The 53,443-nt window shown below is 72.5% G+C and carries 57 protein-coding genes and 1 pseudogene (1 of these 58 only partly in view); 33 read left to right on the top strand and 25 right to left on the bottom strand.

Features of this window, described 5'->3' with window-relative positions:
• The 5 genes in view from AC1RNL_RS12560 to AC1RNL_RS12540 are tightly spaced (at most 15 nt apart) and all read right to left on the bottom strand, a layout consistent with a single transcriptional unit that may run on beyond the window.
• A protein-coding gene (locus AC1RNL_RS12560; RefSeq protein WP_492935434.1) for a fumarylacetoacetate hydrolase family protein crosses the window boundary here: on the bottom strand, positions 1-173 show its 5' end (the start). It extends 628 nt beyond the left edge of the window; only the first 173 of its 801 coding nucleotides appear in the window; it begins with the start codon at positions 171-173; its stop codon lies beyond the left edge, outside the window.
• Positions 173-1,234, bottom strand: a complete 1,062-nt coding sequence (locus tag AC1RNL_RS12555) for an Ldh family oxidoreductase (protein ID WP_492935428.1) — start codon at positions 1,232-1,234, stop codon at positions 173-175. The genes AC1RNL_RS12560 and AC1RNL_RS12555 overlap by 1 nt, the downstream gene beginning before the upstream one ends.
• Entirely contained in the window at positions 1,231-1,512 is a 282-nt protein-coding gene (locus AC1RNL_RS12550) for a LysR family transcriptional regulator (RefSeq protein WP_310122690.1), read from the bottom strand. Before AC1RNL_RS12550 ends, AC1RNL_RS12555 begins: the two co-directional genes overlap by 4 nt.
• A complete protein-coding gene (locus AC1RNL_RS12545; RefSeq protein WP_492935427.1) occupies positions 1,509-3,062 on the bottom strand; it encodes a flavin-containing monooxygenase in 1,554 nt (517 codons plus the stop codon). Before AC1RNL_RS12545 ends, AC1RNL_RS12550 begins: the two co-directional genes overlap by 4 nt.
• Positions 3,063-3,077: 15 nt before the next feature.
• Positions 3,078-3,983, bottom strand: coding sequence for an alpha/beta fold hydrolase (locus tag AC1RNL_RS12540; protein ID WP_492935426.1), 906 nt, complete (start codon positions 3,981-3,983; stop codon positions 3,078-3,080).
• A 200-nt stretch (positions 3,984-4,183) separates the two neighbouring features.
• Here AC1RNL_RS12540 and AC1RNL_RS12535 point away from each other — a divergent pair, with 200 nt between their 5' ends.
• The 4 genes from AC1RNL_RS12535 (at position 4,184) to AC1RNL_RS12520 (ending at position 7,984) form a co-directional block, all read left to right on the top strand.
• A complete protein-coding gene (locus AC1RNL_RS12535) occupies positions 4,184-5,533 on the top strand; it encodes an MmgE/PrpD family protein (protein ID WP_492935425.1) in 1,350 nt (449 codons plus the stop codon).
• The gene (locus tag AC1RNL_RS12530) at positions 5,530-6,504 is read left to right on the top strand and encodes an NADP-dependent oxidoreductase (RefSeq protein WP_310123930.1); all 975 of its coding nucleotides are present in this window, start codon (positions 5,530-5,532) and stop codon (positions 6,502-6,504) included. Before AC1RNL_RS12535 ends, AC1RNL_RS12530 begins: the two co-directional genes overlap by 4 nt.
• Positions 6,501-7,157: a TetR/AcrR family transcriptional regulator gene (locus AC1RNL_RS12525; protein ID WP_492935424.1), complete on the top strand. Its 657-nt coding sequence runs from the start codon at positions 6,501-6,503 to the stop codon at positions 7,155-7,157. The genes AC1RNL_RS12530 and AC1RNL_RS12525 overlap by 4 nt, the downstream gene beginning before the upstream one ends.
• A gap of 128 nt (positions 7,158-7,285) precedes the next feature.
• Positions 7,286-7,984 carry an SDR family oxidoreductase gene (locus AC1RNL_RS12520; protein ID WP_492935423.1) on the top strand — a complete coding sequence of 233 codons (699 nt, stop codon included), beginning with the start codon at positions 7,286-7,288 and terminating at the stop codon, positions 7,982-7,984.
• Positions 7,985-7,996: 12 nt separating this feature from the next.
• Here AC1RNL_RS12520 and AC1RNL_RS12515 read toward each other — a convergent pair whose 3' ends face one another.
• Positions 7,997-8,674 (bottom strand): TetR/AcrR family transcriptional regulator, encoded by a 678-nt coding sequence (locus AC1RNL_RS12515; protein WP_492935422.1) that lies wholly within the window; start codon positions 8,672-8,674, stop codon positions 7,997-7,999.
• A 232-nt stretch (positions 8,675-8,906) separates the two neighbouring features.
• On the opposite strand from AC1RNL_RS12515, the gene AC1RNL_RS12510 reads away from it, so the two are divergent.
• From AC1RNL_RS12510 to AC1RNL_RS12445, 14 genes and pseudogenes are all read left to right on the top strand, one after another.
• Complete coding sequence (locus AC1RNL_RS12510; protein ID WP_492935421.1) at positions 8,907-10,133, top strand: ABC transporter substrate-binding protein; 1,227 nt, start codon at positions 8,907-8,909, stop codon at positions 10,131-10,133.
• Positions 10,117-10,923 carry an ABC transporter ATP-binding protein gene (locus AC1RNL_RS12505; protein ID WP_310122670.1) on the top strand — a complete coding sequence of 269 codons (807 nt, stop codon included), beginning with the start codon at positions 10,117-10,119 and terminating at the stop codon, positions 10,921-10,923. Before AC1RNL_RS12510 ends, AC1RNL_RS12505 begins: the two co-directional genes overlap by 17 nt.
• Entirely contained in the window at positions 10,920-11,654 is a 735-nt protein-coding gene (locus AC1RNL_RS12500) for an ABC transporter ATP-binding protein (protein ID WP_310122668.1), read from the top strand. The genes AC1RNL_RS12505 and AC1RNL_RS12500 overlap by 4 nt, the downstream gene beginning before the upstream one ends.
• Before the next feature lie 5 nt (positions 11,655-11,659).
• Positions 11,660-12,505, top strand: coding sequence for a branched-chain amino acid ABC transporter permease (locus AC1RNL_RS12495; RefSeq protein WP_492935420.1), 846 nt, complete (start codon positions 11,660-11,662; stop codon positions 12,503-12,505).
• Positions 12,502-13,578: a branched-chain amino acid ABC transporter permease gene (locus AC1RNL_RS12490; RefSeq protein WP_310122662.1), complete on the top strand. Its 1,077-nt coding sequence runs from the start codon at positions 12,502-12,504 to the stop codon at positions 13,576-13,578. The genes AC1RNL_RS12495 and AC1RNL_RS12490 overlap by 4 nt, the downstream gene beginning before the upstream one ends.
• The gene (locus tag AC1RNL_RS12485; RefSeq protein WP_310122660.1) at positions 13,575-14,414 is read left to right on the top strand and encodes a cyclase family protein; all 840 of its coding nucleotides are present in this window, start codon (positions 13,575-13,577) and stop codon (positions 14,412-14,414) included. The genes AC1RNL_RS12490 and AC1RNL_RS12485 overlap by 4 nt, the downstream gene beginning before the upstream one ends.
• Positions 14,415-14,425: 11 nt before the next feature.
• A complete protein-coding gene (locus AC1RNL_RS12480; protein ID WP_492935419.1) occupies positions 14,426-16,318 on the top strand; it encodes an alpha/beta fold hydrolase in 1,893 nt (630 codons plus the stop codon).
• Complete coding sequence (locus tag AC1RNL_RS12475; RefSeq protein ID WP_492935418.1) at positions 16,315-17,109, top strand: alpha/beta fold hydrolase; 795 nt, start codon at positions 16,315-16,317, stop codon at positions 17,107-17,109. Before AC1RNL_RS12480 ends, AC1RNL_RS12475 begins: the two co-directional genes overlap by 4 nt.
• A 196-nt stretch (positions 17,110-17,305) precedes the next feature.
• Positions 17,306-17,657, top strand: a pseudogene (locus AC1RNL_RS12470) (integrase core domain-containing protein); the annotation flags it as partial.
• Between the two features lie 183 nt (positions 17,658-17,840).
• Complete coding sequence (locus AC1RNL_RS12465; protein ID WP_492935417.1) at positions 17,841-18,857, top strand: tripartite tricarboxylate transporter substrate binding protein; 1,017 nt, start codon at positions 17,841-17,843, stop codon at positions 18,855-18,857.
• A gap of 5 nt (positions 18,858-18,862) precedes the next feature.
• Complete coding sequence (locus AC1RNL_RS12460; protein WP_492935416.1) at positions 18,863-19,393, top strand: tripartite tricarboxylate transporter TctB family protein; 531 nt, start codon at positions 18,863-18,865, stop codon at positions 19,391-19,393.
• A gap of 4 nt (positions 19,394-19,397) precedes the next feature.
• Positions 19,398-21,089: a tripartite tricarboxylate transporter permease gene (locus AC1RNL_RS12455; protein ID WP_492935415.1), complete on the top strand. Its 1,692-nt coding sequence runs from the start codon at positions 19,398-19,400 to the stop codon at positions 21,087-21,089.
• Positions 21,086-22,288: an MFS transporter gene (locus tag AC1RNL_RS12450; protein WP_492935414.1), complete on the top strand. Its 1,203-nt coding sequence runs from the start codon at positions 21,086-21,088 to the stop codon at positions 22,286-22,288. The genes AC1RNL_RS12455 and AC1RNL_RS12450 overlap by 4 nt, the downstream gene beginning before the upstream one ends.
• On the top strand, positions 22,285-23,262 hold the full coding sequence (locus AC1RNL_RS12445) for an NAD(P)H-quinone oxidoreductase (protein WP_492935413.1): 978 nt from the start codon (positions 22,285-22,287) through the stop codon (positions 23,260-23,262). Before AC1RNL_RS12450 ends, AC1RNL_RS12445 begins: the two co-directional genes overlap by 4 nt.
• 30 nt (positions 23,263-23,292) lie before the next feature.
• Here AC1RNL_RS12445 and AC1RNL_RS12440 read toward each other — a convergent pair whose 3' ends face one another.
• Positions 23,293-23,586 (bottom strand): HigA family addiction module antitoxin, encoded by a 294-nt coding sequence (locus AC1RNL_RS12440; RefSeq protein ID WP_146355902.1) that lies wholly within the window; start codon positions 23,584-23,586, stop codon positions 23,293-23,295.
• A 10-nt stretch (positions 23,587-23,596) separates the two neighbouring features.
• Positions 23,597-23,878, bottom strand: a complete 282-nt coding sequence (locus AC1RNL_RS12435) for a type II toxin-antitoxin system RelE/ParE family toxin (protein ID WP_492935412.1) — start codon at positions 23,876-23,878, stop codon at positions 23,597-23,599.
• A gap of 145 nt (positions 23,879-24,023) precedes the next feature.
• Between AC1RNL_RS12435 and AC1RNL_RS12430 the strand changes: the two genes are divergently transcribed.
• On the top strand, positions 24,024-24,398 hold the full coding sequence (locus AC1RNL_RS12430; RefSeq protein ID WP_492935411.1) for a VanZ family protein: 375 nt from the start codon (positions 24,024-24,026) through the stop codon (positions 24,396-24,398).
• A gap of 12 nt (positions 24,399-24,410) precedes the next feature.
• On the opposite strand, the gene AC1RNL_RS12425 is transcribed toward AC1RNL_RS12430, so the two are convergent.
• The 9 genes from AC1RNL_RS12425 to AC1RNL_RS12385 all read right to left on the bottom strand — a co-directional run bounded on the left by AC1RNL_RS12425 (position 24,411) and on the right by AC1RNL_RS12385 (position 33,626).
• The gene (locus AC1RNL_RS12425; protein ID WP_492935410.1) at positions 24,411-25,667 is read right to left on the bottom strand and encodes an alpha-hydroxy acid oxidase; all 1,257 of its coding nucleotides are present in this window, start codon (positions 25,665-25,667) and stop codon (positions 24,411-24,413) included.
• 50 nt (positions 25,668-25,717) lie between these two features.
• Positions 25,718-27,061 carry an MFS transporter gene (locus AC1RNL_RS12420; protein WP_225792707.1) on the bottom strand — a complete coding sequence of 448 codons (1,344 nt, stop codon included), beginning with the start codon at positions 27,059-27,061 and terminating at the stop codon, positions 25,718-25,720.
• Positions 27,062-27,188: 127 nt separating this feature from the next.
• Positions 27,189-27,908 (bottom strand): FadR/GntR family transcriptional regulator, encoded by a 720-nt coding sequence (locus AC1RNL_RS12415; protein ID WP_246993112.1) that lies wholly within the window; start codon positions 27,906-27,908, stop codon positions 27,189-27,191.
• 135 nt (positions 27,909-28,043) lie between these two features.
• Positions 28,044-29,264: an MFS transporter gene (locus AC1RNL_RS12410; protein WP_492935409.1), complete on the bottom strand. Its 1,221-nt coding sequence runs from the start codon at positions 29,262-29,264 to the stop codon at positions 28,044-28,046.
• Positions 29,257-29,604 carry an ArsR/SmtB family transcription factor gene (locus tag AC1RNL_RS12405; RefSeq protein WP_246993117.1) on the bottom strand — a complete coding sequence of 116 codons (348 nt, stop codon included), beginning with the start codon at positions 29,602-29,604 and terminating at the stop codon, positions 29,257-29,259. Before AC1RNL_RS12405 ends, AC1RNL_RS12410 begins: the two co-directional genes overlap by 8 nt.
• Positions 29,605-29,748: 144 nt before the next feature.
• On the bottom strand, positions 29,749-29,958 hold the full coding sequence (locus AC1RNL_RS12400; protein WP_246993119.1) for a YHS domain-containing protein: 210 nt from the start codon (positions 29,956-29,958) through the stop codon (positions 29,749-29,751).
• A gap of 48 nt (positions 29,959-30,006) precedes the next feature.
• Complete coding sequence (locus tag AC1RNL_RS12395; RefSeq protein WP_492935408.1) at positions 30,007-32,307, bottom strand: heavy metal translocating P-type ATPase; 2,301 nt, start codon at positions 32,305-32,307, stop codon at positions 30,007-30,009.
• Positions 32,308-32,348: 41 nt separating this feature from the next.
• On the bottom strand, positions 32,349-33,332 hold the full coding sequence (locus AC1RNL_RS12390; RefSeq protein WP_492935407.1) for a DUF8832 domain-containing protein: 984 nt from the start codon (positions 33,330-33,332) through the stop codon (positions 32,349-32,351).
• 78 nt (positions 33,333-33,410) lie between these two features.
• Positions 33,411-33,626 carry a heavy-metal-associated domain-containing protein gene (locus AC1RNL_RS12385; protein ID WP_128189037.1) on the bottom strand — a complete coding sequence of 72 codons (216 nt, stop codon included), beginning with the start codon at positions 33,624-33,626 and terminating at the stop codon, positions 33,411-33,413.
• Positions 33,627-33,733: 107 nt separating this feature from the next.
• Here AC1RNL_RS12385 and AC1RNL_RS12380 point away from each other — a divergent pair, with 107 nt between their 5' ends.
• Entirely contained in the window at positions 33,734-34,891 is a 1,158-nt protein-coding gene (locus AC1RNL_RS12380) for an FAD-dependent oxidoreductase (protein ID WP_246993124.1), read from the top strand.
• Between the two features lie 33 nt (positions 34,892-34,924).
• Here the strand turns inward: AC1RNL_RS12380 and ctlX are convergent, their stop codons facing one another.
• Together ctlX and AC1RNL_RS12370 are read right to left on the bottom strand one after the other, a co-directional pair.
• Positions 34,925-35,962, bottom strand: coding sequence for a citrulline utilization hydrolase CtlX (ctlX, locus tag AC1RNL_RS12375; RefSeq protein WP_492935406.1), 1,038 nt, complete (start codon positions 35,960-35,962; stop codon positions 34,925-34,927).
• Positions 35,963-36,095: 133 nt separating this feature from the next.
• A complete protein-coding gene (locus AC1RNL_RS12370) occupies positions 36,096-36,503 on the bottom strand; it encodes a cupin domain-containing protein (protein ID WP_128189045.1) in 408 nt (135 codons plus the stop codon).
• An 85-nt stretch (positions 36,504-36,588) separates the two neighbouring features.
• On the opposite strand from AC1RNL_RS12370, the gene AC1RNL_RS12365 reads away from it, so the two are divergent.
• Together AC1RNL_RS12365 and AC1RNL_RS12360 are read left to right on the top strand one after the other, a co-directional pair.
• Complete coding sequence (locus AC1RNL_RS12365) at positions 36,589-36,918, top strand: cupin domain-containing protein (protein WP_128189046.1); 330 nt, start codon at positions 36,589-36,591, stop codon at positions 36,916-36,918.
• A gap of 64 nt (positions 36,919-36,982) precedes the next feature.
• Positions 36,983-37,654 (top strand): hypothetical protein, encoded by a 672-nt coding sequence (locus AC1RNL_RS12360; protein WP_128189047.1) that lies wholly within the window; start codon positions 36,983-36,985, stop codon positions 37,652-37,654.
• Between the two features lie 113 nt (positions 37,655-37,767).
• Here the strand turns inward: AC1RNL_RS12360 and AC1RNL_RS12355 are convergent, their stop codons facing one another.
• Together AC1RNL_RS12355 and AC1RNL_RS12350 are read right to left on the bottom strand one after the other, a co-directional pair.
• The gene (locus AC1RNL_RS12355) at positions 37,768-38,439 is read right to left on the bottom strand and encodes an SRPBCC domain-containing protein (protein ID WP_492935433.1); all 672 of its coding nucleotides are present in this window, start codon (positions 38,437-38,439) and stop codon (positions 37,768-37,770) included.
• A 2-nt stretch (positions 38,440-38,441) separates the two neighbouring features.
• Entirely contained in the window at positions 38,442-38,894 is a 453-nt protein-coding gene (locus tag AC1RNL_RS12350; protein WP_492935405.1) for an ArsR/SmtB family transcription factor, read from the bottom strand.
• Between the two features lie 69 nt (positions 38,895-38,963).
• Between AC1RNL_RS12350 and AC1RNL_RS12345 the strand changes: the two genes are divergently transcribed.
• The 6 genes from AC1RNL_RS12345 (at position 38,964) to AC1RNL_RS12320 (ending at position 43,379) form a co-directional block, all read left to right on the top strand.
• On the top strand, positions 38,964-39,743 hold the full coding sequence (locus AC1RNL_RS12345) for an SseB family protein (protein ID WP_492935404.1): 780 nt from the start codon (positions 38,964-38,966) through the stop codon (positions 39,741-39,743).
• 205 nt (positions 39,744-39,948) lie between these two features.
• The gene (locus AC1RNL_RS12340) at positions 39,949-40,101 is read left to right on the top strand and encodes a hypothetical protein (protein ID WP_164877077.1); all 153 of its coding nucleotides are present in this window, start codon (positions 39,949-39,951) and stop codon (positions 40,099-40,101) included.
• A 2-nt stretch (positions 40,102-40,103) separates the two neighbouring features.
• Entirely contained in the window at positions 40,104-40,721 is a 618-nt protein-coding gene (locus AC1RNL_RS12335; RefSeq protein ID WP_128189050.1) for an ArsR/SmtB family transcription factor, read from the top strand.
• A 302-nt stretch (positions 40,722-41,023) separates the two neighbouring features.
• The gene (locus tag AC1RNL_RS12330) at positions 41,024-42,328 is read left to right on the top strand and encodes an MFS transporter (RefSeq protein ID WP_492935403.1); all 1,305 of its coding nucleotides are present in this window, start codon (positions 41,024-41,026) and stop codon (positions 42,326-42,328) included.
• Between the two features lie 60 nt (positions 42,329-42,388).
• Positions 42,389-42,826 (top strand): hypothetical protein, encoded by a 438-nt coding sequence (locus tag AC1RNL_RS12325; protein ID WP_492935402.1) that lies wholly within the window; start codon positions 42,389-42,391, stop codon positions 42,824-42,826.
• Between the two features lie 55 nt (positions 42,827-42,881).
• Complete coding sequence (locus AC1RNL_RS12320; RefSeq protein ID WP_400531567.1) at positions 42,882-43,379, top strand: glutathione peroxidase; 498 nt, start codon at positions 42,882-42,884, stop codon at positions 43,377-43,379.
• A 303-nt stretch (positions 43,380-43,682) separates the two neighbouring features.
• Here AC1RNL_RS12320 and AC1RNL_RS12315 read toward each other — a convergent pair whose 3' ends face one another.
• Genes AC1RNL_RS12315 through AC1RNL_RS12305 form a run of 3 tightly spaced genes read right to left on the bottom strand, consistent with a single transcriptional unit; the run spans position 43,683 to position 46,824 of the window.
• Positions 43,683-44,867, bottom strand: a complete 1,185-nt coding sequence (locus tag AC1RNL_RS12315) for a thiolase family protein (RefSeq protein WP_492935401.1) — start codon at positions 44,865-44,867, stop codon at positions 43,683-43,685.
• A 28-nt stretch (positions 44,868-44,895) separates the two neighbouring features.
• Positions 44,896-46,056 (bottom strand): acyl-CoA dehydrogenase family protein, encoded by a 1,161-nt coding sequence (locus tag AC1RNL_RS12310; protein ID WP_492935400.1) that lies wholly within the window; start codon positions 46,054-46,056, stop codon positions 44,896-44,898.
• 9 nt (positions 46,057-46,065) lie between these two features.
• Positions 46,066-46,824: an SDR family NAD(P)-dependent oxidoreductase gene (locus AC1RNL_RS12305; RefSeq protein WP_128189056.1), complete on the bottom strand. Its 759-nt coding sequence runs from the start codon at positions 46,822-46,824 to the stop codon at positions 46,066-46,068.
• 304 nt (positions 46,825-47,128) lie between these two features.
• Here AC1RNL_RS12305 and AC1RNL_RS12300 point away from each other — a divergent pair, with 304 nt between their 5' ends.
• Genes AC1RNL_RS12300 through AC1RNL_RS12290 form a run of 3 tightly spaced genes read left to right on the top strand, consistent with a single transcriptional unit; the run spans position 47,129 to position 50,207 of the window.
• Positions 47,129-48,316, top strand: a complete 1,188-nt coding sequence (locus tag AC1RNL_RS12300) for an acyl-CoA dehydrogenase family protein (RefSeq protein ID WP_492935399.1) — start codon at positions 47,129-47,131, stop codon at positions 48,314-48,316.
• The gene (locus AC1RNL_RS12295) at positions 48,313-49,419 is read left to right on the top strand and encodes a 3-hydroxyisobutyryl-CoA hydrolase (protein ID WP_492935398.1); all 1,107 of its coding nucleotides are present in this window, start codon (positions 48,313-48,315) and stop codon (positions 49,417-49,419) included. Before AC1RNL_RS12300 ends, AC1RNL_RS12295 begins: the two co-directional genes overlap by 4 nt.
• Complete coding sequence (locus AC1RNL_RS12290; protein WP_492935397.1) at positions 49,416-50,207, top strand: enoyl-CoA hydratase-related protein; 792 nt, start codon at positions 49,416-49,418, stop codon at positions 50,205-50,207. The genes AC1RNL_RS12295 and AC1RNL_RS12290 overlap by 4 nt, the downstream gene beginning before the upstream one ends.
• A gap of 18 nt (positions 50,208-50,225) precedes the next feature.
• On the opposite strand, the gene AC1RNL_RS12285 is transcribed toward AC1RNL_RS12290, so the two are convergent.
• Positions 50,226-50,759, bottom strand: coding sequence for a MarR family winged helix-turn-helix transcriptional regulator (locus AC1RNL_RS12285; protein WP_146355860.1), 534 nt, complete (start codon positions 50,757-50,759; stop codon positions 50,226-50,228).
• A 66-nt stretch (positions 50,760-50,825) separates the two neighbouring features.
• Between AC1RNL_RS12285 and AC1RNL_RS12280 the strand changes: the two genes are divergently transcribed.
• Together AC1RNL_RS12280 and AC1RNL_RS12275 are read left to right on the top strand one after the other, a co-directional pair.
• Positions 50,826-51,602, top strand: a complete 777-nt coding sequence (locus AC1RNL_RS12280; RefSeq protein ID WP_492935396.1) for an electron transfer flavoprotein subunit beta/FixA family protein — start codon at positions 50,826-50,828, stop codon at positions 51,600-51,602.
• Positions 51,599-52,567, top strand: a complete 969-nt coding sequence (locus AC1RNL_RS12275; protein WP_492935395.1) for an electron transfer flavoprotein subunit alpha/FixB family protein — start codon at positions 51,599-51,601, stop codon at positions 52,565-52,567. Before AC1RNL_RS12280 ends, AC1RNL_RS12275 begins: the two co-directional genes overlap by 4 nt.
• Positions 52,568-53,443 lie beyond the last annotated feature (876 nt).

Genomic DNA, 53,443 nt, shown 5'->3' with positions numbered 1-53,443 from the left:
TCGCGCACGAACGGCAGCGGCTGGGTTGCGGCTTCGTCGAGCACCTCGCCGGTCGGCGCCGGCACGGCCTCGAGCACGCGCCCGCCGTCCCAGTCGCCGAGCACCGAGAGCCCTCCGGCGTCGCGCCGCACGAGCAGGTCGCGGCCGTCCTCCGCGCGCACGCGCTGCAGCATCACGTGCCGGCCTCGAACGGCGAGGCGACGCCGGCCGCGGCGGCGAGCGCCTCGACCTCGTCGGCCGTCGCGGCCGCGAGCGGGATCGCCTCCGCGGTGCGCGCCGCGGCGGCGCGCTCCAGGTCGCCGGGCGCATAGACCGCGTCGACGCCCGGTGCCCGCGGGCTCCGGCGGATGCGGTCGGCCAGCCGGTCGGTGCGCTCGGCGACGGTCTCCCCGGCCTCGAACCGCGACGCGTCGATGCCGACGAACACGTGCGAGCAGTCGTTCGGCTCGTCGCGCTGCTTGTAGAGGCTGCGCACCTCGCCGGCGATCGCGCCGCCGCCGAGCACGCCCGTGAGCACCTCGATGAAGAACGCGAGGCCGAAGCCCTTGGCTCCCGCGGCCGGCAGCAGCAGTCCTGCGCGCGCCGCCGACGGGTCGGTGGTCGGCGCGCCGTCGGCGTCCGTCGCCCACGTCGGCGGGATCTCGGCTCCCGCGCGCTCGGCCTCGATGATCTTGCCGAGCGCGACGGCGGAGAGCGCCATGTCGGCGACGTGCGGCGCCTCGCCGCCCGGGGCGGCGATCGAGAGCGGGTTGTTGCCGAGCACCGCTTCGGCGCCGCCGACGGCGGGCATGAGCGGCGCGGTGTTGGCGGCCACGATCGCGACGAGCCCCGCCTCGGCCATGCGGCTGCTGAAGGCACCGGCCCGCCCGAAGTGGTCGGCGCTCCGCGTCACGACGACGGCCATCCCGGCCGAGCGCGCCTTCTCGATGCAGAGGTCGACCGCGCGGGCAGCCGACCAGGCGCCGAAGCCGTGATCGGCATCGAGGATCGCGCCGGTCTCCCACTCGCGCTCCACGGTCACCGCGTCGTCGCCGCGCACGGCGCCGCTGCGCAGCCGCTCGAGGTAGATGCCGAGGCGGGAGACGCCGTGCGAGGCGACGCCGTGGCGGTCGGCGTCGACGAGGCCGTCGGCCACCGCCTCGGCGACCGCCTCGACGCATCCGCCCGCCACGAGGATGTCGCGCACCGCGCGCTGCAGGCGCTCGGGCGCGACCGGCCGTGCTGCCGCCGTCATGCGGCGCGCAGCCTGCCGCCGCGCGCCGCGGCCGCCGCGAACTCGTCGGCGGCTGCGAGCACGTGCTCGGCGTAGGGGAGCAGGCGCCGGCCGTCGTCGGTGAGCCGCACCTGCCGGGCGCGCTCGACGAGCTCGCACCCGAGGGCGATCTCGAGCTGCTTGATCTGCAGCGAGAGCGCCGGCTGCGTGATGAACAGCACCGACGCGGCGCGGCCGAAGTGCAGCTCCTGCGCGAGCGCGGCGAAGCACTGCAGGCGCCACAGGCTCAGCCCGTTCACGCCGAGACCCCCTCGAGCGAGCGCGCGACCTCGGCCGGCTCGCCGTCGACGAGGTACTCGTCGGGGCGGAACCGGCCGCTCTCGCGGCGGAACTTGTGCATGAAGTCGGGCCACACCGTCGTCAGCCGGCCGAAGCGCTCGTCGACGTACCAGCTGTGGCAGCCGCCGTTCAGCCACACGGTGTCGGCCGCGCGCGCGTCGACCGAGTCGACGAAGCGGTCCTGCGCCTCCTGGGTGATCTCGAGCGTCGACGCACCGGTGCCGTCGAGGAAGTCGAGCGCGCCGAGGATGTACTGGATCTGCGACTCGACGATGTAGATGATCGAGCCGGCCCCGAGGCCCGAGTTGGGCCCGTTCATGATGAAGAGGTTGGGGTAGCCAGCGACCGTGCTGCAGGCGTAGGCCGCCCCGCCCCGCGTCCAGGCGTCGGCCATCGAGCGGCCGTCGGCGTCGAAGATGCGGTGCGTGATGGGCAGGTCGGATGCCTCGAAGCCCGTCGCGAGCACGAGCGCGTCGAGCTCGTGCTCGACCGTGCCGCCGTCGGCGGTGGCCGTGACGATGCCGCGCTCGGTGACCTCGACGATGCGGCCCGTCTCGAGCGCGACGCTCTCGCGCAGGAACGTCGGGTAGTACTCGTTCGAGATCAGGATGCGCTTGCAGCCGATGAGGTAGTCGGGCGTCAGCTTGTCGCGCAGCTCGCCCTCGGGCACCTGCGCGGCGAGGTGGTCGAGCGCGGTCGCCTCGATCTTGGCGATGAAGTCGGCGATGCCGCGGCGCTGCGGGAAGCGCGCCTCGTTGCCCCAGAACAGCTCGTCGCGGAGCGCCTGCGCCGTCTCGGGCATGCGGCGGAACATCGCCTTCTGCGCGTCGGTGTACTCGTGGTCGACGCGCGGGATGATGTACGGCGCCGAGCGCTGGAAGACCGTCAGCTGCTCGGCGGTCTTCGCGAGCTCGGGCACGATCTGGATGCCGGAGGCGCCCGAGCCGATCACGCCGACGCGCTTGCCCGTCGCGTCGAACGAGTGGTCCCACTGCGCCGAGTGGAACATCGGCCGCTCGAAGCGCTCGAGGCCGGGGATGCTCGGCAGCTTCGGGTCGGAGAGGTGGCCGGCGGCGCTCACCACGATGTCGGCGCTGAAGCGGCCGGCGGTCGTCTCGAGCAACCAGTGCTGCTGCTCGGGGCGCCAGGTCGACTCGAGCAGCTCGGCGTCGAACGTGATGTGCGGCATGACGCCCTCGTCGATGGCCGCCTCGCGCAGGTACGCGTGGATCTCGGGCTGGGAGGCGTAGACGCGCGACCAGTCGGGGTTGGGGCGGAACGAGTAGGAGTAGAGGTGCGACTGGATGTCGCACGCGGCGCCCGGGTAGGTGTTGTCGCGCCAGGTGCCGCCGACGTCGCCCGCGCGCTCGAGCACGACGAAGTCGTGCTCGCCGCGGCGCCGCAGCTGGATGGCGAGGCCGAGGCCGGCGAAGCCCGAGCCGATGATGGCGATGCGGTGGTGGGTCGTGGACGGCTGGGCGGTGCTCGCCGTGGTGGATGCGGTCTGCATGGTGCGCTCCTGCTCTCAGGCGTGGTCGACGGGGACGATGGCGCCCGCGGGGTGCTCGTGCGGGTCGAGGGTGAAGTCGTCGATGGCGACGGCGAGCTGCGCCGGGCGCTCGACGGTGACGGCGTGGCCGCTCTCGATCTCGAGGTAGCGCGCGTCGGAGACGGCGCCGAACAGCATGCGCGAGTGGTGCAGCGGCACCATCGCGTCGTGCGTGCAGCCGACGACGAGCGTCGGCACCTCGATGCGGCTGAGGCCCGAGGCGATGTCGATGTCGCGGTTGAGGCGCATGATCTGGGCCGGGAAGGGCCGCGATGCGACCGCCTGCTGCAGCTCGCGCCAGTCGCGCTCGTTGCGGCCGACGACGAAGCCCGCCGAGTAGGCCATGAGCAGCGTGTAGCGGCTGAGGGCCTCGGGGTCCTCCTGCAGGCGCTGCCACAGGTCGTTGCGCAGCAGCTGGTGCCGGTCGGTCTTCGACCAGCCCGCGACGAGCGAGAGCGAGGCGAGCGCATCGGGCCGCTCGGATGCGAACGCGGCGGCGACGACGGCGCCGAACGAGTAGCCGACGAGCGCGACGGGGCCGTCGGCCGCGGCGTGCTCGACGACGGCGCGGAGCTGGTCGACCGCGTCGGCGAGCGTGAGCTCGGCGTCGTCCGTGGGCAGCTGCAGGTCGAACGCGACGACGCGCCGCGTGAAGCTGAGGATCGGGTAGACCGCCCAGAAGCTGCCTCGCGCGGTGCCCGAGCTGCCGTGCACGAGCACGATCGTCGGGGCCGTCGTCTCGTTGCCGCTGTCGTAGATCGGGATCGACCGCCCCGCGTGCTGCACGTGCCCGCTGGGCGTGACCAGCAGCGGCTCTCGCAGCGTGCCGTCGGCGTGCCAGGCGCTGCGCGTCTGCTGCTCGGCGTCCTGCTTCGTGACCATCGCCACCTCACTCCATCGTGATCTGGATTCTGATAGCGCACTATCAAAATGTGTTCTCTCGGAGGCTACACGGCCGATGCGGTCATGCCAATACGGCAAACTGATTGCGCGCTCTCATCGCGCATCCTTAGCATCGTGCAGGGTCGCGCGTCGCCGCTCCCGCACTACAGCCTTGCGACACAGACGGGATCGGTGCCGAGATGGCCGAGTCGATGGAGCGCACCCTCATCGCGGCACTGAGCGAGTACGTCGCTAGGTCCGCTGCCGAGCCGCTTCCACCGAGCGTCCGGCGCGCGACGAAGGTCGCACTCCTCCACAACCTCACTGTCGGCCTCGCGGCGACTGGCATGCCGCTGCCGGGCGTGCAGCCGGACCGCGCCCTGCCCTGGGCTGCGTCCCCGACTACGCCGACCGACCTTGCCTTCGCCACATCGCTCCGCATGGGTGCGAGGGCGCAGCACGACGAGCACCCACCCTCGGTCTCGCACCTCGGCAGCGCGGTCACTCCGGCGTGTCTCGCGATCGCTCCCCGCAACGTCGACGGCGGGCGACTGCTCGCGGCCATCGCGACCGGCTACCAGATTGGCGGCGTGCTCGGCACGGAGCTGCTCTCCGGGATGCGGTCGCGGGGGCTGCGGTCGACTGGGATCGTCGGCCCGATCGCGGCCGCGAGCGCCGTCGCTGTCGTGCTCGGGTTCGATGAGGCGAGCTCCGCCAACGCGATCGCACTCGCGACGAACCGCGCGGCGGGCCTCACCGAGGTCTGGCTAGCGGGCACCGACGAATGGCGCTTGCAGACCGCCGCCGCGGCGCGCGACGGCCTGGAATCGGCACTGTGGGCGGAAGCGGGCACGCGCGGCGCTCTGACTGTCCTCGAGGGTCGATCCGGGCTGTTGAACGCGCTCGGCGCCGCGCCGATCACCGCGCGGTCCCTCGCTCGAGCGCTCCGGGGTGAGTCTGTGATCGAGCAGGTCCTGCTCAAAGCCCACCCGGTGTGCGCGATCAACCAGGCAGCCGTGGACGTGGCGATCCGGCTCCGCGAAGGGGAGCCGGGCCTGCAGGATGACGACATCCAGCGGGTCGTCGTGCGGCTCGCCGACGAGGACGCCGCTTACCCCGGTATCGCTGTCGAGCACGCGCCGACCTCGTGGCCCCAGGCGATGATGGATGCCCGGCAAGGTGTGGCGGTCGCGCTCGCGGAGGGGAGGGTCGACGTCAACGCGCTGCACCCTGGGAGCGCGGCGGTTCAGCGTCTTCGCGGCCGAATCGAGGTCGTGGGCGGCATGCCGACGACAGGCGGGCATGGCGCCGAGGTCACGATCGAGCTCAGGAACGGCCGACGACTCCGCGATGCCACATCGAAGGTCGACGTGGATCCCGACCGCCAGGCTCAGTTGGCGAGCGAGTTGCTGCCACGGGCGGGCATCGTGCCGGACGTGGCAGAGCGACTGCCGGCGCTCGTCGACGGCTTGGACGAGCCGGGCGGCGTGGCGCGGCTCATCGACGCGCTCGGTGACGTCCCGCCTTGGGGGACTCTGTGCAGCGCATGATGCAGGCGGTCGCCGCGACCGCTTGGGGAGCGCCCGAGGTGCTGCAGATCGTCGACGTGCCGGTACCCGAACTGCTCCCTGGCGAGGTGCTCGTGCGGGTCGAGGCCGCGGGCGTCAACCCAACGGATTGGAAGTCGCGCGCCACCGGGGGTCGCCGGCTGTGGAGGGATCCGGCAATCCTCGGCTTCGATCTCGCCGGCGTGGTCGAGGCCGTCGCTGACGGCTCGCACACGCTCGAAATCGGTGACCGCGTCTTCGGCATGCCGCGCTTCCCATTGCCCGCCCAGGCCTATGCGCAGCTGGTAGCCGCGCCGGCCCGCCAGCTCACCCGGATCCCGGACGGTATGGGCTTCGCAGAGGCTGCATCTCTGCCGCTCGCGGGACTGACGGCGCTACAGGCGCTCGAGGACGCCGGACGGGTCCGGGCGGGCCAATCCGTGCTGGTGTGCGGGGCCGCCGGAGGGGTCGGGCGACTCGCAGTGCAGATCGCCGTCGCGCTCGGGGCCGCCGTCACGGCATGCGCCCGACCCGAGCGGCTCTCCGACCTTGCCGCGCTGGGGGCGAGCGTTGTCGGGGCCGCGCCCAGCGGCATCCCGTCTGCGCCCTCCCTTCACGCGGTGGTCATCGATCCGTTCGGCGGCGATCGCACGGCTGCGCTGCTGGCTTGGTGCAGCGCAGGGGGAACGCTCGTCTCGCTGATCCCAAGGACGTCGGCTGCGGTCCAGGCAGAGGCAGCTGCAAGCGGCGTCGCGCTTCGCCGCATCGTGGTCGAGCCGTCGGAGCGCGGCATGGCGCGGCTCGCATCGCTTGTCGCGGAAGGCCGGCTCAAGCCTCGCGTCGCGCTCGAGCTGCCGCTCATCGCCGCGGCCGACGCGCATCGCGCGGGCGAGCGTGGCGGACTCGACGGGAAGATCGTCCTGCGGCCCTGGCGGGGCGCGGATGGTGCTCGGCTTGAGGAGGAAGAGCGGTGACCACAGCGTCGGAGATGTCCGCGCGACAACGGGGGAAGCAACGCAAACGCGATGCCATCCGGGCGGCCGCCGCATCGCTCATGGCGTCGAAGCAGCTCGATGAGATCACCATGCGGGAGGTCGCGCAACTCGCCGGCGTGGGCGAGGCGACGCTCTTCCGCTACGTCTCGGGGAAGAGCGACCTGCTGCACATGGTCTACGGAGACGAACTCGACGCCGTCCTCGATCGCATCGAGGAGCGCGATGCATCATTCGTCGCCGCGAATGGTACCCACGTGACGGGTGATCACTGCGTCCTGCGGGTGCGCGCCATTTACTTCGAGCGGTGCGCGTTCTACCGCCGCAATCCCGAGAACTCCGCGCGGTACCTGCGGGAGGGCTTCCGCCCCGAGCACGGGCCGGCCTCTCGCAACATTGCTCAGGGTGACCGCACCATTCGCCTCGTCGCGTCGATCATCGACACGGGGCAGGCCAACGGCGTCCTCGACCTACGCCCCCACCCCTTGCTGGTGGCTCAGAATTGCCACGCGATCTACATGCACGAGATCGACCGCACGCCCGTACGAGGTTTCGACCCGGATGCGATCTGGGACCGCGTCGGGCCCAGGCTCGACGCGCAACTGAACCCGCTTGTCCCGCTCGCCGGACGCTGACCGCCCGCGGCGGTGCCGATGAGTCCTGCCGATCGGGCGCGGTTCGACGCTCACGAGTCCTTGTCGACGTCGCAGTAACCGAAGTACGCTCTCACTACTTCCAGGGAAGAAGACGCAAAGGAGCGGTCATGGCGGAGCGAGTGCTCATCACGGGCGGCGGCAGAGGCATCGGGGCGGCGACTGCCGAGCGCTGCCGCGCCGAGGGCTGGGAGCCCATCACGATCGATCTGCGCGACGGTGATATCGCGGCCGACCTCGGTGATCCGGACTCGACGCGCAAGGCCCTCGAGGAGGCGCTCGCCGATGGCCCGATCACTCGGCTCGTCAACAACGTCGGCATGATCGACGTCGCCGCGATCGAGGACGTGACGCTCGACCAGCTCGACCGGGTGGTGCGGGTCAACCTGCAGTCTGCGCTCCTCGCCGTGCAAGCGCTGCTGCCGGGCATGAAGGCGGCCGGCTTCGGTCGCATCGTGAACATCGCCTCTCGTGCGGCGCTCGGCAAGGAGGGCCGCACGACGTACGCCGCGACGAAGGCCGGCCTCCTCGGCGCAACGCGCACGTGGGCGCTGGAGCTCGGCGCGCACAGCATCACGGTCAACGCGATCGGCCCGGGTCCGATCGAGACCCCATTGTTCTCCCAGGCCAACCCGCCCGGGGCGCCCGCGACGCAGCAGATCATCGACTCGATCCCGGTGCGCCGAATGGGACAACCCGAGGACATCGCCCATGCGGTCGCGGGATTCCTCGACTCGCGCGCCGGGTTCACGACCGGCCAGACGCTCTACGTCTGCGGCGGCAAGACCGTGGGGCTCGTCACCGTCTGACGGCGACGCGGGTCAGGAGGTCTGACTCCGCGGCGCGGCGAGGGGCTCGAGCTGTGCGCGCAATCGCACCTCGAGTCTCTCCCATATGGTGGCCGGGTCGAAGCCGCGAACGGGCGTCCGGTCGATCTCGTGCATGTACGTGCCGTGGCAGTTCTGCGCGACGACGAGCGGGTCGACGATTCCGGTCAACGTGCCGACGTCCTGACCTTCCCGCAGGATCTGCGCGACAAGTCGGATAGTACGGTCGCCCTGTGAGATGTGGCGCGCGCTCTCCGTGCCGGGCTTGAAGCCCTCGCGCAGGTAGAGCGAAGCGTTCGCCGGGTTGATGAGGTAGAACGCGCATCGCAAACGGTAGGCGTTCAGGACGCGCTCGATGAAAAACGCCGCAGTCGGCGTATCGGCTCGGCGCTGGGCGACCATGCGCGAGTCTTCCTCCTCGATGCGGTTGAGCTCGGCATCGAGCTGGTCGCCGTAGACGATCGTCAGCAGCTCGTGCTTCGAGCCGATGTGGCGGAACAGCGTCGCCTCACCCATGCCGGCCTCAGCCGCCACAGCCTTCGTCGTGATCTCTTCGAAAGAGTGGGTCAGCAGGAGACGGGCGGCGGCCTCCGCGATCTGCTGCTGCCGCAGCAGTTTCGCCCGACCACGACGGCCGACCGGTCGGCCCGCAGGAGGAGCGCCTGTGTTCATCCTGCCCCCTCTCGCGCGGAATCGGCAGCGCTCCGGTCAGCGGCGCCGTTCCGACGACACTAGCCGCGCGACAAGCCGTGAGGTCGGCGGCGCAGTGATCAGGCGTCTTTATCGGGCCGCGATGCGCATTGACACCGCACTCACGCGCTCCTTAGGTTGAGGTCCCAAGTGATAGTGCACTTCGGTTATGCCGCATCGCGTGGCCCGGAGCGCCAGGATCGAAGGAGATCTCATGCGTCGTCGCACCCGTATTGGGCTTGCCGCCATTGCAGTCGGGGCTCTCGCCCTCTCGGCTTGCGCGAATACCACGGAGGGGAGCCCGACCGCCGGTTCGGACACCGGCGACGATAGCGGCCCGTACCGCGTCGGGGTGCTCGTCCCCACGACCGGCGCGCTCTCGGCCGTCGGTGAGGCGATGCGCGACGGCATTATGGTGCAGGCCGACATCATCAACGAGCAGGGCGGCGTCAACGGCCGCGAGATCGAGTTGATCTTCAAGGATGACCAGTCGACCCCCGAGATCGGCGTCACGGCGATGAACGAGTTCGTCCGAGACGACGTCGACGCGGTCCTGGGCGGGTACGCGAGCGCCGTGACGCTCGCAGTCCAGCCCATCGCGGCACGCGCCAACATGCTGTACTTCGTCGCGGGCTCGCAGACGTCGCAGATGTTCGGCGACGCCGACCCGAACGCGCTGCGCATCAACACCAACAGCGAGGTCGCCGGCTACTCTGCCGCCCGCTACATCGCCGACTCCGGCGCCGAGACCGTCGGCATCCTCTGGGAGAACAGCGCCTACGGCCAGGACGCCCTCGCCCAATTCGAGTCGGAGCTCGAGTCGATTGGCGGCGTGGAGATCGTCGAGTCGGCGCAGTTCGAGACGGGGGACACTGACTTCCGCACGGCCGTCGGCAACGTCAAGGCCGCCGACCCGGACGTCGCCATCACCTTCGCCTCTCAGGCTCTCACCGGGCAGGTCGTGCTCATGCAGCAGCTCACGGCCGCCGAACTCGACTCTCAACTGATGGCCGGATTCGGCACGGTGTTCCCGGAGACGATCGAGCTCGCGGGGGAGTCTGCCGAGGGCTGGATCTCGGCCGACATCTACTACCCGTCGAACGAGCCGTTCACGTCATACGAGGCGAACGTCGCTCTCTCAGAGGGTTATTCCGAGCTGCGCGGCGGCGAGGCACCCAACCGCTGGGCCGCGGTGACGGCGCAATCGCTCATCCTCTGGGCGCAGACCGTCGAGGAGATCGACACCACCGAGGCGGCCGCGGTCGCGGACGCGATCAAGGGCGGGTCGTTCGAGAACACGATCCTCGGCGACGTGACCGTCACCGAGCAGGGCCAGATGACCGCGACGGTGCAGATCTACCGCATCGAGGACGGTCAGCCGGTTCCCGTGCAGCCGATCGAGATCCCGGAAGGGGTGTGGCAGGTTGGCGCCGCTGACTGACGCAAGGACGGGCGGCGCGGCCGCGTCGCCCGTTCTGAGGGTTGAGGACCTCACGATCCGATACGGCGCGTACACTGCGCTCGAGTCCTTTGCCTGCACGGCTGACGCGGGCCGCATCCTCGGCCTCATCGGCCCCAATGGCGCAGGCAAGTCGAGCACCTTTGCCGGCATGACGGCATCGGTGCCGAAGGCGAGCGGCCGCATCGTGCTCGACGGCCAGGACGTGAGCCGGTGGCACAACCAGCGGCTCGCGCGCGCGGGCCTCCGTCGCACGTTCCAGCAGAACTCGTTCTTCGTCGAGCTCGACGTGCTCGAGAACGCGACGTCATCGCTCGTGCTCACGCGGGAGGTGGGGCTCGGAACGTCGCTCGTCGCGCCGTGGATCGAGGCGCGCAAGCGCTCCGACACCCGGGACCAGGCCGCGGCACTGCTTGAGCGCTTCGGCATCGCCTCGCGCTTCTTCGGCTCGAATCCTGACAAGCTGCCCTACGGCCTGCAGCGCACGATGTCGATCGCGCTCGCCTATGGCGAGGGGGCGCGGGCGCTCCTGCTCGACGAGCCGGCCGCGGGCGTGGGCGGCGAGGACCTCGAGCACCTGCAGCACGTGCTGCATGACCTGCGGGACGAAGGAGTCGCCGTCGTGCTCATCGAGCACCACATGGACTTGCTGATGGCAGTGGCGGACGAGGTGATCGTGCTCGACCGCGGTAGGACGATCGCTGCCGGCACCCCTCAGCACGTGCAGGCGGACCCTCACGTACTCGAGGCCTACCTCGGGACCGCGGCATGAGCCGCGACGTGCTCGTCGCCAGCGAGGTCACGGTGCGCTACGGCGGCAACCGGGCGGTCGACGGCATGTCGATGCGCATCCGCGAGGGGGAGCTCGTCGCGGTAGCGGGCGGCAACGGCGCCGGCAAGAGCACTTTCGTCGGCGCCGTCGCGGGCTGGTCCCGTGGCACGCCGACGGTCACCGGCCGCGTCGAACTCGCCGGTCGCGACATCTCCGGCCTCTCGGCGCACGCGCGAGCCCGGCTCGGCGTCACGCTCGTACCGGAGGGACTGGGGGCGTTCGCCCAGATGACCGTCAAGGAGAACCTCACGCTCGCTCGACCCCCGAAGGACGCAGCCAGGCGGGCGTACGAGCTCGACGAGATCTTCGAGATCTTCCCAAACCTGGGCGAGCGCCAGGGGCAGATCACGGGCAGCCTCTCGGGCGGTGAGCGGCAGATGGTCGCCGTGGCCCGGGCGCTCCGCGGCGCACCGCAGGTGCTCATCCTCGATGAGCCATCCGTCGGGCTCGCGCCGAAGATCGTCGAGGAGCTCCTTCGGAGCGTGCGGCGGCTCGTCGACACGACTGGGCTCGCCGTGCTGCTCGTCGAGCAGAACGTGCGTGCCGCGCTCGCCGTCGCCGACGAGCTGCACCTCATCGAGCGCGGAAGGACCGTGGTGCAAGGGCCCGCCGCCGAACTCGCCGATGATCCGCGCATCAGCGCCGTCTACCTGGGGGGTACCCACGCATGAGGCTCATGGATCTGCTGGTCGATGGGGTCGCGCTCGGCGCGGGCTATGCGCTGCTGGCGATCGGCTGGACGGTGCTGTTGGGTGCTGCGCGCCTCGTCAACTTCGCCACCGGTCAGCTCTACATGCTCGGCGGCTTCACCACCTGGTGGCTCGTCGCGCAACTGGGCATCCCGTACTACTCGGCGCTGCCGCTCATCATCCTCGGCGGAGTCATCATCGGCGCGCTCATGCAATTCGTGCTCGCGCGGCTCATCGCCGAGCGGAACCTCGTCAGCATCATGCTCGCGACCCTCGCGATCGGCTTCGCTTTCAGCGGCCTTGCCGGCATCGTCTTCGGCGACAACCCGCAGATCGTGCCGAGTCCGCTGGCCGGTGGCCAGATTGCCTTCGGTGACTCGCGACTGCCGCACCAGGATGCGCTCATCATCGTGCTCGCGGTCGTCATGTACGTGGCGGTCTGGTTCGTCCTGAAGCGCACGAGGGCTGGCGCCTACGTCCGTGCCGTCTCCGAGGATCCGCCGCTGGCGACGCTCTACGGGATCAATCCGATGTGGATCTACGCCGGCGTCCTCGGCTTCTCCGTCGCGGCCGCGATGGTGTCCGGATGGGCGCTCACGCCCCGCGGGCCCATCTTGACGTCCATCGGCTTCCAAGAGGTGATCATCACCTTCGCGGTCGTCGTGATCGGCGGCATCGGGCGGATTTGGGGCAACTTCATCGCCGCGATCGGGCTCGGCCTGTTCGTGGCGCTCATCAGCCAGATTTGGGTCGCCGGGTATGCCATGGCGGCTGCGTTCGCAGTCGTGATCGTATTCCTGGTCGCTCGCCGACAGGAGGTCGGGGTCCGATGACCGCAACGAAGAACGTCTCGCGCGGCGCGGCGGCGCTCGCGCTGCTGCGCGCCCGTTGGCTGCTCTACGTCGCGATCGGCGCGGTCGCCTACTTGCTGCCGAGCGTCTTCGGCGGCGGCTCGCTCGCCTACGAGACGCTGGTGCTCGTTGCGATCTTCGCGATCATGGCTTACGGCGCCGATTTCGTGCTGTCCTATCTCGGCGAGGTGAGCTTGGGGCACACGCTCTTCTTCGCGGCCGGTGCCTACATCACGGCGATCGCCGCGACGAAGTGGGGCTTCTCGACGCTGGCGACTCTGGGCGCTTCGCTCGTGCTGACCGTGGTCCTCGCCCTCATCGTCGGGCTCTTCACGCTCCGGACGAGCGCGTTCGTCTTCTCACTGGTGACGTACGGATCGGCGTTCATCGCACTGACCGTGGTGGCCAACACACCCTTCCTCGGTGGCACGGACGGGATCGTCAGCATTCCTCCGATGGAGCTGCCGGCGTTCGGTGGCAGCTATGTCGCACTGACGCCGGAGCAGATCTGGCCGATCGCGTTCGCGTGCCTCGCCCTCGTCGTCTTCTTCGTCTCGCGCTTCCGCCGCTCGCGGCTCGGCGTCTCGGCGACGATGGTGCAGTCCAATCGACCGCTCGCGGCATCGCTCGGGATCGACGCCGGTCGCACGCGCCTCATGGTGTTCGTCATCTCGGCACCCGTCTCGGCGATCGCTGGTTGGCTGTATGCCTACCTGCGGTCCTACGTGAGCCTCAATCTCTTTGAGCCGTACTTCCTGCTGCTGATGTTGACGGCGATCATCCTGCCTGGCAGGCGACAGCTGCTGGGACCCATCATTGGGACCGCGATCCTGGTGCTGCAGCAGCAGCTCTTTTCTCTCGGCGCGCACGGCGACGACATAGTCCTCGGCATCGTCCTCACGGTCGTGCTCGTGCTGTGGCCAGGAGGCCTGGCCGGCATTGCGACCTCAATCCGCGAGCGTCTCGCCGAGCGGCGGCGGCGCGCGGCCGAGGAAGGCCCGGTGCGAGGCGACGCGCCGGACCATGAGCAGGAGCTGGCGGAGGTACGCGAATGAACGAGCACGAGGAGCGGCTCTCGTGGCGGATGCCGGTGGCCTTCCCTCCGCCCGGGGACTACGAGCTAGTCGACCTCTCGCAGCCGATGTACACCGGCATCCCACATCACCCTGCCCATCCGCCCTACAGCTTCACGCTCACGAAGAAGCACGGCGACGTGGTCTACCCGGGCGGCGTCTCCGGCGCGGCAGAGATGATCACAACGAGCGGCCACGTCGGCACGCACGTTGACGGCTTCTCGCACGTCGCACGCGACGGGCGGATGCTGCACGACGTCGACATCATTCCCGCGCAGTCGTATGGAGAGGGGATGGGCTGGCACTCCGTGCACACGTTGAGCCCGATGTTCGCCGTCGCGCACCTCGTCGATCTGCCGCTGCTCCTGGGCCGACCGCTCACGCCCGACGACGGCGCGACGGCGGAGCTCCTCGACGCGTGGTTCTCGGAGCGCGAGCAGCCCAAGGCCGGGGAGATCGTGCTCATTCGCACGGGCTGGGGCGCGAAGTGGGACGACCCGAAGACGTTCATCGGAGCGATGTCGGGTCTGCCCGGCGTCACCCTCGACGGCGGCCGATGGCTCAGCGCGCGCTCGCTCCGCGCGGCCGGCACCGACACGATCTCGTTCGAGAAGGTGCCCAACCACTCGCTCGACGTGCACGTGCACCTGCTTGTCGAGACAGGAATCTCGATCATCGAAGCGCTGAACCTCGAGCAGCTCGTCGGCCGCGGCATCGACAGCTTCTTCTTCGCGGCGTCGCCGCTGCATCTTCGCGGTGCGACCGGTTCGCCGATCCGGCCGCTCGCGTTCGTGCGCGCCCAGGCGGAGGCGCGGTGAGCGCCGGGGTGATGCCCGAGTTCGTCGACGCGGGAGCCGCGTCCGTGCGGCTTTGGCGCGCGGGCTCCGGCGCCGCGACGATCGTGCTGAGCGATCTCACGACCGCGACAAGCTCCGCGGTTGGGCGGCTCGCGGCACTCGAGCCGGACAGGGAGTTCATCGGGATCGAGCTGCCCGGATTCGGCGAGAGCGAGCTGCCGGCGGGCGACGCGTTGAGCGTCGATCGTCTCGTCCAGCTGATCGTCGAGACCCGGCGGAAGATCGGAGCGGTCGCGGCGCCGCTCGTCGCATTCGGCCACGCCGCCCCGATCGCCGAGGCGCTCATCGAGGCCGCGGCGGTGGACGCGGGGCTCGTCGGGGTCTTTGTGGGTCCCGGTCGGACGCAGCGAGTCTCCGCGCCGCCCGATCTCACCGTGCGCGCGGACGGCACGCACCTCGTGCGGCTGTGGAGCTTCCTCCGGGACAGTGCGCTCCTCGGGGCGGGGGCGCGGGTCGATGCCCACGGCGCACCGCTCGAGAGCGTCGAGGCGATCGAGGCGGCGTTTCTCAGTGCCGCGCGAGATCCCGGGCGCTATCTCGAGCTGTGGCGTGCGCTGGCGTCGGGCGCCAATCCTGCCGCGCCACGGCGGGGGGAAGGAGAGCAGGCCGCGGCGCGTTGGGTTGCGAGCATCGATGCCGCGCCGCTTCCCGTGGTCCCGTCCGCGCCGCCCGCGCGCAGGCGCTACGTCATGACGCCGAGCGGCATTTTCCACTGCCGGATCACCGGCGAGGGCCGCGCGGTCCTCATTCTGCCGAGTGCGCCGGGATCGGCCGAACCCGTCGCGGTCGTCGCGGAGCGCCTCGCCCGCTCGCGCACCGCCATCGCGGTCGACTATCTCGGGAATGGCGACTCGAGCAAGCCCGAGGGCCCGATCGACGTGCCGTGGATCGCACGGTCGCTCCTGCAGCTCGCCGACGCCCTGCATCTCGATTCCTTCGACGTGTGGGGCACGCACACCGGCGCTAACGTCGCGCTCGAGATGTCCCTCATCGCTCCAGAGCGGATCGGGAGACTCGTCCTCGAGGCGCCCATCCTCATGGACACGGCCGAGGTGCGCGAGCTCGTGCAGCGCTACTTCCACGACATCTCGGCGACCGACTTCGGAGACCACGTGCTGCGCGCCTGGCAGCTCCGACGCGACATGTTCCTCTTCTGGCCTTGGTACGAGCGGTCGCGCGCGGCCGCGCGCGCGATCGGCGTGCCGCCGGTCGAGATGCTGCACGACTGGACCCTTGGACTGCTCAAGAGCGGTGCAACGTACCCGCTCACCTATCGAGCCGCGTTCGAGTACCCGACCGCGGATCGGTTGCGGCTGCTCGAACACCCGGCACTCATTTGCGCGGGCCCGGCCGACATGCTCGCCGGTGCTCTGGCAGTGGCGCCCCGACTGGCCCCGGAAGCGACCGTGATGCCCACCGCCGCGACGGTCTGGTATCCGCGACAGTCGGCCGACGCCATCGAGTCGACGCTTTCCGCTTACGAGGCGTTCCTCGCGCCTGCGAGGCCTCAACTCCCCTTCGGTCCGCTGCTCGAGGATCGGCTCCGGGACTCCGCTCGCAGTGAGGAAGTCCGCGACAAGTCACGTCACCTGCCTGAGCTCCTCATCGCGGTCGAGAGCGAGGGCGCCCGTGCGTGCTTCGCGCTGTCGAGGGCGGGTGCTCGCGCTGCACCGATCGGCGATGCCGACATCACGATCACCGGCCCCGCGGAGGCCTGGTTCGCGGTCCTGTCCGGCGAGCACGCGCTCGTACGGGAGACGAACGTCCACCTCGGCAGACTTGCCGTCCGCGCCGACCCTGTCGTGTCGTCGTGGGCGATGCCCGCAATCGCGGCGCTGCTCAAGCCGAGAGGAGAGGCCGCATGATCAGCGGCTCGTACGTCGATGTCCTGGGCTCGAAGACATATTTCGAAGAGGCGGGCCAGGGCCCTGTCGTCATCCTGCTCCATACCGCAGGTCGCGACGGGAGGCAATGGCACGGCGTGATGGAAGAGCTCGCGTCACGCTTCCGGCTGATCGCCCCCGACCTGCCCGGGCATGGTCGCAGCTGGCCGTTGGGCGAGTCGGGCTGCCTCGACGACATCGAGGCGATCGGCGCCTGGATCAGCGACTTCGCGAACGCCGTAGGCGTGGAGCGCTACGCCTTCTGTGGCTGCTCGATGGGGGGCAACCTCGCGCTATTGATGCCGACGATCGACGCGAGGGTTGTCGCGACGGTCGCGCTGCAAGGTGCCGACCGCACGCCCACCATCTCGCAGTCGTCGCTCGACATGATGTGCGACCCTCGCGTGAGCCTGCCGCACGCCAACATGGACTTCACCATGAGCCTCGTCGGCGCCGCTGCCGACCCGGCGGGCCGGGACTTCATCCGATGGGGAGTGCGATCCATCAACGCGCCGGCGCAGCACGGCGATCTAACGGCCTACTCGCACGGCGATATTCGCGACCGCATGGCGCTGGTCACGGTGCCCGTGACGCTCGTCCACGGGACTGAAGATTGGGTCGTCACGCGCCAAATGGTGGATGCCGCTGCATCGCGGCTCACCCACGCGGCGCGGGTCGAGGTGATCTCGTTGCCCCAGATAGGTCACTTCCCGCATGTCGAGGCCCCAGATCAGGTCGCGAGGCTCATCGAACAGGCGCTCGAAGTGCTCTAGCTGTACCCGGTCGGGACGTTGGTGGCACTGGTGTGAGGAGGACCCCCGCGGGTTGAGTGGAGTTGTCGACGCTGCACCGACCAACGGAGGTCCTCGTGTCTCACGCTAACGCCCGACTGACGCCGCGTGGGAGGCGGCTGATCATCGACCGGCATCTGGCCGGCTGGAAGCGGGCGCACCTCGCCGCCGCGATGGCGAGAAGGGCATCACCTGCGCCGGCTTCCTCCGCCGCGCTGCCGCCTACTTCGGGACCCACGGCATCGCCCGCATCGAGCGGCTGATGACCGACAACGCGCTCGCCTACGGTTCTCGCTCCACGCCGTCGTCGCCGAGCTCGGCGCCCGGCAGGTGTCCATCCGGCCCCACTGCCCTTGGCAGAACGGGAAAGTCGAACGCTTCAACCGCACCCTGCAGACCGAATGCGCCTACCGGCAACCGTTCACGAGCAACGACCAGCGCGCAGCCGCCCTTGCCCCCTGGCTCGAGCGCTACAACACTGAACGCACCCACTCAGCCATCGGCCCCCACCCGTCAGCCGACTGCAACCTGCTGACCGGGTACATCTAGCGCGCGTCCCCACCCACCCCGCTCGGGCCGGTTCGAGACGATCAAGATTCGTCATCGCCGGTTGACGCTGCGGAGCGCACCCCACTACTGTCGCGGCAGTGGATTTTGAGAGTGGACTCTCGAAAGTTACACTCAGGGTGTCTGACAACGAAGTTAGGAGCGCCATGCGCAGCATGAGCAGCAAGAACGGCCGGTCGCTCATCGCGGCGGGCGCCATCATGGGAATCGCACTGCTGGCCGGCTGCAGCAGCGCGGCGGGCGGCGGCGGGGCCACCGAGGCACCCGAGGGCGAGGGCGGCTCGGCCTTCCCCGCAGGCGACGTGCGCTTCGTCATCCCCTACGCCGCCGGCGGCCCCACCGACGTCACGGCGCGCGCGCTCGCACCGTGCCTCAGCGAGACGCTCGGCACGAACGTCATCGCCGAGAACGTCACGGGCGGCTCCGGCGCGGTCGGCCTGCAGGACATGATCTCGAAGCCCGCCGACGGCCAGACGATCGCGATCGTCTCGCCCGGCATGGTCGTGCTCTCGCCGCTCGCGAACGGCCTCGACTACTCCCGCGAGGACATCACCTCCGTGGGCGTCATCTCCTACTCGCCGATGATCATGATCACCGGCGAGGGCTCCCCGCACACGACCGCCGAGGAGCTCTTCGCGGCCGCCGAGTCGGGCACCACCATCAACGTCGGCGTCTCGGGCGCATCGACGCCGCAGGCGATCGAGCTGCAGCGCCTCAGCGAGGAGTACGGCGTGCCCGTCACGGTCGTGCCCTTCGACGGCAGCGCCGGCGCGATCACGGCCCTGCTCGGCGGCCACGTCGACGCGATCTTCGTGAACGACCAGCAGGACGTCGTCGACCGCGTCGAGTCGGGCGAGTTCAACGCGCTCGCCGTCTCGTCGCCCGAGCGCCAGGATCACCTCCCCGACGTGCCGACGCTCGCCGAGCTCGGCTACGAGGACCTCACCCTCGCGGTGACGATCTACGCGCTCGCGGCCCCGGCCGGCACGCCCGACGACGTCGTCACGACGCTCTCCGACGCGCTCGAGGGATGCCTCGAGGACGAGGAGACGGTCGCGGCGATCGGCGAGAACTACGTGCCCGCCGAGTACCAGGACCGCGAGGACTTCGACGGCTTCCTCACGGAGGCCGAGGAGGTCTACACCGAGATCCTCTCGAGCTGACCGACATGACCGACCTCGCCGACCGCTCCGGGCCCGACGCCGTGACCGACGCATCCGAGCGCCCCGAGGGGCTCCGCGGGCGCAGGATCGCGCGCTGGAGCGCCGTGGCGCTGCTCGGCCCGGTCGGCGTGGCGGCCATCGTCCTCAGCATCGGCTACGGCCTCGGCACCGGCAGCATGCCGGGGCCGGGGCTGTGGCCGTTCATCGCCGCCGTCGTGCTGCTCGGCGCGACCGTCGTCGTCGCCATCACCGACTCGCTCGACGACTACGAGTCGTGGGGCACCTCCTCGGTGCGCACGCTCATCGCGCTCGCCTCGCTCGTCGTCTTCGCGGCGCTCTTCACGCTGCTCGGCTTCACCGTGCCGGCGATGCTGCTCATGCTGCTGTGGCTGCGCATGTTCGGTGACATGCGCTGGCGCACCGCCGCGCCGCTCGCGGCCGGCGGCGCCGTCGCGCTCTTCCTGCTCTTCGACGTCGTGCTCGGCGTGCCGCTGCCGCGGGACGTGCTCATGACGCCCCTGACCTCCTGGATGTGACGACGTGCTCGACGGACTGCTCCAAGGCTTCGGGGTCGCGCTCGACCCCATCAACCTGCTCTACGTCTTCGTCGGCGTCGTCATCGGCACCGCGATCGGGGTGCTCCCCGGCCTCGGCCCGACCGCCACCATCGCGCTGCTGCTGCCCCTCACCTACGCGCTCGACCCCGCGACGGCGATCATCATGCTCGCCGGCATCTACTACGGCTCCATGTACGGCGGCACGATCACCTCGGTGCTGCTGCGCATGCCCGGCGAGGCCGCCTCCGTCGTCACGACCTTCGACGGCTACCAGATGGCCAAGCAGGGCCGGGCCGGTCCCGCGCTCGGCATCGCCGCGATCGGCTCGTTCATCGGCGGAGTCATCTCGGTCATCGGCCTCGCGATCTTCGCGCCGATGCTCGCCGAGGCCGCGCTCGCCTTCGGCCCGGTCGCCATGGTGGCGCTCATGGTGCTCGGCCTCATGCTCGTCACCTCGCTCGGCACCGGCTCCATGTGGAAGGCGCTCACGATGGCGGCCGTGGGCCTGCTGCTGTCGGTCGTCGGCCAGGACCCCATCAGCGGCGTGCCGCGCTTCACCTTCGACAGCGCGTCGCTGCTCGACGGCTTCGACTTCGTCGCGATCGCGATGGGCCTGTTCGGCGTGGGCGAGATCCTCCACAACCTCGAGCAGGGCGGCCACATGCAGCTCGTGGCGAAGAAGATCAAGCGCATCCTCCCGACGCGCGAGGATGCGAAGCAGTCCGCGCTGCCGATCGCCCGCGGCTCGCTGCTCGGCTTCTTCATCGGCGTGCTCCCCGGCGGCGGCGGCGTGCTCTCGTCGCTCGCCTCCTACGCGCTCGAGAAGCGCGTCGCGAAGGACCCCTCGCGGTTCGGCAAGGGTGCCATCGAGGGCGTCGCCGGCCCCGAGACCGCGAACAACGCATCCTCGACCTCCGCCTTCGTGCCCCTGCTGGTGCTCGGCATCCCCTCGAACGTCGTGCTCGCGCTCATCTTCGGCGCGCTCCTCATCCAGGGCATCACGCCCGGGCCCGGCCTCATCCCGAACCACCCCGACATCTTCTGGGGCGTGGTCGCGTCGATGCTCATCGGCAACGCGATGCTGCTCGTGCTCAACATGCCGATGGTCGGCATCTTCATCCAGCTGCTGCGGGTGCCCATCGGCATCCTCGTCACCTTCGCGATGGCGATCGTGCTCATCGGCACCTTCTCGATCTCGAACGACCCGTTCGACATCTGGCTCGTGCTCGGCTTCGGCGTGCTCGGCTGGCTCATGAAGCGCACCGGCTTCGACCCGGGCCCGCTCGTGCTCGCCTTCGTGCTCGGGCCGATCCTCGAGGCGTCGGTGCGCCAGTCGCTGCTCATCTCCGGCGGCGACCCGGCCATCTTCGTGAGCGACCCCATCGCCATCACCATCTACTCGGCGCTCGCGCTCGGCTTCGGCATCGCGTTCGTGCGGCGGCTCCGCAAGGGCAAGCCGGCGCTCCTCGAGCAGGCCCGGCACATCCCGCCGCCCACCGGCCTCGTGCCCGTCACGCGCGGCAAGCGCGCGGGCAAGGGCGAGGCGGATGCGTCGGCAGAGCCCGGCACGGACGGTGCGGGCGCCGGCACGGCCGAGGTCGCGGACGGCGCGGCGGCCGCTGACGCCGACGGGCGCAGCGAGGAGGAGCGCGCGGAGGACGCGCGCCGGCGGTGAGGCCCGACGGGCGGGAGCGGTCGCTCGTCGCGGCGCTCTTCGTCTCCGGCTTCGCGACCTTCTCGCAGCTGTTCGACGCGCAGGCGATCCTCCCGAGCCTCGCGAGCGACCTCGGCATCTCGAGCGCGACCGCGTCGCTCGCCGTCTCGGCCACGACCTCCGGCATCGCCCTGTCGGTGCTGCCGTGGGCGTGGCTCTCGGATCGCATCGGCCGAACCGCGGTGATGCGCATCAGCCTCATCGCCACGACGGTGCTCGCGCTCGCGGCGCCGCTCGCGCCGACGCTCGAGGCGCTCATCGCGATGCGCGCGCTCACGGGCGTCGCGCTCGGCGGCATCCAGGCGGTCGCGATGGCGCTGCTCGTCGAGGTGCTGCCCCGCCACCGGGTGCCCGCTGCCGCGGCCGTCTACATCACCGGCAACACGATCGGCGGGGTCACGGGCCGCGTGATCGCGGGCCCGGTGAGCGAGCTGCTCCACTGGCGCGTGGGCCTGCTCGTCGTCGCCGGCATCGGCCTGATCGCGTGCCTGCTCTTCTTCGTGCTGCTTCCGCGCGGCATCGAGCAGCGCGACGGCCGCGTCGTCTCGATGCGCGAGGCGCTCGGGAACGTCGGCCATCACCTGTCGCGCTGGACGACGGTCTCGATCTACGTGCAGGGCTTCCTCGTGATGGGCGCGTTCACCGCCGTCTACAACTACCTCGGCTTCCACCTCATCGACGACCCGTTCCGGGTGCCGGCCGCGCTCGCGAGCCTGTTCTTCCTCGTCTACTTCGCCGGGGCCGCGAGCGCCCGCGTCGCCGGCGCGCTCGCCGCGCGCATCCCGCCGTGGGCCGTCGTGCTCGGCGGCGGCGTCGCCGTCGCGCTCGCCGCGCTGCCGATGCAGGCGACGAGCATCGGGGTGCTGCTCGCCGGCATCACGCTCCTGACGGTCGGCACGTTCATGGCGCATCCGATGTCGAGCACGCTCTCGGGGCTCGCCGCCGACCGGGGCCGCGCGCAGTCCACGGCGCTCTACCAGCTCAGCTGGCTCGCGGGTGCGGCACTGTGGGGGTGGTTCGGCGGCATCCTCTACGACGAGCTCGGGTGGAGCGGGGTCGTGGGGCTGTCGACCGCGCTGGCGATCGGGGCGGCCGGGATGGCGGCCAGCCGGGCGTGGGCGACCAGGACAGGACTCAGCGGAGAAGGGCGGACGGCATGAAGGCGATGCAGCACGACGCGGACGGCGCGATGACGTGGACGGAGGTGCCCGACCCCGTCGCGGCACCCGGCGAGGTGATCGTCGAGATCGCCGCGGCCGCGGTGAACCGCGCCGACCTCATGCAGCGCGCGGGGAAGTATCCGCCGCCCCCGGGGGAGTCGGAGATCCTCGGCCTCGAGTGCTCGGGCACGATCGTCGCGCTCGGCGAGGGCGTGACCGGCTGGTCGGTCGGCGACGAGGTGTGCGCGCTGCTCGCCGGCGGCGGCTACGCGGAGCGGGCAGCGGTGCCGACGACGCAGCTGCTGCCGGTGCCCGCGGGCGTGCCGCTCGCCGAGGCCGCGGCGCTGCCGGAGGCGGTGTGCACCGTGTGGACCGCGATGCGCGACCTGCCCGCGCCCGAGCCCGGCGACCTCGCGCTCGTGCACGGCGGCAGCGGCGGCATCGGCACGATGGCCATCCAGCTGCTGCGCGCCGCGGGGTGGCGCGTCGCGACCACGGCGAGCGCCCGGCACCACGATCTGTGCCGCTCGCTCGGCGCCGAGCTCGTCATCGACTACCGGGCCGACGACTTCGTCGAGGCGGTGCAGGCCGCCACCGAGGGCCGCGGCGCCGGCGCCATCCTCGACGTCATCGGCGCCGACTACCTCGGCCGCAACCTCGAGGCGCTCGCGCTCGACGGCACGCTCACGGTGATCGCCGTGCAGGGCGGCACGCGCGCCGAGGTGGATCTCCGCCGGCTCATGCAGCGCCGCGTGACGCTGCGAGCGATGACGCTGCGCGCCCGCCCGCGCACCGGGCGCGGCTCGAAGGCGGCCGTGATCGCCGAGGTGCGCGAGCGCATCTGGCCCGGCTTCGCCGTCGGGCAGCTGCGGCCGGTCATCGGGGCGACGGTGCCGCTCGTCGAGGCCGACCGCGCCCACGCGCTCATGGGGTCGGCGGATGCGCCGGGGGGCAAGCTGCTGCTCGTGCGGTAGGCGGGCGGCGCAGGTACGGGCTCGCTCCCGTTACGCGGACTGCAGCGGGCGGATCTCCTCCAGGCGCGCTCCGATGCGGTCGCGCTCGCTCTCGAGGTCGAAGCGCGACTGCAGGTTCACCCAGAACTGCGCCGAGGTGCCGAAGTAGCGTGCGAGCCGCAGCGCCGTGTCGGCAGTGAGGCGGCGCTTGCCGTGGACGATCTCGTTGATCCGGCGGGGCGGCACCCCGATCGCGACCGCGACCCGGTGCTGCGTGACGCCCAGCGGCACGAGGAACTCCTCGTGGAGCACCTCGCCGGGGTGCACTGGCTCCAGCTTGCTCATCGCTCCTCCTTCAGTGGTAGTCGACGATCTCGACGCCGGTCGGGCCGCTCGCGGTCCAGACGAAGCAGATGCGCCACTGGTCGTTGATGCGGATGCTGTGCTGACCTGCTCGTCCTCCCTTGAGTGCTTCGAGCCGGTTCCCGGGCGGGATCCGCAGGTCGTCGATGGTCGCTGCGGCGTCGATCATCGCCAGCTTTCGCAGCGCGGTCCGCATGATCCGGGGATCGAGCGACCGCACCGACTCGCGCTGCCACAACCGCTCGGTCTCGCGATCGCCGAACGACTGGATCACGAGCAGAGTGTATAACGCGTGGCGTTATGAACGCAACGCGTTATGGGCCGCTTCCCCGTACTTGCCATGATCCGATGATGCGCTCAGGGATGACTCCGGGGGCAGGGTCGTCGGGCCGCTGTGGAAGAGATGCGACGATCGACGCATGCGAGTGGGCGTGCGTCGGGCGGCGGGGGCGCTCTTCGCGCTCGCGCTCGTCGCGCAGCTCGTCGTGCTCTACCTGCCGAGCCCGCCGTCCGACCTGCCGCAGGCGCCCGGGCTCGACAAGGTGCTGCACGCGGCGGTGTTCCTCGCGCCGGCGCTGCTCGGCGTGCTCGCGGGCCTCGCGCCCGCCTGGCTCGGGGCGGCGCTCGCAGCCCACGCCGTCGCATCCGAGCTCATCCAGCACGCGCTGCTCGCCGAGCGCTCGGGCGACCCGTGGGACGCGGTCGCCGACCTCGTCGGCGTCGCGCTCGGCCTCGCGCTCGGCCTGCTGCTGCGCCGCCGCTTCGCAGGCCGCCGGCGGGTGCCGGCGGCCTGAGGAGTCGCCCGCTCAGCCCTCGATGTGCTCCGCCGCGTCGCGCGCGATCGGCGTGAGCCGCTGCAGCTGCGTCACGTGGCGCGGCTCGAGCTCGTCGAGCGACGAGACGCCCAGCAGCGCCATCGTGCGCTCGATCTCGGAGCGCAGGATGGCGATCGTGCGGTCGACGCCCTGGCGCCCGCCGGCCATCAGGCCGTAGAGGTAGGCGCGGCCGATGAGCGTGAACTTGGCGCCGAGCGCCACCGAGGCGACGATGTCGGCGCCGTGCATGATGCCCGTGTCGACCATGACCGTCGCGTCGCGGCCGACCTCGCGCACGACCTGCGGCAGCAGGTGGAACGGCACGGGCGCGCGGTCGAGCTGGCGCCCGCCGTGGTTCGACAGCACGATGCCGTCGACGCCGCCCTCGATGAGCCGCACCGCATCCGGCACGTTCTGCACGCCCTTCACGACGAGCTTCCCCGGCCACATGGAGCGGATGACGTCGAGGTCGTCGTACGAGATGGTCGGGTCGAAGGCGTTGTTGATCAGCTCGCCCACGGTGCCGCCGGTGGTCGACAGCGACGCGAACTCGAGCTTGGGCGTCGTGAGGAAGTCGAACCACCACCACGGGCGGGGGATCGCGTCGACGACGGTCTTCAGCGTCAGCTGCGGCGGGATCGAGAAGCCGTTGCGCTTGTCGCGCAGGCGCGCGCCGGCGATGGGCGTGTCGACCGTGAACATGAGGGTGTCGTAGCCGGCGGCGGCCGCGCGCTCGACGAGCCCGTACGAGACCTCGCGGTCGCGCATGACGTAGAGCTGGAACCAGTTGCGCCCGTGCGGGTTGACCGCCTTGACGTCCTCGATCGTGGTGGTGCCGAGCGTCGAGAGCGTGAACGGGATGCCCGCGGCGGCCGCGGCGCCGGCGCCGGCGGTCTCGCCCTCGGACTGCATGAGGCGCGTGAAGCCCGTGGGCGCGATGCCGAAGGGCATCGAGCTCGGGCCGCCGAGCACGGTCGTCGAGGTGTCGACGCTCGCGGCGGGCCGCAGGATGTCGGGGTGGAACTCGACGTCCTCGAACGCCTGCCGCGCGCGGGTGAGCGAGACCTCGCCCTCGGCCGCGCCGTCGGTGTAGTCGAAGGCGGCGGCCGGGGTGCGCCGCTTGGCGATCGCCCGCAGGTCGTCGATCGTGAGGGCCGCGTCGAGCCGGCGCCGACGGGCGTCGAGGTCGGGACGCTTGAACTGCATGAGCTCGGCGAGCTCGCCGAGTCGGGGGAGTTGTCGCTTCATGATGCTCCTCGGTGTGGATGCGGGACGGATGGGCGCGGCTGGCGCGGCGCTCAGCGCACGTCGGGCACGGGATCGCTCGTCGTGGCCTCCTGCGTCGCCTCGACGTGCGCGACGCGCGAGATGAAGAATGAGGCGACGACCGACAGGCCGGCGCAGATGGCCACGTAGACGGCGATCGGCCACCACTCGCCGCCGCTCGCCTCGAGCAGCCACGCCGCGATCAGCGGCGCGGTGCCGCCGAAGATCGCAGCGCCCACCTGGTAGCCGAGCGTCGCGCCGGTGTAGCGCACCTCGGGGCTGAAGCTCTCGGCGATCAGCGTGCCGAGGATCGCGTTCACGCTGCCCCACAGCAGGCCAAACGCGACGATGGTCGCGGCGAAGACCGCCCACGTCTCACCGGTGTTCAGGACCCAGAAGTAGGGCGCGACGAGCACGATCGTCGCCGTCGCCGAGATCCGGTAGAGCACGGCGCGGCCGACGCGGTCGGAGAGATGGCCGAAGAACGGCATCCACACCGTGGCGACGAGCGCCGCGGCCGCGACGGCGAGCAGCACGATGTTCTGGCGCACGTCGAGGATGTTCGTGGCGTAGGCGATCACGTAGGTGCCGAAGATGTAGAAGGGGCCGGTCTCGGCGGCCTTCGCGCCGATCGAGACGAGCACGGCGCCCCAGTGCTTCGTGACGACCTCCTTGATGGGCAGGCGCAGGCGCGCGCCGGTGTCGCGGATCCGCTGGAACTCGGGCGTCTCGTCCAGTCCGTTGCGGATCCACAGGCCGATGAAGACCAGCACGACGCTCGCGACGAACGGGATCCGCCAGCCCCATGCCAGGAACTGGTCCTCGGGCATGAGCGTCAGCAGCGCGACGACGGCCGAGGCGAGGAGCAGGCCGAGGCTGATGCCCATCTGCGGCACGGCACCGTAGAGGCCTCGGCGGTGCTTCGGTGCGTACTCGTAGGCCAGCAGCAGGGCTCCGCCCCACTCGCCGCCGATGCCGATGCCCTGCATGATGCGGAAGAGGACGAGCAGGATCGGGGCCCAGATGCCGATCGCCGAGTAGTCGGGCAGGAGGCCGATCGCGACGGTGCCGCCGCCCATCAGCATCAGCGTGAGGAACAGCGTCTTCTTGCGGCCGATCCGGTCGCCGATGTGCGCGAAGACGACGCCGCCGATGGGCCGGAAGAAGAACGTCAGCGAGAACGACGCGTAGGCCAGCAGCGTCGAGATGAACGGGTCGTCGGTGGGGAAGAAGATGCGGTTGAAGACGAGGGCGGCGACCGTGCCGTACACGAGGAAGTCGAACCACTCGATGACGCTGCCGGAGAGGCTGCCGAACAGGACGCGGTAGTTGAGCCGATGCGGCGGCTGAGCTGCGGGAGCAGAGGTGCTGGCCACGGTTTCTCTCCTTCGAGAAGCGTTCGAGTGTGGTCGGACCATGTGGTCAGACCACAGCGACGATAGAGCAGCGGGCACCCGCCGTCAAGCGCCGAAGGCGCGCGGTCCGCACCGGCGGAGCGCGTCGCTACCCCGTCGCGTCCGTCGCGGTGCGAGCGCCGTCCGGCTCCGTCGAGGTCTCGGCGTAGTAGCCGCGGATGTGGTCGCGAAGCAGCGCTGCAGCGCCCTCCCGGTCGTCGGCGCGCATCCGCTCATAGATGCCGCGATGCTCGGCGCGGAGCCGCGTCGCCGTCGTCGGCCAGTCGGGCAGCGCCTGCGCGCGCGCGAGCGTGTGGTCGGCGATGGAGGTGCGCAGCGCGTCCATGAGCGTGCTGATGAGCGGATTGCCCGCCGCGCGCGACAGCGCGACGTGGAACTCGGCGTCGAGCTGGAGGAACTCGGGCACGCCGAGCCCGGGGTCGTCCATGCGGTCGAGGAGGCGCTCGGCCGTCGGCCAGTCGCCGCTGGCGAGATCGGCGTGCTCGGCGCTCCAGGCCTCGAGCAGCAGCCGCACCTCGAACACGTGGGCGTGCTCGACGTGGCGGGTCGCGAGCTGCAGGTTGAGCGAGAGGGCGAGCGCCTGACCCGGTGACGCGGTGATGATCGTGCCCGAGCGCGGGCCGGAGCCGGTCGAGGTGCGGATGGCGCCGATCGCCTCGAGCACGCGGAGGGCCTCCCGCAGCGATCCGCGCGACACGCCCAGCGTCTCGGCGAGCGCGCGTTCACCGGGCAGGTGATCGCCGATCGACAGCCGGCCGCTCTGCAGCTCGGCCGTCACCCAGCCCATCACGGTCTCGTGCGCCTTCATCGCCCCGAGTATCGCAGTGCCACCAGGCGCTCGGCCGCACCCACGCGGTCATGGCTGCGCCGCGCGACCGATCGAGGAGCGACTCGGAGCCCGCCGCGGATCGAGGAGCGAGCCTCCTCGTTCCGCGACCGATCCTCAATCGGTGACGGGCTCGAGCCGCGCCGGCTCCCGGCTCGTCCACAGCAGCGCGGCCGCCAGGGTGGCGACGCCCGCGATCGCACCGAGCACGAGCGCCGTCCAGCCGAGGCCGATCGCCGCGCCGAGCGAGCCCGCGAGCGGGTACGTGACGATGAAGCACGCGTGCGAGAGCGAGAACTGCGCGGCGAAGACCGCCGGCCGCTCCTGCATGGAGGCGTTGCGCCGCAACAGCCGTGCCGAGGCTGTGAGGATCGCGGCGTTGCCCGCTCCCAGCACCGCCCAGAGCGCGAGCAGCATCGGCCAGGACGGCACCGTCAGGAGCGCGGCCGTCGTCCCTCCGAGCCCGAGCGTCGCCGACGCGGCGCCCGCGAGCATGACCGTGCGGTCGGGCACGCGTTCGAGCAGCCGCGGCAGCAGCAGTGCGACCACCATGGAGCCCGCGCCGTAGGCGGCGAGCAGGAACGCGACATCCGCCTGCGGCCGCGCGAGCCGGTCCTGCACGAGCACCACCGTGTTCACGATCACCATCGCCGTGGGCGCCGCGACCGCGAGGTTGAGCGCGAGCAGCGCCCGCAGCTCGGCATGCCGCAGGAAGATGCGCGCGCCCTGCGTGAGGCGCTGGAAGAACGTCAGCCCCTGCTGCGCCTCGATCGCGGGGAAGCGCGTCGCGACGACGAGCAGCGCCGAGAGCGCGAAGCCGACGACGGTGCCGAGGAACAGGTTGGAGTAGCTCGTGACGAGCAGCAGCGCGGCGGCGAGCGCGGGGCTCACGAGCGACTCGAGGTCGTAGGCGAGCCGCGACAGCGAGAGGGCGCGCGTGTACTGGCGCTCGTCGGGCAGGATCTCGGGGATGACCGCCTGGAACGCGGGGGTGAAGGTGGCGGATGCGCACTGCAGCAGGAAGATGAGCACGTAGATCTGCCACACCTCGCCGACGAGCGGCAGCATGAGCGCGATCGCGGCGCGCACGACGTCGGCGCCGATGAGCAGCGCCTTCCGCGGCACGCGGCTGGTCGCCGCGATGAGCAGCGGCCCGGCGCCGACGTACGCGAGCATCTTGATCGTGAGGGCGATGCCGAGCACGACGCCGGCGTCGCCGCCCGCGAGGTCGAAGGCGAGGAGGCCCAGCGCGACCGTCAGGAGGCCCGTGCCGAGCAGCGCGACGATCTGCGCGCTGAAGAGCTTGGCGTAGGCGGGGTTCCGCAGCACCTCACGCACGGTCGCCGCCCACCTCCTCGGGCACGCCGAGGTGCTCGGGGGCCGTGCCGAGCATGTGCTCGGCCTGGTGCATGGCGACGGCGACCAGCTCGCTCGCGTGGTCGTCGGCGAGTCGGTAGTAGACGCGGGTGCCCTCGTGGCGGGCGACCACCATGCGCGCGAGGCGCAGCTTGGCGAGGTGCTGCGAGACGCCGGGCGTGGGCTTCCGCACCGCGGCGGCGAGGTCGCCGACCGACTGCTCGCCCTCGCGGAGCGCCAGCAGGATCTTCACCCGCGTCGCGTCGGCGAGCATCGAGAAGACCTCGACCGCGAGCTCGACCGGCTCTCCGGCTTCTTGCATATATGCGTTCATACGCAAACAATGGCATAGCCAGACCCGGGCGGCAACAGCGCGTCGACTGGGAGCGTAGTCACGATCGGACGCCGCGACGCGGAAGAGGCGCCGCCCCGCATTGGGTGGCGCCTCTTCCGTCGTGCCGGCGACTCAGGCCGCGACGAGGTACTTCTCGGGGTCGGCGTCGAACAGCGGGCCGCACGCCGCGCAGCACAGGTAGTACGTCTCGCCCTTGTACTCGCGGACGAGGCCCTGCGCCTCGGCGTCGGCCTTGTCGACGTGGTTGCCGCGCATCACGGGACACTCGGCGGTCGCGGCCTCAGTGGTGGCGGCGGCGGCGTGGTCGTGGGCTTCGCACATGGTGGGTTCCTTTCGGGGTGTGGGTGAGGTCAGTCGTCGTCGCCGGCGCTAGGCGCGCGCGGCCGCCGACGTCTGGGGGTCCACCGCGCGACTCTTGAAGGAGCGAAGGCGGAGGCTGTTGCCGACGACGAAGACGCTGGAGAACGCCATCGCCGCACCGGCGAGCATCGGGTTGAGCAGGCCGAAGGCCGCGAGCGGGATGGCGGCCACGTTGTAGGCGAAGGCCCAGAACAGGTTGCCCTTGATGGTGCCGAGGGTCCTGCGGGCGAGTCGGATGGCGTCGGCCGCGCTGCGCAGGTCGCCCCTGACGAGCGTGATGTCGGATGCCTGGATGGCGGCGTCCGTGCCGGTGCCCATGGCGAGGCCCAGGTCGGCCTGCGCGAGCGCCGCCGCGTCGTTGACGCCGTCGCCGACCATCGCGACGACCTTGCCCTCGGACTGGAGCCGCGAGATGACGTCGGCCTTGTCGCTCGGCAGCACCTCGGCGATGACCTCGTCGATGCCCACCTCGGCGGCGATCCGCTTCGCGACCGTCTCGTTGTCGCCCGTGAGCAGGATCGGCGTCAGCCCGAGCTCGCGGAACTGCCGGATCGCCTGCGCGCTCGTCGGCTTGACGGTGTCGGCGACGACCAGGAGGCCGCGGATCTCGCCGTCCCAGGCCACGAGCACGGCGGTCTTGCCCTGCTCCTCGGCTGCGGCCTTGCGGCGCAGCAGCTCGTCATCGACGGCCACCGACCAGTCGTCGAGCAGCGACTGGCGGCCGACGAGCACCGCGTGCCCGTCGACGACGCCGGTGACGCCCTTGCCCTCGATGCTGCGGAAGTCCTCGACCGGCGGCAGCAGGAGGTCGAGCTCCTCGGTGGCGCCCTTGGCGATCGCCTGGGCGATCGGGTGCTCGGAGGCGTCCTCGATCGCGCCGGCGAGGCGCAGCAGCTGGCCGCGGTCGGTGCCCGGCGCGGCGACCGCGTCGACGAGCGTCATCCTGCCCGACGTGACGGTGCCGGTCTTGTCGAGCACGATCGTGTTGACCTTGCGGGTCGACTCGAGCACCTCCGGGCCCTTGATCAGGATGCCCATCTGCGCACCGCGGCCCGTGCCGACGAGCAGCGCCGTCGGCGTCGCGAGGCCGAGCGCGCAGGGGCAGGCGATGATGAGCACCGCGACCGCGGCGGTGAAGGCGCTCGCGACCGGGAAGCCGGCGCCGAGCCAGGCGCCGAGCGCGACGACCGCGATCCCGATGGCGACCGGCACGAAGATGCCCGAGACCCGGTCGGCGAGGCGCTGCACCTCGGCCTTGCCCGACTGCGCATCCTCGACCAGCTTGGCCATCTGCGCGAGCTGCGTGTCGGAGCCGACTCGCGTGGCCCGGATGACGAGCCGGCCGCTCGCGTTGACGGTCGCGCCCGTGACGGCGTCGCCCGGGCCGGCCTCCACGGGGACCGACTCGCCGGTCAGCATCGACGCGTCGATGGCCGACATGCCGGAGACGATCACGCCGTCGGTCGCGATCTTCTCGCCGGGGCGCACGACGAACTCGTCGCCCACCGCGAGCTCGTCGATCGGGATGCGCACCTCGGCGCCGCCGCGCATCACCGCGACGTCCTTCGCGCCGAGCTCGAGCAGCGCGCGCAGCGCCGCTCCCGCCTGGCGCTTCGAGCGCTTCTCGAAGTAGCGGCCCGCGAGGATGAACATCGTGACGCCGGCGGCGACCTCGAGGTAGATGTTCGCGGCGCCGTCGCTCGGCGCGATCGACAGCTCGAAGGGGTGCGTCATGCCCGGGACGCCGGCGGTGCCGAAGAAGAGCGCGAACAGGGACCAGATGAACGCGGAGCCGGTGCCGACCGACACCAGGGTGTCCATGGTCGCCGCGCCGTGGCGCAGGTTCATCCATGCCGCGCGGTGGAACGGCCAGGCCGCCCAGACGATGACGGGCGACGCGAGGGCGAGGGAGAGCCACTGCCAGTAGGTGAACTGCAGCGCGGGGATCATCGCCATGAGGATGACCGGCACCGAGAGCACGATGGAGCCGATGAGCCGCTGCCGGAGTGCCACGAGCTCGTGGTCGACGGGCTCGTCCTCGTCGCCGGGCTGCGGCTCAGCGGCCTTCGGCTTGGGCAGGGTCGCCGTGTAGCCGGTCTTCTCGACCTCCGCGATGAGCAGCGACGGGTCGAACCCCTCGGGGGCCGAGACCCTGGCCTTCTCGGTGGCGTAGTTCACCGACGCCTCGACGCCCTCGAGCTTGTTCAGCTTCTTCTCGATGCGCATCGCGCACGACGAGCACGTCATGCCGCCGATCTCGATCTCGTAGCTGCTCGCGGGCCGTTCGCTGACGACTTCGGGTGTGGACATGATGTTCGATCCTTGCGTTCGCGTGGGGGAGCGTCAGCGGCTCAGTGGTCGTCTTCGCCGTCGTCGTGCGTGTCGCCCTCGGCGGGCTCCTCGTGGTCGCCCTCCTCGGACGAGCCGCTCTCGGAGGCCTCACCATCGGTGCCGAGCACGAACGAGGCGGACTGCACCTCGCCGTCGACCTGGAAGTCGAAGTAGAGGAGGTAGCGGCCGGGTGTCGGCGCCTCGGTGGCGAACTCGACGGTGGGGCCGGAGAGCTGACCCGCCTCCGGCTCGGCGCCCTCGGGGTGCACGTGCAGGTAGGCGAGGTCGCCGTCGCGCAGCGCCACGAGGTGGCCGAAGGCGCCGAGGTACGGCTCCATGGTGGTCACGGGCTGGCCGTCGCGAGTGACCTCGACGGTGAGCGTCGAGCTGCCGCCTGCGGCCAGGTCGCCGATGAGCTCGACCTCGAAGTCGCCGGCCTGCGAGGTGCGCACCTCGTCCTCCTGGGCGGCGGGCTCGAAGTCGCCGGCGACGCTGAGGGTGCGGGTGAGCGTCACGCCGCTCTCGGCGCCGCCGGGCGTGAAGTCGGCGAAGACGCGGTAGGTGCCGGCCTCGTCCCAGCTCCACGGGAGCGACCAGGTGCCCTCGGCGTCGATCTCGGGGTGCACGTGGCGGAACTCGCTGCCGTCCTGGCGGACGACGATGAGGTGCAGCTCCTTCTCGTGCTCCTCGGTGTACTCGAGCAGCGGCTCGTCGTCGGCGCCGAGCACCGAGAAGCGCAGCTCCTCCTCCTCGCCGACCGCGTCGGGCGCCGTGATCGGGCTCAGCCGGTAGCCGTCCGCGTCGAGCGAGAGGCCCGGGAGCGCGGCGGCGGCCGCCTCGTCGGGCAGCACCGTCTCCTCGTGGGCGCCATGGCCCTCCTCGACCTCTGCGGCGCGAGCCTCGACGGCGGATTCGGGCACCACCGCGCCGGCGACCAGGAATGCCGCGCCGAAGGCGGCGACCAGGCCGAGGCCGTAGATGCTGAGACGGGCGGGAGTGTTCATCGGGTCCTCTTCGTCGGGGCTGCGTGGGGAGCGGAGCGGGATGCGGTGCCTGCCGATGCGGGCGGGCACCGTGGTGCGTCAGGCGACGCGTGCCTCGTAGCCGGCCTCCTCGACGGCGGCGAGCACGGCCGCGTCGTCGACGGGCGCGTCGCCTGCGGTCGAGACCGCGAGGTGGCCGGTGGCGGCGCTGACCTCGATGCCGGAGACGCCGGCGATCTGGCCGACCTCGCTGCGGATCGCGCCCTCGCAGTGGCCGCAGGTCATCCCGGTCACCTGGTACTCGGTCGTCGTCATGGTCGCCTCCTGGATCCGCGGGCCCGATCGGCCCTCCGTGCTGTTACCGTGAAAGGTATACCCCAGGGGGGTATCCGCGCAAGCGGTCGCGAGGAGAGGCGGGACGGATGTCGTCGTTCGAGCAGGCAGTGCTGATCGTGGGTGCCGGGGCGGCCGGGCACGGCTGCGCCCGTGCACTCCGGACCGAAGGGTTCTCCGGGCCCATCCGACTGATCAACGGCGAGGGCGCCGCGCCGATCAACCGCACCCTCGTCGACAAGGGGGTGCTGCCCGGACTGCTGACGGCCGAGCAGATCGCGCTCCCGCCGCTGCCGGATGTCGAGGTGATCGACGCCCGCGCCGCGCGCCTCGACGGCACGGAGCGGGCCATCGTCCTGGACGACGGCCGGGTCCTGCGCGGCATCGCGGTCGTGCTCGCACCCGGCAGCGCCCCGCGCACCCTCGACGCGGCGATCGCCGTCGACCCGGCGGTGCGGCTGCACGCGATGCACCGCGCGCCGGACGCCGAGGCGCTGCGCCGCGCGATCCCCGAGCCCTCGGGCGCGAGGCTCGTCGTGCTGGGGGCGGGGTTCATCGGCGCCGAGGTCGCGAGCCACTTCGCCTCAGCGGGTGCCCGCGTCACGCTGATCGGCCGCTCGCCCCTACCGCTCCGCGCGGCCCTCGGCGCCGAGATCGCCGGGCGGCTCGCAGCGCTGCAGTCCGAGCGGGTCGACGCGCGACTGGGCGCCGAGGTCCGCGCGATCCGCGCCGCGCCCGGCGCCGGCGCCGGCGATGCCGCCGTCGTCGAGCTCTCCGACGGCACCGAGATCGCCGCCGACGCCGTGCTCGTGGCCGTCGGCTCGCGCGCGGATGCAGCGTGGGCGGGCTTCGACGGGGCGATCCCCGTCGACGACCGCCTGCGGGCCGAGGCGGGGGCGGGGATCTACGCCGCCGGCAGCGTCGCGCACCCACCGACGGGTGCGGCGCGGGCCCACCACTGGGACGCTGCGGTGGCGCAGGGCGCGCATGCGGCGCGCACGGTCCTCCACGACCTCGGGCTCGGCGACGACCCAGGTCCCTGGGCATCGACGACGGGCTTCACGCTCATGGTGCACGGCGCCGTCATCGTGGGCCGCGGCGTGCGGGGGGCGGATGCGCGCGAGACCGTCGCCGAGCTCGACGGCGGCGGGCTGCTCACCGAGTTCGCCGACGAGGGCGGGGCGCTCACGGGCGTCGCCGGCTGGAACGCCGGGCCGCACGTCGCGCGGGCCGCCGCGCGACTCTGACGCCCGGCGCCGCGGGCATCCGCCGCCGTCGGCTCAGCCCGCGGTCTCCAGCTCCGACGCCGCCTCGGCGCCGTCCATCGTCTCGGGCTCCTCGGCGATCGCCTCGACCGCCTCGGTGAGCTCGGGCTCGCGCGCCGGCCGCGGGTCGAGGTGCACGCCCGCGATCATGCAGCGCACCGAGCCGCCCGCGAGCTCGATCGTGGGGATGTCGACCGCGACGATCTCGCACGACTCCTCGATCACCGCGATCTGGTCGGGCCGCAGCGACCTGCGCGCCCGCTCCGACATGGCCATGATCGTGCGGCGGCGACCGTCGGGCCAGCGGCCCGAGAGCTCCACCGCGTTCCCGGCGAACTCGCGCACCTGCTCCTCGGTGAGCTCGACGACCTTCCGGCAGTGCACCTCGAGCCGCTCGCGCACCTCCTGCCGACGCCGCGCATCCGGGATCATGTCGAGCGCGAAGAGCGCCACGTCGGTGCCCACGCACGCGATGACGTTGGTGTGGTAGACCGGCACGCCGTCGGCGTCGACGGCGTCGAAGACCATCGGCTCGTACATGAAGTCGGTGCAGAACCGCTCGAGCACGTTCGTGTCGGCGCGGTGGCTGCGCGCCATGTACGCGACGCGCGAGACGTGGTCGAGCACCATCGCGCCGGTGCCCTCGAGGAAGATGCCGTCGGGCTCGAGCCCCGAGTAGTCGATGATCGTCTGCACCCGGTACGTGCTCTTCAGCATCTCGAGCACGTCGGTGCGGCGCTCATGCCGGCGGTTGGATGCGTACATTGGGTAGACGGCGACGGCGCCGCCGGCGTGGGTGGAGAGCCAGTTGTTGGGGAACACGCTGTCGGGGCGCGTGTGGTCCTCGTCCTCGAACACGTGCACCGTGACGCCGACCGCCCGGAGCGCCTCGGCGACCGCGTCCATCTCGGCGAGCGCCTTCGCGGCGGTCTCGTCGGGCGTCTCGCCGTCGTCGGGCTCGGCCTGGAAGGCGTTGTCGGCCGCGGTCGCCGGGTTGGGCCGGAACTGCAGCGCGCGGATCAGGATGACGGCTTCGGGGGCGGTGGCGCTCACACCTGCCGAATCTAGCGGCGCGGGCGCGCGCGTATCGGGCGTTCGCGCAAGGTGCTGGCGCGGCGAGGGGTCGCGACGGGCGAAAGCGTGCGTCTTCAGCGCCAGGGCGCTCGATTCCGGCTGCGGCGCCGCATCACGCGGGCGCGCGACCGATCCCGAGGCCGGGCTTGCGGCGATGCACGGAGAGGTAGCGGAGGCCCTCGGGGCCGGGGGTGACGGCGCGCGTGGAGCGCCGGGGCAGCCACACGATGGCGCCCGGCAGCAGCTCGAGCTCGCCGTCGTCGGTCGAGAGCGCGCCCGAGCCTGCGATCACGTGCCACAGCACGTCCTCGTCCGGGCCGGCGTGCGCCTCGATGCGCTCGCCCGGCGGCAGCGCGATCACGTTCGCGTCGAGGTGCCGCTCGGCCTCCTCGAGCCGCCAGATCGCGCCGCGGGCGTCCGGGCCGGCTGCGGCGCCGAGCTCGCCCGTCGTCGCGAGGATGCGCGAGGCGCGCACGACCGGCTCCTCGTCCGCCCCCGGCCGGGTCGCATCCGTCGTCATCGTCGCTTCCTGAGCTCGCGCTCTCAGCGCGCCTTCGCTGATGCCGAGGGTAGAGCCGCGGACGCCCGCGCGGCATGATGGCTCCATGGACCCCGTGCACCTGCCCTCGCTCGCCGACGAGCTGCTCGCCGCCGCCCGCGAGGCGAGCAGCGGGCGAGCCGGGCGGTCGATCCGATCGGGCCGCGACGCGGCGCTGCGCCAGACGGTGATGGGGCTCGCGGCGGGGCGCGGTCTCGACGAGCACGAGGCGGGCGGCGAGGCGACGCTGCAGGTGCTCACCGGCACGGTGCGGCTGCGCTGGGCCGCGGGCGAGCTCGAGGCGTCGGCCGGCGACGTGGTCGGCATCCCCGACGAGCGGCACGCGCTCGACGCGGTGACGGATGCGGCGGTGCTGCTGACGGTCGCCGTCCGGTGACGCCACCCGCGGCACCCGCGCGCATCCCAGCGGGTTCGCAGGCGTGCGCCCCTACGGTCGCGGCATGAGCCTCCCGCCGCAGGGCGCCCCGCAGCCGTGGCAGCCGCCGCAGCCGACCTGGCCGCACCCGCAGTCGATGCCGCAGCAGCTCGCCGCGCACCCTCGGGTCACGTGGCAGCAGCCCGCCGCGCCGCGCCCGCCGCTCACCGACGCGGAGCGCCGTCGGCTGCTGCGACTCGGCGCCGCGAGCGGCGCGCTGCTCGGCGTCGGGACGGCGCTCGGCGGCGTCATCCTGCTCTTCTGGGCGTTCATCGTCGGGGTCTCCGCCCTCATCACGCCCCTCGTCTACCTGTGGTCGGGCGTGAACCCGCTCGCGGACGGCATCGCCGAGATCGTGACGCCGATCACCGTCGGCGTCGTCGCCATCGGCACCGTGCTGTGCCTGCTGGGCCTGCTGCTGAGCTGGCTGCGGCTGCGGCGCTGGGGAGCGGGCCGCGCGCTCGGCATCACGGCGGCCGCGGCCGCGATCGCGACCGTGCCCGTGCACCTCGTCGCCGTGGCCGTCGCGATCGTGACCTCCCTGCTGGAGCCCGAGGGCGACCCGGCGACGAGCTTCGCCATCGCGGCGCTGGCCGCCGGGTTCATCGGCACCGTGGTCGGCGCCATGGCTGGGGCCGGGGCGTGGCGGTGGATGGGCTGGGCGCTGCGCCCGCGCGACGCGGCGCGTCGCGCCTGACCCGCCACCGGTCGAGGACGATCCAGGCCTCGCGCACGGATCGAGGACGCGCCGTCCTCATCCGGTGACGCCTCCTCGAGCCGTGCACGCAGGCGCCCCGCGGGCAGCGCCGCCTACTCGCCGCCGCCCAGGTCGAGCGTGCCCGTGTAGAACCCGTACGTCGCATCCGCCTGCCGCCCAGCCGTCTCGCGATCGACGCCGGCCGCGATCGATGCCTCGGCCCACGCGTCGGCCGCGCCCCGGTAGAAGGCGTTGCCCTCCTCGGTCGCCGCCCACGCCTCGCCCTCGGCCGGCGTCATCGCCGTGTCGGGCGAGGCCAGGTGCAGCCCGAGCCCCAGCAGGCCGCCGTCCCAGCCGACGCCGGTCGCGCCAGGACCGAAGGTCTCCCGCATCTCGGCCGGCACCTCGGTCTCGCGGGCCACGTGCTCGAGCACGAGCCGCGTGCGCTCGCCGAGGCTCGCGAGCCGCACGGTCAGCCAGGTGATGCCGCCGCCGAACTCCCACGTCGCGCGGTAGCGGGCCGCGCCGTCGGCCGGCGGCTCGCACTCGAGCACCTCGCCGCCCGCGTTGCCCTCGAGCTGGTAGCGGCCGCCGAGCCGCAGCTCGCCCGAGACCGGCAGGAACCACCGCGCGATGCGCTCCGGGCTCGTCACCGCATCCCACACGTCGTCGATCGGCGCGTCGTAGGTCTGCGCGAGGCTCTGCAGCCGCGCGGGCTCGCCATCGATCTGGGTGCCCTGCACCGTCCGGTCGACCGCGCCCAGCTGGGCCAGCACATCCACCATGGTCATCGCTCCTTCGTCGGGGTGGGGGAGGCGGGGCGGTCGCCCTCGCCGTCGTCATGGGCGGATGCGTCGGCCCGGCCGGCGTCGGAGGCGACCGGTGCCGCTGCGCCGCGCTCGCGCTCCGCTGCGAGCCGTCGCCGCCTCCGCCCGCGCGCGAGCTCGGTGTCGAGCGCGGCGAGCCTCGGGATCCAGAAGGCGTCGAAGGCGCTCAGCCACTCGCGGGCCGCGCGCGGCCCGGCCGGGTCCACGGCGTAGAGGCGCCGCTGGCCGTCGGGCCGCACGGTCGCGAAGCCCTGCTCCCGCAGCACCCGCAGGTGCTGGCTCACGGCGGGCTGGCTGATCCCGAACTCCGCGCCGATCGCGGCGGCGATCGCGCCCGCGCTCGCCTCGCCGTCGGCGAGGAGCTCGAGGATGCGTCGCCGCACGGGATCGCCGAGGACGTCGAGCGCGTGCATGGGGCAATGGTTGCATCGCGGCTTATATACGTCAACAGTGAGATGTCTCGCACGGGATAGCGTGGGGCCATGAGCGGACAGCTGGTCGACAACGCGCGGTTGCGCCGAGCGGTCGCGGCGTTCGCCGCCGACCCCAAGCCCGAGACCGTCGTGCACGTGCTGCGCGCGGCGCTCGCGGGCGAGCTGCTGCTCGACGCGACGGGCTCCGACATGGAGGTCAAGGACGGCCGCCTGCAGGAGCGCGCCCGCATCCGCATCAGCAGCCGGGTCGGCCCCGACGGCAAGCGGGCGCTGCTCGCCTTCACGAGCAACGACGAGATCGCCCGCATGCACCCGGAGGGCACGCGCGTGCAGTCGGTCGCGCAGCCGGCCTCCGCGGTGCTCGAGATGGCGAAGCGGCAGGGCGCCGGCTGGCTCTTCATCGACCCGGCCGAGACGACCGCCGCGCTCTCGTCGGCCGACATCGAGGGCGCGCTCCGTCACCCGCGCAACGAGGCCCTGCAGCGCGTCATCGCCGCGGCCGACGCAGGCCTCGCGACGCCCGCCGACGTGCTCGCGGCGCTGCGCGTCGACGCGCCGCTGCTGCTCGCCGGCGCGCTCGAGGCCGGCCAGGTGCACGAGGGCAAGCCCCGGCTGCGGGTGAGCCGGCGGCCCGACGGCACCGTCGCGCTGCTCGCCTACACGTCGGCGCCCGAGGTCGCGGCCCGCGAGCCGCGCGACGGCGTCATTCCCACCACCACCACCAAGGTCCTCGAGATGCTGCGCGGCAGCAGCACCCTCTCGTCGCTCGTCATCAACCCGGCAGGGCCGTGGGTCGAGCTCAGCGCGGAGGAGCTCGCGGGCTCCTGAGCCGCACCTCACGGCGCTGCTGAGTCGCCGACCGGGCCCCGACGCCGTGACGGTGTCGGGGCCCTCAGTCGTGCCCGCGGCACCGCCCGACACGCCGAAGCGGTTCTTTTGAAAGAACTGTTGCGAAGCGGATGCTTTGAAAGTAGTCTTTCGGATGTCGGCACCACCCAGGGACCATCGCCGGCACAGACCGAGGAGGCATCCCATGGGACGCACCGACCGCATCCGCACCACGACGCTCCGCGTCATCGGCATGAGCGCCGACGAGCGGCACCGCGCACGGCTCGAGGCGGAGCGCACCGAGCGCCGCTACGACCGCGTGCGCGCGGAGGCGATGATCCAGCGTGGTTGGATCTGAGCATGGCTGAGGAGCGCGACGCGCAGCAGCGCAGCGAGGGCCGGCACGACAAGCCCGACCTGCGCACGAGCGACCCCGCGGTGCTGCGGGCGCTCGCGCACCCGCTGCGCGTCGAGATCCTCGCCGTCATCGACGAGCTGGGCGAGGCGACGGCCACCCAGATCGCCGAGCAGGTGGGGGAGAGCCCCTCGAACTGCTCGTTCCACCTGCGCTCCCTGGCCAAGGCCGGCTTCATCGAGCGCGCCGAGGCGCAGGGCACGTCGAAGCCGTGGCGGCCCGCCCACCGCAGCCGCGACCTGCGCCCCGACCCCTCCGACCCGGCATCGCTGCGCACCTCCGCCACGATCGGCGCGCTCTACGTGCAGCACGAGGCCGCTCGCCTCGTCGACTTCTTCATGACCCGCGCCGAGGAGCCGGAGTGGGTCGAGGGCGTCACCGTCAACCTCTCGACCTTCTGGGCGACGGCCGAGGAGCTCTCGGAGCTCGCGGGCGACATCGCCCGGCTCACCGAGCGCTTCCACGGCCGCGAGGCCGACCCGGCGACCCGCCCCTCGGGCAGCCGCAAGGCCCACTTCTTCGGCGCGGTCAACCCCGACCCGGCGTCCGAGCCGACGCCGTAGCGCGCCGCCGCACCCCTCCCGCTCGTCGAGCAGCCCCCGCCCCGCTCGTCGAGTAGGCCCGCAGGGCCGTATCGAGACGACCCCGCCCCCACGACCCCCGCTCGTCGAGTAGGCCCGAAGGGCCGCATCGAGACGACCCCGCCCCCACCCCGCTCGTCGAGCAGCCCCGCAGGGCCGTATCGAGACGACCCCGACCCCGCCCCGCTCGTCGAGTAGGCCCGAAGGGCCGTATCGAGACGACCCCGACCCCGCCCCCGCTCGCCGCGCCTCCACGCCGCCGCCCCTCCCCGAGGAGACCCGCCATGACCGGCACCGCCGCCGCCACCGCACCCGTCGCATCCGCCCCCAGACCGCCGAGCCCCATGCGCCGCCCGGCGTACCGGCGCCTCATGGTCGGCTGGGTCGCCACCAACCTCGGCGACAGCGCCCTCTACCTCGTGCTCGCCATCTGGGTGAAGGAGCTCACCGGCTCCGACGCGGCCGGGGCGCTCGTGTTCCTCTTCATCGGCCTCCCTGCCCTGCTCGCGCCGTTCGCCGGCCAGCTCGCCGACCGCGTGCACCGTAGGCCCCTGCTCATCGCCACCAACCTCGGCACCGCCGCCGTCGTGCTCACGCTCCTGCTCGTGCAGGGCGCGCAGCACGTGTGGCTCATCTACGCCGCCACGTTCGGCTACGGCCTGGCCGCCTACCTCACCGCCGCGGCGCAGTCGGGGCTGCTGCGCGACCTGCTGCCCGACGAGGAGCTCGCGGGCGCCAACGGCATCTTCACCTCGATCGACAACGGCTGCCGCATCGTCAGCCCGGCGCTCGGCGCCGCGCTCTACGTCGCGGCCGGCCCATGGGCGGTCATCGCGCTCGCGACCGCCGGCTTCCTCGTCATGGCCGTGATGATGTCGACCATCCGCCTGCAGGAGTCCGAGCCGCAGCCCCGCCTCGAGGGCGAGACCTACTGGCACGAGCTCTCGGCGGGCTTCCGCGCGCTGCTCGCCGACCCGCTGCTGCGGCTGCTCACGATCGCGGTCGCCGCCGGCTTCGGCCTCACGGGCCTGCTGAACGCGACGATCTTCCCGCTCGTCGAGCACGGCCTGCAGGAGGGGCCGGCCGCCCTCGGGCCCGCCCAGGCGATCCAGGGCGTCGGCGCGCTCGCCGGCGGCCTCTGCGCCGCCTGGATGCTGCGCCGCATCGGCGAGCGCCGCCTGGTCGGCTGGGGGCTGGCGCTCCTCGGGCTCGGCACGCTCGCCGCGTGGGCGCTCGTGCAGTGGCCGCTCGCGGAGGCGTGGATGCGCTGGGCCGGACTGGGCGCGGTGCAGAGCCTCATCGGGTTCGGCGTGCCGTGGGTGATCGTCGGCGTCGTCACGCTGCGCATGCGGCTGACGCCGCCGCGCCTGCAGGGCCGCACGTCGGCGGCCCTCAACGTGTCGATCAACGTGCCGCAGATGCTGCTGCTCGCGCTCGGCTCGGCGCTGCTCGTCGTGGTCGACTTCCGCTGGCTGATCCTCGTCGCCGCCTTCGGCGTGCTGCTCGCGGCCGCCGCGGTCTGGGCCGGCCGTCGGCTCGATGCGCCCGCCGCCGGGGCGACCGCGACCCCTGGTGCGCACGCGGCATGAGGAGCACACTGGCGCCAGCGCGCGCCGGGATCGCCGTGCGCGCGACGGAGAGGCGCGCCGATGCACGAGACCCGCAGCATCCGAGTCCCGCTGGCGGTCGTGCTCGGGCTCTTCAGCGCGACGGCGTTCGCGGGCGGCATCGCGCTCATCGCCGGGTCGCTCGACCCCTCGCTCGGCCTCGCCATCGCCCCGCCCCCCGAGCTGCTCGAGGGCTCGCCGTTCGACTCCTACCTGCTGCCCGGCATCGTGCTGGCGGTCGTGCTCGGCGGCATGCACCTCGTCGCCTGCATCATGGTGCTGCGCCGGCAGCGGCACGCCGACCTCGCGGCGGTCGCGGCCGGCTTCGCCGCCCTCATCTGGATCTTCGTGCAGATGGTCTTCATCCCGTTCAGCGTGCTGCAGGCGGTCTACTTCGGCGCCGGGCTCCTCGAGATCGGGCTCGTGCTCCTGCAGCTGGGAGTGCTGCGCGGCGAGCTGTCGCCGCGCCTCGCCGGTTGAGGCGAGATGCGCCGCTCTCGGGCCGCGCATAGCAAGGCCCGGCAGGGTGGTCGGCATGACGACGCTCAGCGACTTCCAGGCAGAGGCACTCACCGGCGGCGAGGTCGACCTCGGCGCGTTCGAGGGCAAGGTGGTGCTGGTCGTGAACACCGCGAGCCAGTGCGGGCTGACGCCGCAGTTCGAGGGCCTCGAGCAGCTGCACCGCGAGCTGCAGGACGAGGGGCTCGTCGTGCTCGGCTTCCCCTCCGACTCGTTCAAGCAGGAGCACGACTCGGTCGAGCAGATCGCCGAGGTCTGCCAGCGCAACTACGGGGTCTCGTTCCCGATGTTCGCGCCGATCGCGGTCAACGGCCCCGACACGCACCCGGTCTTCCAGTGGCTCAAGGAGGAGAAGAAGGGGAAGCTCGGCGGCGCGATCAAGTGGAACTTCACGAAGTTCCTCATCGGCCGCGACGGCCGCGTGATCGAGCGGTTCGCCCCGACGACGACGCCCGACGAGCTGCGCGACGACATCGAGCGCGCGCTCGCGGAGCGCGGGAGCGCGGCGGCCTGAGGCGGCCCCACCGCCTCCCTCGCGCCGCGCGGCCGCGCTCGCCCGCCGCTCATCCGGCGCTCGTGCCCCGCGCCTCGCAGGTATAGGGCCAGTGGCCGTCATCGGCGGCGGATGAGCGCCACTGTCCCTATATTCGCGGAGCTCTGGGCGCGAGATCAGCAGCGTCGTCTCGACTCGCGCCCTGCGGGCGCGGCTCGACGAGCGGAGCGCCTCAGCCCAGCCGCTCGACGAGCGGAGCGCGGGCGCGGCTCGACGAGCGGAGCGCGGGCGCGGCTCGACGAGCGGGGCGAGCGGGGCTGAGCCTCAGCCCAGCCGCTCGACGATCGTCGCGTTCGCCATGCCGGCGCCCTCGCACATCGTCTGCAGGCCGTAGCGGCCGCCGGTCTGCTCGAGCTGCCCGAGGAGCGTCGCGAGCAGCCGCGTGCCCGACGAGCCGAGCGCGTGCCCGAGCGCGATCGCGCCGCCGCGCGGGTTCACCCGCTCGAGCGGCGCGCCCGTCTCCCGCAGCCACGCGAGCGGCACCGACGCGAACGCCTCGTTCACCTCGAACGCGTCGATGTCGCCGATCCCGAGCCCGGCCCTCGCGAGCACCTTCGCCGTTGCCGGGATGGGCCCCGTGAGCATCATGATCGGGTCGTCGCCGACGACCGACGACGCGACGAAGCGCGCTCGCGGGCGGAGCCCCAGAGCATCCGCCGTCTCGCGCGACATGATGAGCGCCGCCGACGCCCCGTCGGTGAGCGGCGATGCATTGCCGGGCGTGATGCGCCACGCGATCTCGGGGAAGCGCTCGGCGTAGCGCGGGTGCTCGAACGAGGGGCCGAGGCCCGCGAGCCCCTCGCGCGTCGTCGCGGCACGCACCGTCTCGTCGACGCGGTGCTGCCGCCCGTCGCCGAGGTCGATCGGCACGAGCTCGCCGTCGAAGCGCCCGCCGGCGCCGGCCGCCGCCGCGAGCTCGTGCGAGCGGGCGGCGAAGTCGTCGAGCTCGGCGCGCGACAGCCCCCACTTCGCCGCGATGAGCTCGGCCGAGATGCCCTGGTGCACGAGCCCGTCGGGGTAGCGCTCGGCGAGCCGCGAGCCGTGGATGTCGCGCTCGATCGCCGCCGTGCCGAGCGGGATGCGGCTCATCGACTCGACCCCGCACGCGATCACGACGTCCTGCGCGCCGGCCATGATCGCCTGCGCCGCGAAGGTCGCCGCCTGCTGGCTCGAGCCGCACTGCCGGTCGACGGATGTGCCGGGCACGTGCTCGGGGAAGCCGGCCGCGAGCAGGGCGTTGCGCGTGACGTTGCCCGACTGCTCGCCGACCTGCTGCACGCAGCCGCCGATCACGTCGTCGATCGTCGCCGGGTCGATGCCGGTGCGCGCCACGAGCTGCTCGAGCACCGAGGCGAGCAGGTCGACGGGGTGCACCCCCGAGAGCGCTCCGCCGGGCTTGCCCCGGCCCGACGCGGTGCGCACCGCGTCGACGATCACTGCCTCACGCATCCGTCACCCTCCCGCCGGTCGCGCGCCGCTACGGCTTCGCGCGCTTGGCGATGTCGCGGCCGATGATCTCCTTCATGATCTCGGTCGTGCCGCCGTAGATGGTCTGCACCCGCGAGTCGCGGAACGCGCGCGCGATCGGGTACTCCTCCATGAAGCCGTAGCCGCCGTGCAGCTGCAGGCTGCGGGTGATGACCCGCTGCTCGAGCTCGGTCGCCCACCACTTCGCCTTCGATGCGTCGACGGTCGTCAGGTGCCCCTCGTTGAGCGCGAGCACGCAGCGCTCGAGGTAGGCGCGCGCGATGTCGAGCTCGGTCTCGAGCTCGGCGAGCGTGAACCGCACCGTCGGCAGGTCGCCGACCAGGCCGCCGAACGCCGAGCGCTGGAAGACGTAGTCGCGGCCCCACGCGTAGGCGGCCTCGGCCGACGACAGCGCGCCGGTCGCGATCGAGAGCCGCTCGCGCGGCAGCCGCTGCATGAGGTAGACGAGCCCCATGCCGGGCTCGCCCACGACGTTGGCGTCGGGGATGCGCACGTCGCGGAAGAAGAGCTCGGCGGTGTCCTGCGAGTGGAGGCCGACCTTCTCCAGCTTGCGGCCGCGCTCGAAGCCGGCCATGCCCTCCTCGACGAGGAAGAGCGTGAAGCCGCGGGAGCCCGCCGCCGGGTCGGTGCGCGCGAAGACGAGCACCTTGTCGGCGTGGATGCCGTTGGTGATGAAGGTCTTCGAGCCGTTCAGCACCCAGCCGTCGCCGTCGCGGACGGCGCTCGAGTGGATGCCCTGCAGGTCGCTGCCGGCGCCGGGCTCGGTCATGCCGATCGCGCCGATCGAGGTGCCGGCCGCCATGCCCGGCAGCCACCGCTCCTGCTGCTCGGGGCTCGCGAGGTCGAGCAGGTACGGGATGACGATGTCGTCGTGCACGCCGAGCGTGGCGTTGAGCGCCGCCGCGCCGACGCGCGCGAGCTCCTCGCTGATCACCATGCGGAACCGGTAGTCGTCGACCTCCATGCCGCCGAAGCGCTCCGGGATGGCGATGCCGATCAGGCCCGCCTCGCCCATCCGCCGGTAGAGGTCGCGGTCGATGAGGCCGTCGCGCTCCCAGTCGTCGTAGTGCGGGGCGACGTGGCGCGCGGCGAACTCCCGCACGCTCTCGCGGAACGAGGCGTGGTCGTCGTCGTAGTAGTCGGAGCGCATCCGATCCTCCTATCTCGGCGCCATGCGGATGGCGCCGTCGAGCCGGATGGTCTCGCCGTTCAGCATCGGGTTCGCGACGATCTGCGTCACGAGCAGGCCGAACTCGGCGGGGTCGCCGAGCCGGGCCGGGTGCGGCACCTGCTGGCCGAGCGAGATGCGCGCCGGCTCGGGCAGCGCCGCGAGCAGGGGCGTGTCGAACAGGCCCGGGGCGATCGTGTTGACGCGGATCCGCAGCGCCGCGAGCTCGCGCGCGATCGGCAGCGTCATGCCGGCGACGCCCGCCTTCGACGCGGTGTAGGCGGCCTGCCCGATCTGGCCGTCGAAGGCGGCGACGGATGCGGTGCTCACGATCACGCCCCGCTCCTCGCCGATCGGCTCGGTGCGCGCCATCCGCTCGACGGCGAGGCGGATGACGTTGAAGGTGCCGACGAGGTTGATGTCGATCACCCGCTGGAACTGGGCCAGCGGGAACGGCCCCTGCTTGCCGAGCACCTTCGCGGCGTCGCCGACGCCGGCGCAGTTGACCACGACGCGCAGGTCGCCGAGCGCGTCGGCGGCGTCGAGGGCGGCCGAGACCTGCGCCTCGTCGCGCACGTCGGCGGCGACCACGGTCACGCCCTCGATCGCTGCGGCCGCCTCGGCGGCGGGCGTGCCGCCCAGATCGAGCACCACGACGCGCGCGCCCTGCGCGAGCAGTGCCTTCGTGGTCGCGAGGCCGAGCCCCGATGCTCCGCCGGTGACGAGGGCCACCTGTCCCGTGATGTCCATGCGCACCCTTCGCGGGCGCCGCCGTCGGCGCCATCGCCCCTGACGGTAGCGACCGCATCCGCTCTTCCTCAACCGCCCGGGCCGCCCGTCGCGCCCCGCCGCCTCCTCGTCGCCGTTCGTCAACCGGCCCAGTGCACGGCCGGCCGGACTATCCGGCCGGCGCCACACCTGGCCGGTCGACGAACGATGCGCGGGCAGATGGCATCGCCGGCGCTGGCGCGCCGCGAGCCCGGGATGGTAGATATGTGGACGTCCATCTATCTGCGTGGACGCACAACGGATGCGACGAAGGGGTCGTGAGCGCATGTCCGCCACCAGCACCGCCGGCACGATGGCCGCCCAGGCCACCGCCGAGGAGCGCGCCGCGCTCGTCGAGGCGGTGCGCGACTTCGCCGAGGCGCGACTCGCGCCCTTCGCGAACCAGCGCGACGCCGACAAGGAGTTCCCCGTCGAGACGCTGCGCGAGGCCGGCTCGCTCGGGCTCGGCGCGATCGTCGTCGGCGAGGACGTCGGCGGCTCCGGCCTCACCCGCGCCGACTCCGTCGCCATCTACGAGGAGCTCGCCCGCGGCGACGTGGCCGTCGCCGCCTACCTCTCGATCCACAACATGGTCGCGTGGATGATCGACGAGTTCGGCACCGACGAGCAGCGCCAGCGATGGCTCCCGCGCCTGTGCTCGATGGACGACCTCGCGAGCTACTGCCTCACCGAGCCCGGCGCCGGCTCCGACGCCGCCGCGGTCGCCACCACGGCCGTGCGCGACGGCGACGACTACGTGCTCACCGGCACGAAGCAGTTCATCTCGGGCGCGGGCTCGTCGGCCGTCTACGTCGTCATGGCGCGCACGGGCGGCAGCGACCCCGACCGGCAGGGATCGCGCGGCATGACCGCGTTCATCGTGCCGGGCGACGCATCCGGCCTCTCCTTCGGCCCCGACGAGCACAAGATGGGCTGGAACGCGCAGCCCACGCGCCAGGTGATCCTCGACGGCGTGCGCGTGCCCGCCGGCGACCGGCTCGGCGAGGAGGGCGACGGCTTCGGCATCGCGATGCGCGGCCTGAACGGCGGCCGCCTCGGCATCGCCGCGTGCTCGATCGGCGGCGCGCAGTGGGCGCTCGAGCGCAGCATCGCCTACGTCAAGGATCGCTCGACGTTCGGCCAGCCGCTCGCGTCGCGGCAGCACGTGCAGTTCCAGATCGCCGACATGGAGACCGAGCTGCAGGCCGCGCGCGCGCTCGTCGAGCGGGCCGCGGCGAAGCTCGACGCGAAGGATCCCGACGCGCAGGTCGCGTGCGCGATGGCCAAGCGGTTCGCGACCGACGCGGGCTTCCGCGTCGCCGACGAGGCGCTGCAGCTGCACGGCGGCTACGGCTACCTGCACGAGTACGGCATCGAGCGCGTCGTGCGCGACCTGCGCGTGCACCGCATCCTCGAGGGCACCAACGAGATGATGCGCATGATCGTCGGCCGCGCCATGCTGGGGGCGCGATGACCGAGCCGACCCCGAGCGCGAGCACGAGCGCGCCGCCCGCCGAGCACGAGCACGTGCGCGTCGAGCGCCGCGGCGCGCTCGGCGTGATCGTGCTCGACCGGCAGCGGGCGCTCAACGCGCTCACGCACGCGATGGTGCGGGGCGTGGCGGATGCGCTGCGCACGCTGGCCGCCGACGACGCGGTCGAGCGCGTGGCGATCACGGGCGCGGGGGAGCGGGCGCTCTGCGCCGGCGGCGACGTCGTGAGCCTGCGCGACGACGTGCAGTCGAACGGCGGGCGCGGCGCGGCGCGCTTCTGGCGCGACGAGTACGCGATGAACGCCGCGATCGCGCGCTTCCCGAAGCCCGTCGTCGCGATCCAGCACGGCATCGTGCTCGGCGGCGGCGTCGGCATCTCGGGCCACGCGAGCCACCGCGTCGCCACCGGCAGCACCCGCATCGGCTTCCCCGAGGTGACGATCGGCTTCGTGCCCGACGTCGGCGCCACCTGGCTGCTCACGCGCCGCAGCGGCGAGCTCGGCACCCGCGCGGCGCTCACGGGCGACCACTTCGGCGCAGCCGACGCGATCGCGCTCGGGCTCTCCGATGCGCACGTGCCCGACGACCGCGTGCCAGAGCTGCTCGCGCTGCTCGAGACGACGCATCCGGACGACGCCGTCGCGCGCCTCGCGACCGCCCCGCCCGCCGGCACGCTCCAGGCGAACCGGCCGCTCATCGACCACGCCTTCGCCGGCGACGACCCGGCGCTCATCGTCGCGCGGCTGCGCGCCGCCGGCGACGAGGGCGTCGCGATGGCCGACACCATCGCGCAGCGCTCGCCCTTCGCCGTCGCGGTGACGCTCGCGGCGCTGCGTCGCGCGCGTCGGCTCGGCTCGCTCGAGGAGGCGCTCGTGCAGGAATTCCGGGTCTCGCGGCACGTGTCGCTCGCGCCCGACTTCGCCGAGGGCGTGCGCGCGCAGCTCGTCGACAAGGATCGCCGGCCGCGCTGGCGCCCGGCCTCGCTCGCGGGCGTCACGCCTGCGATGGTGGAGGCCTGCTTCGCCCCCGTGCCCGAGGGCGACCTGGCACTGCCCACCCGACCGCAGCAGGAGGAGCGCGCATGACCGAGCTCGAGACCATCCGCGTCGAGCGGCGCGAGCGCGTCGCCTGGATCCACCTCGACCGTCCCGAGGCGCTCAACGCCCTCAACGCGCAGCTCATGCGCGAGCTCGTGGCGGTCGCGACCGAGCTCGACGCCGACGACGGCGTCGGCGCGATCGTGGTGAGCGGCTCCGAGAAGGCGTTCGCCGCCGGCGCCGACATCAAGGAGATGGCCGACCGGTCGGCCGCCGAGATGCGGCAGAGCGGGGTGGATGGGCGCGGCCACTTCGAGGCGTGGCTCGACTTCGCGCACGTGCAGACGCCGGTGATCGCCGCGGTGTCGGGCTACGCGCTCGGCGGCGGGTGCGAGCTGGCGCTCATGTGCGACATCATCCTGGCCGCCGACACCGCCGTCTTCGGGCTGCCCGAGCTGAGCCTCGGCGTGATCCCAGGCATCGGCGGCACGCAGCGGCTCGTGCGCGCGGTCGGCTACCCGAAGGCGGCCGAGATCATCCTCACCGGGCGGCGCGTGCGCGCCGAGGAGGCGGAGCGCATCGGGCTCGTCTCGCGCGTCGTGCCCGCGGCCGAGCTGCTCGACGAGGCGCAGTCGGTCGCCGCCGGCATCGCGGCGAAGTCGCTGCCGGCCCTGCGCGCCGCGAAGGCGGCGATGGATGCGGCGCTCGAGGTGCCGCTCGAGCAGGGCATCGCCGTCGAGGCCGAGCTCTTCACCGGCCTGTTCGACACGGCCGACCAGAAGGAAGGGATGGCGGCGTTCCGTGAGAAGCGCGAACCGAGCTTCCGGCACCGTTGAGCCGCCCGAGACCTCGCGTCACAGCGGCTCGGGCAGCTCCGGCGGATCCTCGAAGTCGCCCGCGCGCTTGCGCAGCCGCGCGATGATGCGCACCAGGTCGGCCGCGTCGGCCTCGTCGAGGCCGACGTCGGCGAACGCCTGCGCGTTGAGCGCCTCCGTGGCCCGCTCGACGAGCTCGCGCCCCGCATCCGTGATCGCCAGCACCGTCGCCCGCCCGTCGGTCGGGTGCTTCTCGCGCCGCACGAGCCCGTCGCGCACGAGCCGGTCGACCGTGCTCGTGACGCTCGTCGGGTGCACCTGCAGGCGCGCGGTCGCCGAGCCCATCGGCATCCGCCCGTCGCGCGTGAACGCGAGCAGCCGCAGCACCTCGAAGCGCGCGAACGACAGCGCGAACGGCCGCAGCGTCGACTCGACCGGCGCGACGAGCAGCTGCTGCGCCCGGTTCACCGAGGTCACGAGCACCATGCCCGGCACCGCATCCGCCCACCCGTGCGCGAGCCACTGGCGGCGCGCCTCGGCGATCGGATCGATCGGCATCGCGGGTCTGGCCAAGGGCTCCTCCTCGTCGAGCATCACCGTAGCCGAGGCGCGAGTCGCCGACACACCGAAGGGATCGCGATGAAGATCGTCGTGCTCATGAAGCCCGTGCCCGACACCTGGGGGCCGCGCGTGCTCAGCCTCGAGACCGGGCTCGCCGACCGCGCGGCGAGCGAGACGGTGCTCGACGAGATCGGCGAGCGCGCCCTCGAGGCGGCGCTGCGGCACGCCGAGTCGGCGTCCGACGTCGAGGTGGTCGTGCTGACGATGGCGCCCGAGGCCGCGCAGGCGACGCTCCGCAAGGGGCTCGCGATGGGCGCAGCCTCCGCGGTGCACGTCGCCGACGAGCGGCTCGCGGGCGCCGACCTCGGCCGCACCGCCGAGGTGCTCGCCGCCGCCCTGCGCCGAGGCGGCTTCGACCTCGTCATCGGCGGCGACGCATCCACCGACGGCGTCGGCGGCGTGCTCGTGCCGTGGCTCGCCGAGCTGCTCGACGTGCCCGCCATCACGCGGCTCGAGTCGCTCGAGATCACGGCGGATGCGGTGCGCGGCACCCGGGCGACCGACGGCGGGTCGATGGTCGCGCAGGCCGCGCTCCCGGCGATCGTGTCGATCACCGAGGCGCTGCCCGACCCGCGCTTCCCGGCGCTGCGCGGCATCATGAACGCCAAGAAGAAGCCGGTGGAGCAGCTCACCCTCGACGACCTCGAGGTCGAGGCCGACGAGACGGCGTCGCCGCGCTCGATCATGACCGCCGTCGCCGAGCGGCCGCCGCGCGCCGCCGGCGAGATCATCACCGACGAGGGCGACGCCGGCGAGCGCATCGCCGCGTTCCTGGCCGACCGGAGGCTCGCATGACGCACCCCATCCTCACCGTGCTGCCCGCCGCGCCCGGCGGCGGCCTCCCCGCCGGCGCCGCCGAGGTGCTCGGCGCGGCCTCCGAGATCGGCACGCCCGTCGCGGTCGTCGTCGGACCGGCGGATGCGCTGGCCGGCCTCGCCGAGCAGGCCGCCGCCCTCGGCGCGACGGCCGTGCACACGGCGGTCGCGGACGGCGACCAGCTGGGCGTGCCCGCGCTCGATGCCGCGGCGGCGGCGGTCGCGCTCGTGCAGCCCGACGCCGTGCTCGTGCCCGCGACCATCGAGGGGCGCGACGTCGCCGGCCGCCTCGCCGCGCGGCTGGGCGCTCCGCTCGCGGCCGACGTCGTCGGCGTCTCGCGCGACGACGAGGGCGTGGTGGTGCGGCACTCGGTCTACGGCGGCGCCTACGACGTCGACTCGGCGGCCACCTTCGGCCCGCTCGTCGCGACCGTGCGGCTCGGGGCGGTCGACGCGCGCGCCGAGGCGGCGACGCCCGACGTGCACGAGCTCGCCGTGGAGGCGTCGGGCCGCCGCGCGGCGGTCGTCGAGGGCTTCGAGCCGGCGCCGCAGACCTCGTCGCGCCCGGATCTGCGCAGCGCCAAGAAGGTCGTCTCGGGCGGCCGCGGGCTCGGCTCGAAGGAGCAGTTCGCGCTCGTCGAGCAGCTCGCCGACGCGCTCGGCGCGGCCGTGGGCGCCTCGCGCGCCGCGGTCGACGCGGGCTACGCCGAGCAGTCGCTGCAGGTGGGGCAGACGGGCACGTCGGTCTCGCCCGAGCTCTACCTCGCGGTGGGCATCTCCGGCGCGATCCAGCACCGCGCGGGCATGCAGACGGCCAAGACGATCATCGCGATCGACAAGGATGCGTCGGCCCCGATCTTCGAGGTCGCCGACCTCGGCGTCGTGGGCGACCTCTTCACGATCGTGCCGCAGCTGATCAGCGCCCTCGAGGCGCGGAAGGGCTGAGCGTGCCCGAGCCGATCGTCGTGCGCCGCGGGCTGCCGCGCGCGCCCGGCGGCGAGCCCTGGCCGCCCGGCGGAGCGGTGGCGCCGGTCGCGCCGGAGCCGGCCGCGCCGCCGGTGGCCGAGGCGCCGGTGGCCGAACAGCCTGTCGCCGTGGCCGAGCAGCCGGTGCCAGCGCAGCCGGTCGCCGTGGCCGAGCCGGTCGCCGGTACCGATCCGCGGGTCGCGCCTGCGGCAGGAATGCGCCGCGGACTGCCGAGGGTGCCGGGCGGGGAGCCGTGGCCGGATGCCGCCCCCCGCTCGTCGAGTAGGCCGCAGAGCGGCCGCATCGAGACGACCCCCGCACCCGGCGCCCCGGATGATCTCGAGACGCGGCCTGCGGCCGCTCCTCGATCAGCGGAGGAGGAGTCGCGGCCCGCGGCGGCGGTCGCTGCCGGGACCGCAGCTCCCGCGCTCGACGGGTCCACGTCGATCCGCCGCGGCCTCCCGCGCGTCGCCGGAGGCGAGCCCTGGCCCGCTGCGGCGGCCCGAGCAGCGAGCCCTGCGCCCAGTGCGACGGGTGATCTCGAGACGCGGCCTGCGGCCGCTCCTCGATCAGCGGAGGAAGCGGCGCCGCCGGCGGCGGCCCCCACCCGCTCGTCGAGCCCGGCGCGGAGCGCCGGAGTCGAGACGACCCCCGCGCAGGGTGCGGCAAGTGATCTCGAGACGCGGCCTGCGGCCGCTCCTCGATCAGCGGAGGAAGTGCCGCGGCCTGCGGCCGCTCCGCGATCAGCGGAGGAAGCGGCGCCGCCGGCGGCCACCTCCACCCGCTCGTCGAGCCCGGCGCGGAGCGCCGGAGTCGAGACGACCCCCGCGCAGGGTGCGGCAAGTGATCTCGAGC

This window comes from Agrococcus sp. GW821-FHT14H11 (genome assembly GCF_058803545.1).
Note: the sequence above shows the minus strand (reverse complement) of the source record. Positions and strands in the feature narration are given on the sequence as shown.

What these genes read in the sequence shown, in the direction of transcription:
- AC1RNL_RS12460 (WP_492935416.1), top strand. Translation starts at nt 18,863, where the DNA reads ATGACCGACCTCGCCGACCGCTCCGGGCCCGACGCCGTGACCGACGCA.
- AC1RNL_RS12350 (WP_492935405.1), bottom strand. Translation starts at nt 38,894, where the DNA reads ATGCACGCGCTCGACGTCCTCGGCGATCCCGTGCGGCGACGCATCCTC.
- AC1RNL_RS12445 (WP_492935413.1), top strand. Translation starts at nt 22,285, where the DNA reads ATGAAGGCGATGCAGCACGACGCGGACGGCGCGATGACGTGGACGGAG.
- AC1RNL_RS12380 (WP_246993124.1), top strand. Translation starts at nt 33,734, where the DNA reads ATGTCGTCGTTCGAGCAGGCAGTGCTGATCGTGGGTGCCGGGGCGGCC.
- AC1RNL_RS12365 (WP_128189046.1), top strand. Translation starts at nt 36,589, where the DNA reads ATGGACCCCGTGCACCTGCCCTCGCTCGCCGACGAGCTGCTCGCCGCC.
- AC1RNL_RS12555 (WP_492935428.1), bottom strand. Translation starts at nt 1,234, where the DNA reads ATGACGGCGGCAGCACGGCCGGTCGCGCCCGAGCGCCTGCAGCGCGCG.
- AC1RNL_RS12530 (WP_310123930.1), top strand. Translation starts at nt 5,530, where the DNA reads ATGATGCAGGCGGTCGCCGCGACCGCTTGGGGAGCGCCCGAGGTGCTG.
- AC1RNL_RS12335 (WP_128189050.1), top strand. Translation starts at nt 40,104, where the DNA reads ATGGCTGAGGAGCGCGACGCGCAGCAGCGCAGCGAGGGCCGGCACGAC.
- AC1RNL_RS12405 (WP_246993117.1), bottom strand. Translation starts at nt 29,604, where the DNA reads ATGCAAGAAGCCGGAGAGCCGGTCGAGCTCGCGGTCGAGGTCTTCTCG.
- AC1RNL_RS12385 (WP_128189037.1), bottom strand. Translation starts at nt 33,626, where the DNA reads ATGACGACGACCGAGTACCAGGTGACCGGGATGACCTGCGGCCACTGC.
- AC1RNL_RS12485 (WP_310122660.1), top strand. Translation starts at nt 13,575, where the DNA reads ATGAACGAGCACGAGGAGCGGCTCTCGTGGCGGATGCCGGTGGCCTTC.
- AC1RNL_RS12355 (WP_492935433.1), bottom strand. Translation starts at nt 38,439, where the DNA reads ATGGTGGATGTGCTGGCCCAGCTGGGCGCGGTCGACCGGACGGTGCAG.
- AC1RNL_RS12280 (WP_492935396.1), top strand. Translation starts at nt 50,826, where the DNA reads ATGAAGATCGTCGTGCTCATGAAGCCCGTGCCCGACACCTGGGGGCCG.
- AC1RNL_RS12390 (WP_492935407.1), bottom strand. Translation starts at nt 33,332, where the DNA reads ATGAACACTCCCGCCCGTCTCAGCATCTACGGCCTCGGCCTGGTCGCC.
- AC1RNL_RS12325 (WP_492935402.1), top strand. Translation starts at nt 42,389, where the DNA reads ATGCACGAGACCCGCAGCATCCGAGTCCCGCTGGCGGTCGTGCTCGGG.
- AC1RNL_RS12330 (WP_492935403.1), top strand. Translation starts at nt 41,024, where the DNA reads ATGACCGGCACCGCCGCCGCCACCGCACCCGTCGCATCCGCCCCCAGA.
- AC1RNL_RS12395 (WP_492935408.1), bottom strand. Translation starts at nt 32,307, where the DNA reads ATGTCCACACCCGAAGTCGTCAGCGAACGGCCCGCGAGCAGCTACGAG.
- AC1RNL_RS12305 (WP_128189056.1), bottom strand. Translation starts at nt 46,824, where the DNA reads ATGGACATCACGGGACAGGTGGCCCTCGTCACCGGCGGAGCATCGGGG.
- AC1RNL_RS12320 (WP_400531567.1), top strand. Translation starts at nt 42,882, where the DNA reads ATGACGACGCTCAGCGACTTCCAGGCAGAGGCACTCACCGGCGGCGAG.
- AC1RNL_RS12500 (WP_310122668.1), top strand. Translation starts at nt 10,920, where the DNA reads ATGAGCCGCGACGTGCTCGTCGCCAGCGAGGTCACGGTGCGCTACGGC.
- AC1RNL_RS12540 (WP_492935426.1), bottom strand. Translation starts at nt 3,983, where the DNA reads ATGGTCACGAAGCAGGACGCCGAGCAGCAGACGCGCAGCGCCTGGCAC.
- AC1RNL_RS12400 (WP_246993119.1), bottom strand. Translation starts at nt 29,958, where the DNA reads ATGTGCGAAGCCCACGACCACGCCGCCGCCGCCACCACTGAGGCCGCG.
- AC1RNL_RS12315 (WP_492935401.1), bottom strand. Translation starts at nt 44,867, where the DNA reads ATGCGTGAGGCAGTGATCGTCGACGCGGTGCGCACCGCGTCGGGCCGG.
- AC1RNL_RS12475 (WP_492935418.1), top strand. Translation starts at nt 16,315, where the DNA reads ATGATCAGCGGCTCGTACGTCGATGTCCTGGGCTCGAAGACATATTTC.
- AC1RNL_RS12490 (WP_310122662.1), top strand. Translation starts at nt 12,502, where the DNA reads ATGACCGCAACGAAGAACGTCTCGCGCGGCGCGGCGGCGCTCGCGCTG.
- AC1RNL_RS12295 (WP_492935398.1), top strand. Translation starts at nt 48,313, where the DNA reads ATGACCGAGCCGACCCCGAGCGCGAGCACGAGCGCGCCGCCCGCCGAG.
- AC1RNL_RS12340 (WP_164877077.1), top strand. Translation starts at nt 39,949, where the DNA reads ATGGGACGCACCGACCGCATCCGCACCACGACGCTCCGCGTCATCGGC.
- AC1RNL_RS12440 (WP_146355902.1), bottom strand. Translation starts at nt 23,586, where the DNA reads ATGAGCAAGCTGGAGCCAGTGCACCCCGGCGAGGTGCTCCACGAGGAG.
- AC1RNL_RS12545 (WP_492935427.1), bottom strand. Translation starts at nt 3,062, where the DNA reads ATGCAGACCGCATCCACCACGGCGAGCACCGCCCAGCCGTCCACGACC.
- AC1RNL_RS12290 (WP_492935397.1), top strand. Translation starts at nt 49,416, where the DNA reads ATGACCGAGCTCGAGACCATCCGCGTCGAGCGGCGCGAGCGCGTCGCC.
- AC1RNL_RS12300 (WP_492935399.1), top strand. Translation starts at nt 47,129, where the DNA reads ATGTCCGCCACCAGCACCGCCGGCACGATGGCCGCCCAGGCCACCGCC.
- AC1RNL_RS12495 (WP_492935420.1), top strand. Translation starts at nt 11,660, where the DNA reads ATGGATCTGCTGGTCGATGGGGTCGCGCTCGGCGCGGGCTATGCGCTG.
- AC1RNL_RS12520 (WP_492935423.1), top strand. Translation starts at nt 7,286, where the DNA reads ATGGCGGAGCGAGTGCTCATCACGGGCGGCGGCAGAGGCATCGGGGCG.
- AC1RNL_RS12510 (WP_492935421.1), top strand. Translation starts at nt 8,907, where the DNA reads ATGCGTCGTCGCACCCGTATTGGGCTTGCCGCCATTGCAGTCGGGGCT.
- AC1RNL_RS12480 (WP_492935419.1), top strand. Translation starts at nt 14,426, where the DNA reads ATGCCCGAGTTCGTCGACGCGGGAGCCGCGTCCGTGCGGCTTTGGCGC.
- AC1RNL_RS12415 (WP_246993112.1), bottom strand. Translation starts at nt 27,908, where the DNA reads ATGAAGGCGCACGAGACCGTGATGGGCTGGGTGACGGCCGAGCTGCAG.
- AC1RNL_RS12515 (WP_492935422.1), bottom strand. Translation starts at nt 8,674, where the DNA reads ATGAACACAGGCGCTCCTCCTGCGGGCCGACCGGTCGGCCGTCGTGGT.
- AC1RNL_RS12425 (WP_492935410.1), bottom strand. Translation starts at nt 25,667, where the DNA reads ATGAAGCGACAACTCCCCCGACTCGGCGAGCTCGCCGAGCTCATGCAG.
- AC1RNL_RS12345 (WP_492935404.1), top strand. Translation starts at nt 38,964, where the DNA reads ATGAGCGGACAGCTGGTCGACAACGCGCGGTTGCGCCGAGCGGTCGCG.
- AC1RNL_RS12370 (WP_128189045.1), bottom strand. Translation starts at nt 36,503, where the DNA reads ATGACGACGGATGCGACCCGGCCGGGGGCGGACGAGGAGCCGGTCGTG.
- AC1RNL_RS12275 (WP_492935395.1), top strand. Translation starts at nt 51,599, where the DNA reads ATGACGCACCCCATCCTCACCGTGCTGCCCGCCGCGCCCGGCGGCGGC.
- AC1RNL_RS12535 (WP_492935425.1), top strand. Translation starts at nt 4,184, where the DNA reads ATGGCCGAGTCGATGGAGCGCACCCTCATCGCGGCACTGAGCGAGTAC.
- AC1RNL_RS12310 (WP_492935400.1), bottom strand. Translation starts at nt 46,056, where the DNA reads ATGCGCTCCGACTACTACGACGACGACCACGCCTCGTTCCGCGAGAGC.
- AC1RNL_RS12430 (WP_492935411.1), top strand. Translation starts at nt 24,024, where the DNA reads ATGCGAGTGGGCGTGCGTCGGGCGGCGGGGGCGCTCTTCGCGCTCGCG.
- AC1RNL_RS12465 (WP_492935417.1), top strand. Translation starts at nt 17,841, where the DNA reads ATGCGCAGCATGAGCAGCAAGAACGGCCGGTCGCTCATCGCGGCGGGC.
- AC1RNL_RS12360 (WP_128189047.1), top strand. Translation starts at nt 36,983, where the DNA reads ATGAGCCTCCCGCCGCAGGGCGCCCCGCAGCCGTGGCAGCCGCCGCAG.